The sequence below is a fragment of the Paenibacillus sp. Y301 genome, from assembly GCF_059445505.1.
The window spans coordinates 1-57,671 of the sequence record NZ_JCAIUL010000022.1 but is presented as its reverse complement, the minus strand read 5'-3'; the positions used below and the strand labels follow the sequence as shown (position 1 = coordinate 57,671).

Here is a 57,671-nt window from a genome sequence, read left to right as displayed (position 1 = left end):
TCAGCAGTCCCGAGTAATTGACTCCAGCTTGTCCACCTTGATAGAAAGCCAGCGCCAAATGACTGAATTGCTCAGGTATAACCTGATCTTCTAACCAACGACAACCCATTTGTTGTACACGATCTAGCTCCATGGGGCTGAGTCCATCAAATACGCTCTCGTCAGGATGGTCATAACTGAACCATGCATAGGCTGCCAACATGACTGCCGCTTGAGACTTAATTCGAGCATCAAATTTAGCCGCCCATGACTTTACTTCTTTGCGTTCTTTTAGAAATTTAATATTTAATAGCTGTTGTTTCGTCAATACACCCAAATCTAGCTCTGTTAATAAAAAGAGATTCACCACGTAAGCAAGTTGGTCCATTAACTCGAAATCAGGAATCAGCGTACCGGGTCCTTGTGGAATTTCCCACTCTCTTTCGAGTTTCCGTTGCTGCTCCAACAGATTATTGACAGCGGTCACCGGGTCCGACTCATTACGTAACTTCGCTAGTAGTTGGGACTTCGCTAGATCAACGAAATAGATGTTTCGAGTTACCACAGGATGGTTCTTACCCCATACCCCAACCAATTGCATAACATCACTAACTCTAGATGCTTTCATATACTTCTCTAGTATATACGGTTCAAATAGTTGCTTCGTGAAACCACTGCTTAATACCATATCGAAAAAAGCCTTACTCAGACGCGGATTACTCTCGATCACCTTATAAAAGGAAGAGATCGCCTCTTTGCGCTTCGACGAGATAGCATGGCTAATGGCGACCATGAGATATTTAACAATTTTGGCTTCATTATGCTTACCGCAGACACGGTAATAGTCCTTAAATGCTTCCACAATAACGAGATCTGGCAACTGCCCCTGCTTAATAGCATCGAACTCTTGATCAAATCGCGCGAGGAAAATATCATTCAAACGCACTTTACTAGATAACGCATCTGGTGTTGGCATATACTCCAATAATCCACGTAATATGGTTCCTTTATTATTTACAAACAGTGATTCATTGCCTTCCTCAATCTGATAAAAGATAGACAACTCATTGTAGCTAGAAATGGCTGTTCTCCGCATCATATCCATATCTGCCAGCATCTCATCAGCGAACTGATAGAAACTCTCTGCACGATTGGGACGACCTAGATTACTCCAAGCGAAATCTAAATAGGGCTGTTTCGAGGGGTCGATATCGACATTCAGCACCCGCTTCGACACAAGATCAAATGTGAAGTCCTTCTCGACATTTCGATCGCCCGGGCGAAGACTCCCTCTCTCGACGAACATGATATGAATTCCTTTTTTACTCTGAGGCTCATTAGCATACGTTAAGAACCCCAGTAACTTGCGAAAAGCATACGGTATACTGGCATATATCACTTCAAGTAGTTGCTTCGCAACTGTGGATATCTGTTCAGCTGGTACATCTAGCGCGATATATACTTTTTTCTTACCTGTAGTAGCTATCATCACTGCGATCAATAGTTGCTTGAACATCTTCTCATCGATATTTAGACTGGCAAGAATGCTCGCTGCATTCACAGATCTAATTGACCCCTTAACAGGTACCTCGATTAACTCAGGTATATCCAACCCTTGTTCAATATCATATGTTTCAGCGAAATCCGCATGTAGCCATGCTGAATAATCCCATAAAACCTCGTCTGAACGCTCGCTAGGAATAATATAGTTATGTGTAAAAAAGGCACTCCGAAGTCCCGTGAAATCTGCCGATTGATACACACTACGTCCAATAATCGTCTGACCGTTATCCGTATGATACAGATGCAACGCATCGGGGTACACAGTCTCATCTTTCTCACCACGTGCATACAATTCAGCTGGTGCATCGTATGCGCAGAAAGGATGAAGTGTTTTTTTGATAAAAGAATGATCTAACCCCTTCGATCTTGCGATCGTATCGAATCCTTCCGTTGATCGAAAGATCCCTCGCCGCTCCCGAGTATATAGCTGCTGTTGAATAGGTTGGGGAGTCGTGTTCTCCACTATTCCTCTCTCCCCTCAATATACATTAGTTGATAGAGTAGCCATATGAACGGTTCATCCACCCGAACCGGACTTGCCACTCCTTGTAACTTCTGGTCAACGGGGTTACTACCCAGTGCTGACACTGCGAAATACGCTGTATTGGAGAAATACACATCCATCGTTCCTTTAAACGGCCGATCGACCTTCTCTATGAAATGGCGGATTTCCCCGTCAATATTCTCGAACTCCGTCAAATTAAGCCATTTACGATGAATCATATTATTAAAAACATTACTATTCGACTTGATATACTCGCCCTCTTCGTCCTTCAACGAATGTAACATATCGCTCTTCGTCAGAACGACAGCGGTTGGAATATCCGTCTTCCCTTTATCTTCATAGGCAATGAAGTCTCCGAACATCGTGAGCACCACATCACGCGGCTCATCATATTGGGACACCCATCCGCCTTCGGTATCTCCGAATTTAATTCGAATCTTCTCGCGGATCGAGCGTATTTGTAATGGATCAACCATGAACAGAATTCCCGATGAATTCTTAATATGCTGACCATGTAGACCTAAATAATCTTGATCGACCATACCCTCACCCGCTACATCAAAGAATACAAGGGTAAGTGGTGGCTTGGTCTCATCTTTAAATACAAATTGAAAAATAAATGGCTCTTGCATCTTCTCTTTTTGCGTAGAAGCTAGCAGATCGCCACGTTCAAACAATGGTTCTTCGTACATCGTTCGGAACTTACGGCTAATCTCCGCATTCAATGGCATACAAGCCGCATCGAAGTGATCCGCTGTTGTATTCTGTAGCGTATGAATCAGGGCCGTCATATACACGGACTTGCCCACTTGCGATGCACCCACGATGGAGATAATATTACTCGGTACTTTACCAGAAGTAACAGGCAACTCATTGTGACACTTCGGGCACAGTCTTCTACGGGTAAGCACACCATAACGGTCGTTTAGCCCAACTAGAACATTATCTGAATAGATCTGATGTTCCTCTGGAATGTCATTCGGATGGATGATCGCTTCAATGTCATCTACCGTGTCAAGTCCGAAGCGCTCGCGGTATCGATTCAATTCATCATCTTCCCCTAATGCATAATTCTCGTCATCCTCACGATGATGCGCCGCACGAAATACGACGGCTTCTGGTGTGAATTTCTCGAAACAATACGGACATACAATATCATAGAACAGCGGCTTCGGTTCCGCTTGTGGTTTCTTTTTGAACATATCGAAAATCCCCATATGCTTCCTCCTTAAAGTTGTGAGCCTCTTGTGACTGAAGATAATGGTGTGGATGGGTGGCGCTACGGTAACGGATTGTTCTTACGATCGCTGTTGACCTCGGATTTCTTGATTATATACCGCTCTTAGCGGTAGAAATCCGAGGTCAAAGGCGAACGCTAACGCTTCTACAGAACAATTCCGCTCCCTTCGCTGCAGCCAGCATTAGCCATTATTCTCAGTAAACATACCTCTCAAAACTTACGTCGTCATTTCCTTAAAAGCATGGACCTTCATGCTTCGCCTATTCCGGTCAATTTACAGATACAATACTTTACTTATTACATCACTACTCTGCTTTCTTCCCTACTCCGGCATTAACTCGTACAACTGGCCGTACGTAGGGCCGTCAGTGAAGAATATACGGACGAAGTCGTTCTTGCCTACCTCGATTGCGGGCAGGATGGTCTTGCCTGCTTCGAAATGTTGCACGAAAGGATACACGGTTCCATCTGACTTATTAGATGGATAACTACCCTGTTTCTTCACGTAGCATAGAACGTCTTTTGCCACGGGGACTTCTGTGGTCACCCGCATTTGAATGGTTTTATTTTTCTGGAATAATCCATGCTTCTGCTTAATCGAATATTTAATCCGCGCTCTTCCGGTACTGATGGCTTTACGATTCTGTCCATCCTCCTGAACAATGAGAACGGGTTCACCATGATCCCTTGAACATGCAAACACCGTATACACCCTGCCACCAATGCCCTGAACTCGCTCATGGTATCCATTGTTCGCCTTATACTCATCTCTAGTGTACAGCTTTAGGCTATGGATTGCTGGTTGTTCCAACAAGGCTTCATCCGATGCAGCACGATGTATGTAGACTGCCTGAACACCTTCAGGCCAACGCCATCTTAGGATACAGCGATCTTCGTCCATTTGATGTACCAGTTCACGTATGATTGGCGTGTCTATATCCGCATGGATATATTGCATACCCACTTACCCCCTTACGACTAAAATCCTTTACTACTATTCTTCTTTCGCTCATTTCCATCTGTAATTACGCCCGCATGTCCGGGTCGATGTCTACCTTCTTGTATACGGCCATTTTCTTTCACAGGTACAACTAATGTAAAGATAGCAATGATACCCGCTATGATAAGACAGGCCAATAAACGGATCAGACTATCTTCCGGTGATTGTCCTGACAACCCAAATTCTAACACGATCCCTGCAAGGATCCCAGCTAGGCTCCCCCCAATACCGAAGCTCCGCGCCAGATAGCGGTTATCAAATACTAGACCGAGAGATACTCCAATGGCTGCACCTATTAGGATAATGGACACAATCCTTAACACTGCATAGTAGGTGTTGTCTTGTGTCGATCCCGTCCGTTCTGTGATGAGCGTGCGATCTCCGATTTTGTCATATAATCGTTGAAATGCGAAGGATAGATTATCTACATTATCTACGTCGATAAACTCTCCATGAGTTCGATTAGCAATCTCATTAAGTAATCTCGAACCATCCGAGTTGACGGCACTCATGCCAACCGTATTAATGACGACACCCTGCTGTTCGTAATCAACAAGTTCGGTATTCAAATCGATGTCACTGAAACCGTCCGAGAGAAGGATAACCATCGTTCCGCGTTCACCATCTGATGTGCCGTTAATGTGTAGCATCGATTCCTGAAGTGCACGAGCAATATCGGTTCCACCATTGCCTGCTTCAAGCGTATCAATAGTTGTAGAAACCTGGCGTTTAACCGCGGGGCTATCTACTAAAACAAAAGGCTGTACCAACTTCGCATCATCACTGAACTCAACGATAGCTACTCGTTTATCTTTATCCATTTGTCCTATAAGACTCTTAGCCGCTTCATAACGTCCATTGTTCGGATCCGTCTCCCGCATGCTACCAGAATTATCGATTACGAGTACAATATCTTTAACAGGTTTAACGCTTCCTATATTCAATCCATACAGAAGTTCAAGTATAAGTCCCAGCACGAATAACAGTCCTAACGTTGCAGGTACAAGTAGTTTCCATGAAGAACTAACATACCGTTGTCTCCAAGAGGGACCATTTAAACGAGGATCAATCATCTCAGCAATAAGACACATGAGAACGATACATAAAGCAACAACTCCACAATATAACCCTACCACGATGATACTTGGTAATTCTCCATAATAACGGCCCAGTATAACTTCTCCTATTACGCAACCAATGACACCACCAATAAGGCTGAACAACAGCATGAGAAGATTTATTTTTCGTTGCATTTTCCAACCACCTTTTCAACATGAATTATTATCGTTCAATTAGCGAAGCTCGGGAAGTAGATTCGGATCCAGGCCATGGAATTCATAGCCGTTCTCTAGGTAAGTTTCATAATACATTTTACCATTCCGATAATACATGAGGTCCTCAATATGGAACCCACCCATTAAATTCAACTTCTCAACTCCGCTACTCCGCTGCTCATGAACATAACCCAGTTTATAGATACGCGATGTATCATCAGCCTCAAGCGAGTAGCGAATAAATTCGCTCTCTGAATCTCCAAAGAAATATTTCTCTTCATAGCGATGTTCCTGCGTGTAATCCAACAACCGCACATTAATCGCAGCATGGTCCTCCAAAGTTCGATATAATTTCTTAAATAACTCATCTTTAGACAATACTTGAGTGTTACTATAATCTATCGTGACATTAGCACGGCGTAACAATTCCTCTTCAAAAGTCTGTGCAAAAGGTTCTGCAGTTAGGATATGATTACGACAGATGTGAATGAGTTTCGCTACCAATTGGTCCAATCCGGCATCCAGTAGTTGCGTCACACTCCCCAGATATCGATCTTCGAAAAAGACTGACGTACCACGCTTCGCCTCAATCTCTCGTACAACATCCTCGGTCACAACTTCGTAGTACTCCATAATATTCTGCCCAATATAGTCATCCGCGGTACGAATGCTCTCCAGAGCTGCAGCACGTAAGGTGCCTTCCAGTCTCTCCATCTGATCCACTTGCTGTTTATAATGCTTATGCATGCGACCCAGCTCGGCTTCCACACGCTGATGTAACTTAAGCTCGGTTTCTAATTGTAAAATATAAAGTTTTCTTCGATATATTGCATCGAGGAAAAATCGAATAAAGCTTCGCAAATTATGCTTATCCATAAGTGGCAGTCGGGAGAAAGATTGTTCCTCCACTATTCCCTGGTAACATTGCTCAAGCTCGGCCTTCGCTGATTGTAGCTCATTCGTTGTGTCACGAATAGTGCCTCGTAAATCCTCCATCACACTTCCCGATTGACCTGCATCATCGCTCCATTCCGCTACTTGGAAGAATTCAATCTGCGGTCGATCAAGGATTTGTTTCTTAACCGCTTGCGACAATTCCTCACCTGTCTGAACATGTTCTAAGCGAGCTTGAATTTCTTTAACATAATTGTCACGGAAATACGCCTCGCATCCCTCACCATACAGCTCATATTCCGCTTCACGAAGCGACATCCGTTTCAACGAATGAAAGCTTGTCTGATGCATCATAATACCAGTCATCTCTTCTAGCTTACTTTCATCTGGCATCGTCGCTTTTACGCTATTAGATATTGCCTGCGAATCAATCCCGAAGAATGCTAATTTTTCTTTATTGGTTAACTGAATACCCGTCTTCATGCGAGTAACCATTTGTTTATAGAAATGGTACAACACCGTCAGTGCAATCGATTGGTTGGGACGTTTCACTTTGGAGAACCCCGCAGATACGAACCCTTCCCGACCTGAATCTGACTTGATATTACTTTTAAAAGACATGTTATTATAGTTCCGATTGCTTGATTGATGCTGAACATCCTTCAGCTTACGGTTTTTCAGCAAATTGACGTGACAGATAATCTCGTAGTTGTCCTGCATTTCATCGAATGAGGAAATCCCACGTTCATTCTTATCGGACAATAAATATACCAATTCAAAAAGTGGAGACGGTGCATGCGTCACAGGAATCGATATCCCATCCTCGGTAACATGAAGATTGGCTGAGAATGTAAAGTCATTTTGTTGCATGTATTCGAGTTCACGAAGAAAAGCTACACCTACCGAATGACTGTATCCGAAAGCTTCGACCTCTTTCTCGCTAATTAACCCATACAAATCCATCTGCACAGACTTAAAAGACTGGCTAAAGATGGATTTGGTTAATAACGATATTTCCGGTAAGAACACATTAAGCGGGTCATCGACCCGCGTAATGAAAGTAAGATGGATTCGATCGAAGGAAGAATACATTCGACCGAAATCCGCTATGTTATGACTAACCTTTCGTAAAGTCCGATTCAACTCAAATAAATGGTGTTCATTCTCATAAAAGCTCTTATATTGATCTTTACGTAAGCTCTTAGCACCACCTATATTTGGACTTACACCTGTATGTGCACCTACATTGGGAATTGCATTTGTACTTGTACTTCCACTTGCAGTACAGGTGCCTTCACTAGTGATAGAACTTGCACCCATCTCTGTTGGCCGAGGTAGTTCGAACCGAGTCAGACGCGGATGAGTAAGTACGCCTTCACGATCAGTGCCCGACAGAGAGCCAGAACGATAACCTGATGATAGATCACCCGAAGAACTCAGGGAACTAACGGAACTATCATTTTTATCGCTATGGTCACTCTCTTTCTGACCCTCGGAAGCAATGTGTACGTACATTACACCCGCGCTATTGTCCCATTTCTTATCATGAATGGCCATAATAGGTTCAATCGCATCAGACACTTTGTCTCCGAGAAACACAAACACAGCAGGGTAGTGAATGCTGCTCTGATCATCTTCTCGTCCATCAAGCTTCTCTTCTGCAATGGCATATTCCGTAGCGTACTTTTCTAGTAGTTCCTTCATGATTATTTCAACTTTCTTCGAATATCGTTTAATTTAGATAACATCTGTTTGTAGAATTGATACGTTTCTTCTCCATTTGCCAGTTCGATCTTCTCATATTCCAACTGATCCCGACCGTTAAGGAAAACTTCATACAATTCATCTAACTTCGTGATTAGAGCGGTAATGTCTTCTGATGCTGTTAGTTCCGTACCTCGACGTGCTGCTTTACGCAACAATGTGCTCTTACTTTTCTCATCAAGATTATGGAAGTGCCCGAACACTTCGAACTCAACATAATTATGACTCTTCATCAGATTAGCAAAAGGTTCCCATGTTTCTTCCTCAGGATCACGATCATAGACGTAGAGCGCACCCTTTTTCGTAATAGTCTCTGTATATAGTACTTCAATGAATTGATCAAGCCATTTCTCTTCGTCTTGGTGCTGGTTCATTAATTGTTCGAATTCAGTAGCTTTTGCGCTAATGATAGCATACTTAGCTAACTCTTCTCGTACACGCGTAATAAGTTCAGGCGTACGAATTAAGTTTTCTTTCGCTAAATCTTCTGAAATACTACCGAATATATCTTTACTAGATACCTTCTCAAGTCCCTGTACAAGGATACGTTTCAAATCAATCAGAGCACGCTTTACTTCCCCAAGATTAGGTTTAGCCGAATCTAGTTGCAGATCGTATCCACGAAGGTAATCATTCAGATCGAACGGTTTCGTCATGACGACAGCGAATCGATTACTTGTATTATGATCGATGTCTTTCTCAATAATTACTTTCAGCGACAGTGCCTTAGTGAATTCAGAACGAACACGAGCATTGTAGGATTGAACACGCGTATTCAGATACGTATCGCCCCAAGATCTCTCTGGAATTGGTGAAGGAAGGTAGGTCCAGTTCGCTTTATCTGTCTGTACCAAGTGGCGTCCAATACCTTCTTTATCTAGAATCGTTCGTTCATAACTTTCTTCATATACTTTAAGGGGTGTATAGACGAACAACGGCACACCATTCTTTGTATTTAACCAGAAAATACGGTTCTTCACTTGGCTCTCTTTTACAGTGAAATGAGATTTCCCAATGGAGTTATCCTGGTAATTGCGAATTCCTTTAAGAATGCTTGGTGCCCCAACAGGGACAGATACAAATCCCCATGAAGGGAAATATAGATTGCCTGAACTATTACTCAGGTGGAACACAGGAACAGCTTCCTCATCCAACTTACTTGCGATATTACGCTCAACAAATTTCTCGATAGACTCCTCGTGACCGAATTTCATGATCAAGAAATCCTCCATCGACTGCGTAATCAGATCACCGAATTTATCTCCAAGAAACTCCGAGATCGAACTTACGATGTCTACTTCTTGTTCTCTAACCCATTGATTCGAATGATTCAACAATTCCAACGTGAAATCACGTATAAGATCATCCACATCTTTACTTTCCATCATTTTACCAATGACTTTCGAAATGTCTGGCACGCTCACAAGGTTCCAATAGTATGTTTTGTTGCCCTTATGATCGGCCTGCTCGTCACCCTTAATCAGGATTTCACCATTTTTCTCAAAAATAGCATTCAATGCATTCAATATTTCGGTATATACGTTATAAATGCGCGTATTCTCATTGTTTAATAGCTCATATAAATCTTCATAGAACTCGATCATCTGCTCTGTACGTTCAACATCTGCTTGAAGCCAATATTCATTAATCTTCGCTTCGATATAGATATTCTTCTTCTTATCTTTGGACACAAATGCACTCTTAGCATCACCGAGTCTATCGTCAGCTTGCTCTCTTGCAACTTCAATATCTCTTGGAATCCGATGTAGGTTCTCTCGCAATGTCTCGATATAGGAGAGTAACATTTTGAGTAGGCTGAAGCCTTTTTCCGTATAAATCAGTCTTGAAACATAGAATGGCCCTTGTTCTGGATGTAGGAATATTCGGCGAATCTGATCCGTGAACTGTCCTACAATCTCACCTGGTAGCTGCTTCTTAGCTTTAATATACTCTTCACGAGCACGAGCCAAGAAATTCTGTTCAAGTTCTGTATCCATACTAATAACCTGATTCTTCACGACATTGCTATAACTCATGCGCTCACTATTCTCATACCCTGGAAGTGGCTCAGGTACGCGAGATTCGAAAGTCTTCACCATCGTATCAAGGTCAATCCCTAACTTACGGGCAAAAGTCTCCACATCGTCTTGACTCGGCGCTTTCTCGAACATTTTCTCCATCTTACCAAACAACCGAAATGCTAGATACGTCGTCATCTCTTCAATCGGTAATACCGCAGAGGAAGCACCGATAATATTATAATCGTAGTTCGCTGGATACATCTTGTTCATCTGTGCAATATTCGTACTAATGTTACTAATATAGTCATGAATGGCGAACTCTTCGCCCGACGCCTTCTCTTCACTAGCCATAAAGTTCGTAATGTTCTCAGCCGTTACATTCATACAGTAGTCATAAGCATTCTCTAGTAGCTTGCCTTCGGTATTCGTTGCTGAGATCAAATGGCATAGATTAAAAGGTGGAAGTGGCGAGTTAACCGTCAGAATATTCCCATAACGTTGCTGGAATCGTTCCCCACGGCTGTCCACATTCATCCAATAATCCAGCTCTTTCAGAGCGGCATATCCATTCTTTTTGATATATTCACGCGTATGTTCACTCAAGCTCTTATTGGCCAAGTTAATATCTGGTGTAAACAAATAACCGAGTGTGTTCACACGGTCAATCCCTGCTGAACCATGGTCACGTTCAATAATACCTCTCACAATATAGGCGATATCCAAGAAACAACCACTACCGGTACCCCCAGATAATCCCGTAAGCATAAACACCATGAGTTTCTTATTGGTACCAACAGACAACGTCTTAATCTTCTTATCAATAGCCTGAACAACTTGATTGATCTTCGTAAATAGTAGTAAACGTCCTGCTTGACGAACCCCTGCAGCCCCATTCATACCATCTGTAATACTCATCTCAGGAGATAACCAATCCGTAATATAGGGTTCTAGAACACTACGATTTTGTAGCAATCCACCGATCTCCGCATTCGAGAGTAACACGAACTCATTGATTGGATCGAGTCCAACACCCTTATACTTCTTCCCACGATCTTGTTCGTTCGTCTCAAAAGCTAAGAACTCCACATTATCCGGTTTATCACGTTTCTTCTTGGACAATGGATCTTCCGGCAGCTTAAATCTACGATTAATCTGATATTTCAGTCGTAGCAATGCATCAATACCAGTACCTCCAAGCCCAATAATGAGGATTGGATTATCAATCGTATCCACGCGGATCTTATCGCTGACAATCCCCCCACCTAATGAAACGTCCAATTGCTGAATATGTTCCCTAACCACTGGCTTCATTGTATTTCCCCCTAAAAGCTTTACGAAGTAAAGCTTGCTTCGTAAGCATTATCTTAAGTTTTACGAAGTAAAACTCACTTCGTAAGCATATTCTTGGTCTTTTATACTACAATCCATCTATTTAAGCTCAAAATCCTTAATACTTGCGGAAAACTTATGGATCGCGTAGAAGTAGCGAAGAGGACGGAATTGTCTTGTAGAAGCGCTAGCGTTCGCCTACAAGTTTTCCGTAGGAAAACTACTTCGAAAGCATATGCTTTGACGTTCGAATTCTACCTCTAAAAGGGTTTTATATAATCAGGAATTCTAAGGGCAACAGCGATCGTAAGGACAATCCGTCATCGTAGCGGACATACGCAATCCTAATGTTTGTTGCTCCATTAAACATTTCGATCTTATACTCACACTAGATATTCCAACATGATCGTCTTATCTACACTTTGTAGAGAAAGGGTAATGCGATCTCCGCCTTTTAATTCATATCCGTTACTAGCATCAATAACGCGTCCTGACTTCTCAATGTTCACGGTTGATCCATTCTTGATCATGATTCGATCATTCTTACTTGGGATGAAAAGGATCTTCTCTGTTTCCTTCAGTTCTGGTGCTAACTGTAACAACTGATGGAGAGTGATCCTTCCTTTGAAGCCATTCAATTTCTTATATTGCGGATGCGTCTTCTCACCGGTATTCTCATCTCGAATCTCGATGATCATTTGGCCGACAAAGCCTTTATTGGCTTTCTTCACAGCTGCAAGAATGAAGTATGCTGCTGCAAGGACCGCTATAAGTCCAATCGCCCCAAGAACTACGGGCATGACGGGGAACGAATCCTTCTTCTCGTCCTCTGTTACAGGAGTTGTCTTACTTGGAGTTGTAGCAGTGGCTCCACCCTTCTTAGCACTAATCTTCACGACAGGGGATTCCCGATAAAGGCTTTTATCTTCCGCGATGACTGTGAGTTCATAATCATGTGCATCGATAACCTTATAGGTCCCCTTGAACTGATCTCCTGGACTAGACAGTGCTACTTCTTCTGTCGCACCCGTATCCATATCTTTCACCACTAGCCTAGCATTCATATTCTTATAAAGGGTGCTATTTTGTAACCTTTGACCATTACTTGTAAAATAAGTTGTGATATCGATCTTATCACCCTTTTTATACGTGCTACTTGGAAGAGGATCCATCGTAAGTTCAATATCATAATTGAACACTAGATTAATATCGATTTTGTCCTTAGCTACACCTTTCACTTGAAGCTTCCAATCCCCTTTTACTGGACTTATTAGCTTAAGTAACGTATAACTTTTGGATTTGGAATAAAGAATATCTTTGGCAGGAATGGACTTGCTCGCTCCTGTCGGATCTGTTAATTTGACTTCTACGGATTGGGCTGACATGATAGAAATATTAGCTTCCAGTACATTATCATTGGGGACATTAATCGTTACATCTTGAAAGCTTCCGTCCCCTGTCATCGACTGTATTGGAACAATCTTAAGTTTCTGATGACTCGCAAATATTTCACTTAATATCTGCGGTAAATCATCCGCTGTATTTGTGGAAAACGCCTTACCTCCTGTTTTCTCAGCAATCTCAGCTAAAGCATCCTTGTTTAATTTACCGTCCGCATTCAGACCAATGGTATATACCGGAATACCACTTTTATTGGCATCGACAATCGCTTGATCTAACTCTTGTGCCGATTGTTGATCTGTTCGGCCAGTAGCCTCGTTAAGATCATTGTTTCCATCGGCTAGTAGTACGATCATGGGTTCATGACTAGCATCGGATCCTTGTTGCAATACTTTAACAGCTTCCTTTATTCCGATAGCTGTATCCGTATAGGCTCCACGATCGAGCTGATCTATGAATTTCTTCAAATCTTCTTTATCCGCAGCTGATTGAATCTCAAGCAGCGCTTTCTCTCGCTGGATCTGATCCGTATACGAGATAACTCCAACCTTGTCCCCTTGAACAGATAACATATCAATGAACATTTTCATCGCTTCGTTACCTATTTTGTTAGGATCACTTTTCTTCATAGAATTACTTGCATCTACGACTAACATGGCATCAATATGTGAAGACTGATCTGCAGCTGCAACTTCCTGTATTCTAAATACATACGAGAATGGTAGTAATAATATCGACATGACTACCAATATACGGAGTGTGAGTTGATTTCTTTGAAGCATAGTTATACCCCTTTATTATGAGATGAAGTACGAGTAGGATGCTCATCTATTCCACTCTAGGTGAAAAGTCTTAAGAACCTCTTAAGAAACCCTTAACATACATTAAAATATTTGCCTAGAAGTATTAAGTTTATGCCGCTACTTTGTCTAAATTCTACCATTAGTATGACATTATGATATAATTAAACCTTTCAAAGTTCAATGTATCATGGAAAAATGCTGGCTTATACTAAACAAGAAGGGAATCCGATCATGATTACATACGTTTGTTTAGGCGTTTTGATTCTTTTTATTGCTATCAAGTCATCTGTATATATGAAACACCGTAAATATACCCCTTCTTCCGATGAACTAGATATGAAGCTTTTGTCCCTAATAAACCATGAGGGTGAGCGCCATGACTAAAAAGAGAGCTGTAACTTTTAAACCCTATATAAAGACGCGTTATGCGTATGAAAAGTTAAGAGTATGCCGTCATTGTCAGCATTTCACCGTGCTGTGGGAAGAGGAATGTGCCCATTGCGGCAAAGCTACACTCATTTCTATTCGTCAACGCGCAACCTCTAAAGTTAAACGTACCATGGTAAACCAACGACTTATCGCATTTTTAATTGGATTAATCGGGATTTACTTCGGTCAGACTTCTCTACAAATGATCCTTTGTGCCGGAGCGGTCATCCTACTCATTGCTCTCCTGTGGTTCCTTCAGAATAGAATGCTTCCTTCCGAAGTTCCTTTGGAAATGGAGAGAATATTTGAAGAAGAACAACCACAGATTCTAGAGGATTTAAAATATAATCGAAAGACTGCTGTTGCCGCCTTAAAGGAAGATGAACTCCTTACGTATGTTATGTTACGGGAGATTAGTACCCTCGTACATAATGATAAAATACGTCTACAGCAAGTGGTCCTTCTTCAATCCTTTGTACTACGTAAGGATATGGATTTAGTAGTGGAACCCTTACTTATAAAGAGTTTCGATACCGATTTGGCATCCTACATCGGTGAAGTGGCCAAGGTACAGCGAGACCTAATTAAGAACAGCTCCATTCATTATATTCTTACCTATGAACCTCATATACTCCAAATGGGGAATGGGATGGACATCCTATCAAGTGTTGCTGGCGCTGCCATTCGATTACAGAAATATGTAGAGGCTTATCCTGAATTTATTGGACGTTATGCAAGACACATTCCCAAAGATCGTTTCTTACGATTGTACAGAATGATTCAACAGCGTCCAAATGCTTCATGGGGCAATTTGGCTAATGAAGTAGCTCTCATCCGTCAAGAGCAATATGTATGGGATTCTGATTTTCAATAAGAAAGTTAGAGAGGCTATAAGACTATGACGATGGTAAGATGGATAACCCTGCGAAATTTTCTCATATTGTGCTGTGCGGCCATGCTTATTCTAATTGGAATGAAGGGATATCACATTCAGGAGAAGATTACATCGGTCACCGAGGCCAATCGCCTGTATGATCTTAAGGATCTGATTGAAGCGGAAGCCTGGTATAATAAAGCTCAACAAAATCAATCGATACGATATAAGGAACAACTAATCTCTTCCCGATTACGGGAATTGGCACCGATTACAGATATTAACATTCAACTTAGCCAGATTGATAGTCAGGCTGAGCGTGCGAACGATATCAAAGATTTCGATCAACTAATGTCTGTGTATACCCGCTTACAAGCTGTTCGAAGTGATTATATGAAGGGGGATATCCCCTATGAACCCTATTATCGCCAGTTATCTGCTAAATATGAAATTTCCGAAGACTTCACCCAATACTTCCATAACTCTAAAACCCTTTTTAATGAGCAAATGGAGCATAATCTTGAGAACAATCTATATAAGGACGAGTCCTTTAAGTGGAATTTATTAACTATACCGAATGTATTCTATGGTGATGAGAAACAGAAGATTACGCAAATCTATGCGAAATTGAAGGCCTATGATGATCGCAAAATGGCTCGAATGGCAGCAAATGGCCAATTTCAGGATCTTTTAGATGAATCTGCCGCTATGTTACAGCAATATAAGGCTCACGATGTACAAGCAGACTGGATTACCGATCAATCCGATGATCTTGTTAGAACATTCTTGGTGAATGACGCAAAGAATGACAGCTATTCCGTATTCGTGACACATGCGAAGAATTATATGAACTTTGTTCATAGTATATCTTTCAAGTCTACTGTGGAGACTTACATTGAGAAACAGATAAATACATGGATGAAGACTGCGAAACGTCACCTATCCAGAGCAGAGTTTGAGAAGGCCATTGCCATATACATGGGAATTAAAGATTACAAGGACACAACTCTCGAGGTGAAGGAAGCGCAACTCGCTTGGAATATCCATGATCCAATCCGGATCCTGCAGAATGGTGACCCAACACGTGTATTTGAACATGTGAGTTCTGGTAGTAAACGTTTCGGCTCTATTACAGACGTGCTTGCGACAGATGAGCGGAATATCATTTACTTTGGAACATTGGATAGTGAGAATAATGTACAGATCTTAACTAACCAGGAATTTCAAAAGGATGGATCGATTCAAGACCTATCCATTGAGAGCTCCCTCAGTTCGAAACAACTTCCTGTAATTCTGATCACGGAACAATCCGACTCACGTAAGGCACGCTATACAGCTCTCGAGGTGCAATCTAATACCATGGTCACCTTATTTCAGCTACATGCAGATGGTTATCAAGTGGATTCAAATGGCATGTTAATCATGATTAATCCAGACACGGAAGAAGGCACTGGACAAGTGGCTATGTACCAACGCTCCGGGGATAGTTATCAATTTGTGGGTGTCCAGCAAGATTTCATTGATATCTCTGTCGAGGATTTATTACTACATCCAAATGAAAAGGTGAAATTTCACACGACCATTATCCAACCTGGATATGCCGAAGCCTTTGCTACGATGGGTGACAGTTATATTAAACTCACAGGTAGCTTTAACTTTTACGAGGGATTAGTTTCCTTAACGGGATTGTTTAATGGGTATGAGGATATTTATGTTCAGGATGAATTAATATCCGTACCTGTGTTTGAAGTAGAGACTGTAGAATAACCGTTTCAACATCTCTGACATAGAAACAAGCATAAACGGCCTCGCCGTCCTTTAGCGGCGAAGAAACGTTTAGCGTTGAAATATAAGATTATTTATAAGCAGAAATACTTATAAATTCTAATATTTTTACAAAAAAAGAGTTGGTGTCTGTATTTAACAGACACCGACTCTTTTCTATTGAATCGTATTTATTCTACAACGACAACCACTTTTGTTTTCTTACCGCCATAACTTACAGTAATCGTTGCCTTTCCTTTACCAGTAGCTTTGATCTTACCATCTTTAACCGTCACCGCTAGAATTTTCGATGAAGTCCATAACGCTGCCTTAGAAACATTATCTTCGCTTCCATCAGCATAGGTCGCTGTGGCAATCACACTAACCTCATCCTTCACTTTCAAGTTCAGGCTAACTTCATCCGTCTGTAGATATTTCAATGTATCAACATCCACTGGAATACTTATCGTTTTCCCTGCGTATTTAGCCGTAATTTTTGTCTTACCGTAAGCTACGACAGAGACTTTTCCTTTATTCACAGTTGCTATTTTATAATTACCTGTCTTCCATTCAGCAAGACTAGTAACATCCTTCGTTGTTCCATCACTTAATGTAACAGTTACGTTGATCTGATCTGTTTTTGGTCCCTGTGATCCTGTTTTCAAGGAAAGAGATTGATGTGTTGCTTCAATGCTTTTAATGACATCAACTTCTACTGCAATCGTTACTTTTTTGCCACCATATTCTGCTGTAATGGTCGCTTTACCCTTACTGTAACCTTTTACTACACCATCTTTCACACTTGCTATAGCTGGGTTACTTGATTTCCAAGCCACATCAGCTGCCGTAATCGGTTCATCATTACTCGATGAATCTTTTGCAGCAAGGACGATTGACTTGCTCTCACCAGAACTCAAGATAATAAGACTAGAATCTGATTCAAGCTCACTTACTAATCCAACATTTACTTTCATAGTGTACTTCGTATTATTATACAATGCTGTAATCGTCGTGGAACCCGTTGCTACCCCTGTGATAAGTCCATCGCTGTTGACTTTAGCAATCTTCTCATCAAGCGTGCTCCACTCGGCTTTACTTGTAAGATCAACATCTTTTGAATGATCCGTTACGTCATACACCGCTACAAGGCTAGCTTGATATGGATTCTCTACTTTAATATCAATTAACTTGGAATCCAATGAGATCGAAGTAGGAATATCTACGCTAACCTTTGTTGTAACCGTTAGTCCACCATACGTTGCTGTAATCGTTGCTTCACCCATTTTGTAAGCTGTAATCTTACCGTTCGATACATAGGCTACAGCAGCATCACTTGAGCTCCATACCGCTTTGTCTGCCACGTTGGTTCTAGTCGATACATCCCCGTATGCTGCATTAAGCTCTAATTCCTTCGTCTGTCCAACACTCATTCCTACTTTTTCAACGATATCTAGATTACGAGGAACATCAACATCAACCTGAACGGTTACACTCTTATCACCGTATTGCCCCGTAATCGTTGCTGATCCAGTTCCTTCAGCATAGATAAGTCCTTTATTTACATACGCCACAGACGCATTGCTAGTCGTCCATGTCGCTAGACTAGTAATATCAACAGGTGATGTATTATCAGGGAAAATAGCTGTCAATAACAACTGACTCTCTGATTTAGTTGAATCTATAACACTTAAGAAAACATTCGTTTTATCAACGACTAATTTACGAGTCTTGTCTACATCAACCTCAAGGGTGATGGTTTTGGTGCCATAACTAGCTGTTATTGTAGCTGTTCCTGCACCGTAGGCTGTAATCTTACCTTTGAGTACGTCAGCAACCTTCTCGTTACTCGTAGTCCATTCCGCATCTGCTGTCACATCTTTAGGATCACCATTAGGATATGTCGCAGTTAATTTAACGGTTTGTGAATCTTTAGGATCCTTCATCAATAGGGATACTGAACTTACATCTAGATCAAGTCGTTTCACTATTTCTACGTTCACTTCTACTGTAATGACCTGGTTTCCGTAAGAAGCTTTAACCGTTGTTACACCTGCGCCAAGAGCTTGTACTTTACCATTAACGACCGTTGCAACTTCATTGTTACTTGAAGACCAATCTGCTTTGTCAGTAACAGTCTCCGTCACTGCAGTATCCGCATAAGTAGCTTCTAGTGTAATTTGCTCACTGTCGCCTTTACGAAGATCGAGACTTTGCACATTCTTCGTTAAAGATTTAACCTTTTTCGTAACAATTACCTTAATGGTTTCAGTCTCACCACCATACGTTGCCGTTGCAGTGATGGTACCTTCCTTCTTAGCTGTTACCATACCATTATAAATCGCTGCAATGGAATCATCAGGACTCGACCATGTGGTGAATAACGTTACATCTTTCTTTGTATCGTCGTCGTACACAGCTGTTGTCGTTAATGACGATGTTGACCCAATTTCCATGGATATTTCATTCTTAGATAGCACAATTTTGTCTAATACCGCTGTTGCTGCCCAAGTCGTACCTGCACTAGCCAAACTAACAATTAAAATTAATGACATTAATAATGATTTTTTGAATCTAATAATCAATGTTGTTTCCCTCCAGTTCTCATTTTAAAATCGCCTTATTACTTCAAATATCGGCAAATGAAGACATAAACATTAGGTTTTCGATCATTCACTTTAGAAATTTATGTTTTTCACTTCCCCATTTAAGAAAGAATTACTATCTCTCATCTAGAAAATGACCCCTCCCATGATCATCATTGGGAAGAGCCTTTATATACCCATTATTTCATTAGAAATACCGACTGGGTTATTTCAATTATGCCGTTTTCGACTTATTATAAATATCAAATCCAACAGCGAGCAATAGGACTAACCCCTTAATTCCTTGCTGCCAATCTACACCCAGGCCAACCAGAGACATCCCATTATTCATGACCCCCATTACAAGGCCCCCAATGATGGCACCTACAACCGTTCCAATCCCTCCAGAAGCGGAAGCCCCACCAATGAAACAGGCCGCGATCGCATCAAGTTCGAAGTTCACACCTGCTTTGGGAGTTGCCGAATTGAGACGTGCCGCAAATAGCAATCCCGATAATGCAGCCATGACACCCATATTCACAAATACCCAGAAGGTGACACGTTTCGTTTTGACACCGGATAGACTTGCTGCCTTCTCATTACCACCAAGAGCATAGATTTGACGACCCATGGTCATCCGATTCATGACGAAGGAGTAGATCACAATAAGAACTAGCAAGATTACGAGAATGTTAGGAATTCCGTTATATTGCGCCAATACGTAGGTAAATAAATTAATTAGTACGACAAGCGCACCAACCTTAGCGACGGATAGCCAGACAGAAGACTGATCAAATCCATATCTACTTTGAACCTTACGGTTCTTGTATTCCTGATATATAACCAGAATCGATAGAATAACACCGATCACCATCGTAAGTAGGTTGATGGTACTTCCATGAAAGAAATCGGGAATGAATCCGGAGCTAATCTTTTGAAAAGATTTGGGGAAAGGAGCAATCGACTGCCCATTCAGTACGATCATTGTGAGACCGCGGAACAGTAACATCCCTGCTAGGGTGACAATGAACGCTGGTATTTTGACATAAGCGACCCAGAAGCCTTGCCAAGCACCCACAAGTGCACCCATTAAGAGAGACAGAATGACTGCAAGAATGGGGTTCATCTGCATATTCACCATCATGATTGCTGATAGTGCCCCAATGAAGGCAGCTACCGATCCGACTGAAAGGTCAATATGACCGGTAATAATGACTAACACCATCCCAATAGCTAGTACTAGAATGTAACTGTTCTGCAGAATCAAGTTGGTCACGTTAAGTGGTTTAAGTAAGATACCGTCTGTAAGGATCTGAAAGAAAATAGATATAAACACAAGTGCGATAATCATGCCGTATTGACGTATATTTTTTTTGAAAAGTTTACTTATGGCTCCCATGCGATATTACCCCCTGCTCCGTGTCATGTATTTCATTAATGTCTCTTGCGTCGCATCCTGCCTTGCTACTTCACCACTAATTCGGCCTTCATTCATAATATAGACCCTGTCACACATGCCTAGAATTTCAGGTAACTCTGAGGAGATAAGCAGGATCCCCTTCCCTTCAGCCGCCAGTTGATTAATAATGGAGTAGATTTCGTATTTCGCACCTACGTCAATACCTCGGGTAGGTTCATCCAGAATAAGAATATCTGGTTTGGTATAAATCCATTTACTAAGTACCACCTTCTGCTGATTACCACCGCTAAGATTACCTGTTGTCTGCAGAATACTTGGTGTTTTGATATTCAATTTCTTACGGTATTCTTCTGCTACAAGTACCTCTTCGCTCTCGTTAATGACGCCACGCCGGGATAAATTCTTCAGATTACTGAGTGAAATATTGCGCTTAATATCGTCGATTAGAATGAGCCCATAATGCTTCCGATCCTCGGTAACATAGGCTAATCCATTCTCCATTGCCTTATTAATATCCGTTAAATGCACTTCCTTACCGTTCATGAATACCTGACCACTAATGCGTTTACCATAAGACCTGCCGAATATACTCATAGCAAACTCGGTTCGTCCTGCTCCCATCAGACCTGCAATACCAACAACTTCACCTTTTCGGATATGCATATGAATGTTGTCGACCATCTTACGATCTTGTTGTGTTGGGTGGTAGACTTCCCAGTTACGAACTTCAAAGATCATCTCTCCAATGTCTGGCGTTCGCTCTGGATATCGATGCGTCATATCTCGACCAACCATACCCTTAATAATGACATCCTCCGTAACCTGATCCTTCTTCATATCTAGGGTCTGAATCGTCAATCCATCACGCAAAATCGTTACAGAATCCGCTATCTTCTCGATTTCGTTCAATTTATGCGAAATGATAATGGAGGAGATCCCTTGTTTCTTGAGCTCTAGAATGAGCTCCAATAGATTCTCACTATCATCCTCATTGAGCGCCGCAGTGGGTTCGTCGAGAATGAGCAGCTTCACTTCCTTGGAGAGTGCTTTCGCGATCTCTACCAATTGTTGTTTACCGACACCGATCGAGTTTACCTGTGTAAACGGCGATTCCTTAAGGCCAACGGTTTCCAATAGCTCAATCGTCTTCACCGTCGTTTCGTTCCAGTTGATTACCCCGTGCTTGGCCTGTTCATTGCCTAGGAAGATATTCTCCGAAATCGACAAATACGGAATCAACGCCAGTTCCTGATGGATAATAACAATCCCTAGATTCTCGCTATCCTTAATATCCTTGAATTGACATACCTGTCCTTTGAATATAATATCCCCCTCGTACGTTCCATGAGGATACACACCACTAAGTACTTTCATCAGCGTAGACTTACCCGCACCATTCTCTCCGCATAATGCGTGAATCTCGCCTTCCTTGACCTTTAAGTTAACATCTCCGAGCGCTTTGACGCCGGGAAAGGTCTTCGTGATTCCTTTCATCTCCATAATGTAGTCCGTCAATGCTTCTCACCTAGCTTTCTTTCTGACTGGTCATACGGGAACGGGAAGCGGGGAAGCAGCCTCTACAGGCCGCCACCGCTAACCTATCATTTGTATATCTATCTGCTAGTTCGTTGTTTACTGCCCCAGTTGCTCCTTCGTATAGTAGCCACCTTCTACTAGAACCTTATCTACATTCGTAGCATCTACGGAGACCGGATCAAGCAGGAAGGACGGTACAATTTTCACACCATTATCATAAGTTTTTGTATCATTCACGACTGCCTCAGTACCCTTAAGAACACTTTCAGTCATCTCAACGGCCTTCTTAGCTAATTCCCGTGTGTCTTTAAATACCGTTTGTGTCTGTTCACCAGCAATAATTGATTTAATAGAAGCTAACTCAGCATCTTGACCTGTTACTATAGGAAGCTTCTTATCTGCTGTACCGTAACCAATCCCTTTAAGTGAGGAAAGTACACCGATACTAATCCCGTCATAAGGAGAAAGAACTGCATCCAAATTGTCGGAGGCGTAGTTCGCACTCAACAAATTATCCATGCGTGCTTGAGCGGCTGCGCCATCCCAACGAAGTGTAGCTACTTGAGCCATTGTTGTCTGTTTACTGCGAACAACGAGCTTACCGGAATCCATATAAGGCTTCAGAATGGACATTGCCCCATCGAAGAAGAAGTATGCATTGTTATCATCCGGTGAACCCCCGAACAACTCGATGTTGAAAGGTCCCTTCCCTTCTTTTAGCCCAAGCTTTTCTTCAATATATGACCCTTCAAGCACACCCACTTTGAAGTTATCAAACGTAGCATAATAATCGACATACTCACTTTTCTTAATTAAACGATCATACGCAATGACCTTCACATTGGCATCATGTGCCTTTTGTAGCACATCCGTGAGAGACTCACCATCAACCGACGCGATGACAATCGCGTTTACACCCTTGGTGATCATGTTCTCAATTTGAGACACTTGATTCTCCACGACATCTTCAGCGTATTGCAGGTCTGTGCCATATCCTAACTTCTCGAATTCTTTCACCATGTTATTGCCGTCATTTACCCAGCGCTCTGAAGATTTCGTTGGCATAGCAATTCCGACCTTACCGTTAGCCCCTTCAGAACTACTACCTGATCCATTACCACATCCGGATATCATAAGTGCGAACGCCATCATCAACATGATCCATGAATATTTCTTCATTCCTGCACTACCCCCTCGAACATTTAGTTTCTTGGACGAAACGTCTGCTCCGTCTGACAAGTTGAGTATATCAAGGCGAATAGGTGACCGTATTTACAATAAAACTACTGTTTTTATAAAAATCGAACATTTTTTGTTAGCGTTTTCATAATTGCCATTAAATAATTCTAGAATTAGTGGTTTGGATGGCCGCTACGATAACGGATTGTCCTTACGATCGCTGTTGCCCTCCGATTTCTTGATTGTATACTGCTTATAGGAGTTGAAATCTGAGGGCAAGTATATGCTTTCGATGTAGTTTTCCTACGGAAAACTTGTAGGCGAACGCTTACGCTTCTACAGGACAATTCCGCCACCTTCGCTACTTCGAATAATATTCTAGATATCGTAGAAGATCTGGTGGAGCCTCTTCAACTCTCAGATGGCCCCAATTGTCTCATTGGCATGAACATGCAAGGCCCGGTCGCCATATTCGCTGTCAATTTAAAGAGAATATTGACTCTATTAAATTAATAAATATAAGAAAACATGAAGAACAAAGGCGGATTCTCATTCAGAGTTGAATGAAAATCCGCCTTTATATCTATTCAGGTGCAGTCCCTATATCAAAATACCTTTTTTCAGTAGTCCCCCCCTATAATGGAGAGTCTTCCTCTGGATTCATACCTTTACGAAATTGCAAAGGTGATACGCCCGTCTGTTTCTTAAAGGCTGTACTGAAATAATGCTGAGTTTCATATCCCGTTCGCTCTGCCACATCATGTACACTGATATCCGTAGCATTTAGCAACTGTGCCGCTTTCCGAATCCGAACCTGTGTCAGGTAAGTACCAAATGAGGAACCGAGCTCCTGCTTGAACAAACGACTAAGATAGACCGGAGATGCCTGTAAATGACCTGCTATAGATTCTAACGTTAAGCCATATTCATCATAATTTTCCAACACATATTGTTTCGCTCTTCGAACGATCGGAGATAGCGGTACTTCTTTGGATAAGGTGATTCTGCATCTACGGTAAGTCGTGGTCAACTCCGTAATCTCTTCCTGTACAGGTTCGATACCGACTTCTACAGCAATCTTCAAGTTCGTACGCACTTCCTGCTCCACCCTAGCTAATATCGCTTCGGCGCTACCGTCCCATAGGAGAATAATAATAAGGCCCATAGAATCACGGAAAATAACATGGGCGTAATCGTTCAGCAACTCCATCGTGATATTCTCGATTGCAAAAAGAAACAACTGGCGCTCATTCTCTTTCATTCCAGAGTTCTGTACTTCCCATCTCCAACGAATAATACCGAGTAGTTCTGGTCGAACTTGTGGTAATTTCAAAAACTGGAGTTGCTCCTTAATTTCCTGCTGACTCAGATTACCATCTAGCCATTCCTGGCAAAAGCGTTCGCGCAATAGCGGGAAGTTCTTCAGAATTTGCTTGGAAGCCTGCGCTAGATGCTGACTTTGCTGCTTCTCTTGATTCAGTTCATCTCGAATTCGGCGCATGACCTGCATGAGCTGTTTCGGATCAGCTGGCTTCAGAATATAATCATTCACCTGTAATCGAATCGATTCCTGCGCATACGTAAACTCATCATGTCCCGTTATGACTACGATTTTGCAATCGGGAAGCTGTTCTCTTAATTTCTTCATCATTTCAATTCCGTGCATAATCGGCATATTAAGATCAACTAGTGCGATATTTACTGAATGTAAAAGTGCCTGTTCCAATGCTTCCTCGCCATCCTCAGCTTCTGCGACAACTTGTAAGCCTAGCCCGTCCCAATCAACAGATTGCTTAATTCCCTCACGGATAATCATCTCATCATCTGCAATCATTACTTTCCAAATATCCATGTCATTACTCCTCCGTATTAACCATGCTCTCTAATTATTCTTATTGGCATTATGACAGTCTCGGACAATGGGATGCCGCACGTTTACGGTAGTCCCAATTCCTAGTTCACTCTCGATACTTATTCCATACGCTTCGCCATAGTTAAGACGGATCCTCGCTTGCACGTTAAGAATACCGTAACCACTACCGGAGCTATTCGGAATGGGATTCTCCGGTTCACTGGACTGATTGTCCATGCCTACAATATCAAACTTATGTCTTAAAAGCGTGAGCCGCTCGGGTAACATACCTGCTCCATTATCACGCACCGTTAAATGTAGATCTCCTTCTCGTTCAGCCACATCAATAGCGATATGCCCCGGACCTCTACGTTCCTTAATCCCATGATAAATAGCATTCTCGACGATCGGCTGTAGTAATAACTTCAATACCTGAAGCTCCTCAAGCTCACTATCGACATTAATACTATAGGTTAGCTTGTTACTGTAACGAACGTGTTGAATTTTTAAATAGCTGACAATATGCTCGAGTTCATCTGCTAGAGGAATAATATCACTCCCCTTGCTAAGTCCCAGGCGGAAGAGTCTAGATAGGGATTGGACAACTTCAGCGATATCTTCGGCTCCTTTATTACGTGACATCCAATGGATGGTATCTAGCGTATTATATAGAAAATGAGGCTTAATCTGCGCCTGCAGACTACGTAGCTCGGCCTCCCGCTTCTGCCGTTCCTGAAGTTCTGTTAACGACAGCAATCGGCTAATCTGAGCTAACATCGTATTGAAACGCCTACCTAACATCCCAATCTCGTCCGAACGATTTCCCCAATAACGTATCGTCAAGTCCCCTGATTGTGCTTTATTCATGAATGACATCAACTGTGCAATAGGACGCGATATGGATGTTGCTAGATAAAATGAGGCGGTCATGCCCAACATACAGACTACGAATACAAAGATGACAACATTAAACGTAATCTCCCGTACGCTATAAGCCGACTCCTCCATCGGAAATACACCCACGGTCGTCCAATTAGTAAATGGCGATGTCCTGTATATCAATTGTAGATGACGATCCCCAACCTTATCAGAGGTAATGCCAGAGGTCTCAGTGAATAGCTCTGTGGGAATATTCTTCATAAAAGGTTGCCGAGGTGCATAGATTATATCTCCGCTACTATTGACTACCGTTAAATATCCGGTCTTTCCTAACGTAACATCACGAGCTGTCTCCGCAATCACACGAAGCTTCAGATCAACCAGAACGACACCCTGAACGATCTGAGTCTCTGGATCAATAATCGCTCGAACAGCCGAGACAATTTCACTTTCCTTGTAATCCACATGAGACATAACAGCCCTTCCATAGGGTTGTCCGATAATTTTGAATATCCCTTTATTAGCTACCGCTTCCTTATACCATTCTTCTTCCGTCGCAAGCGTGCCTGGGCGAGTGTACATCTCATTACTAATGGATTCTCCATCCTTATTTACAATCATAATCCCAGCAATCTCGGAACTAAGTGTCGTAAAACCCTGCAAAAACTTACGAATGTTATATTCAGCAGATTCACCGTTTTCTGTCGCGTCCGGTTTCATCTGGCCCTTTAAAAAGGTCTGCACACCTGGATCAAATGATATTAAATAAGAGATTTTTTGCAGATTCTCCACATCGTTCTCTAGAGCTGTATTCACTTTTCCAATTAACTGCATTGTATTCTCATTGCTCTGCTCTTCTACAATCCGATCAACCGTCCAGCCGATTAGAAGTCCTAGACCAATGGCAGGCAGGATACTAATTAATAAGAAATGGATGATCAACTTATATCGTAAGGGCATATTATTCAGTTTCAACTTATCCATCGTCAATCTGCGACTATCTCTCATTGGTCTCCTCCTGTGATGTAGTGTCTACTTGGCATAGTAATTATCGACATTCGCCTTGGTAACCACATCAATACCTGTATCCAATGAATCTGGAACAGGCACAGGCTTATTATTCATATACACAGAGTCATCCATAACAAGATCTCGATGAAGCTGAAATAGTTCCATTAGTGACCAATATCCCATATTCCATGTACCTTGGGCCATCGTCGCGGAGATCGTACCCTCTTTCACAAGATCGAGTGTACCCTTGTCCGTATCGAAGCTAATAATGATGGGTGGCGTTTCCCTTGATTGATGTGCTTTTACTGCTTCAGCCACACCAATGCCACCTCTAGATTCAGTAGCAAAGATACCCGTTAGATTAGGAAATTCGGATAGGACACCTTCAATAGCGTGCCTCGAGGCGATTTGGTCTCCACGTCCGTCTTTCACGGACACAACTTTCATATTAGGATATTCACTTGTGATCGTGTCACGGAAGCCGTTCGTCCGTTCCTGATGATTGTGCTGGTCGAGCGTTGTAACAATAGCTACTTCTCCACTACCACCTGTCATTTGAGCCATCGTATGTGCTGCTTCAATACCCGCACTATAATTATTCGTTCCTAGAAAGGAGTACGCCTTACTATCTGGGGCTCCGGAATCAAATAAAACCACCGGAATTCCACTCTCAACGGCTTTGTTTATCGTAGCAGTAAGTAACTTCGAGTTCACAGCCGAGATGGCAATACCCGTGGGTTTCTTCGCAATGACCTGTTCCAGCACCGTCATCTGCTCATTCGCATCATGTTGTGTTGAACCATGGTATTCGACAGAAACATTCAGTTCTTCCGCTCGATCTTCGAAGCCTTTAAGAACACTTTTCCAATAATCGATACCGACCTGAAAGGTGACCATAACATACGTATCTTCGATATTGCCGCGTAAACCGACCGAATCCCAAGGATCAGCAGATTCCGTATGTTGCTTATAATTCAAGACATAGACTATGAAAATTCCGATAAGCAAAATATACACAAGCCATAACTTCTTCACAATGTAACCCCTTTCAAAAGTGTTTACAGGTATTCGAAACCAAGCCCATCAACCCTTTTTTTAATATACACCGCGAAAGAAAAAAGGAACACTGTATACGATTTAATTCGGGAATATCTTTATCCCAAACCTCTCAGTGGATACGACATCTATCATCCGAACGTAGGAATTCGATCATTTATCTCTCTTTATTAAATGTCAGGCAATATGACATAAATTAATAAAAGTAATTGTTAAAACTTCATTTTACTGGTAATATTTCTAAAAAGATTCGCATTAACGAGGGGGAAATGAAAATGAAAAAGTGGTTTGCGTTAGCAATAATAACACTGTCTGTGGTTGGGCTTGTGGGTTGTAACTCGAGTGACAAGATTAAGATTGCAACAGATGCTACCTATGCTCCTATGGAATACATGGATAAGGACAAGATCACCGGCTTCGATATTGATTTCCTCGCAGAAGTCATGAAAGAGGCAGGCATTGAGTACGACATTAAGAATATCGGATGGGACACGATGCTTGAGAGTGTAAAACAAGGCAAGGAGTATAAAGGAGGCATCTCGAGCGTATCTATTACAGACGAGCGTAAACAGACTTACGATTTCTCTGCACCCTATTTCGAGTCTACTAATATGATCATGGTCAGAGAAGATAGCCCTGTTAAGACTGCACTTGATCTAAAAGATCTGAATGTGGCTGTTCAAGGCGCTACAACAGCGGATACCCTTATGTCTGGCATTATGGGTCAAACCAGTTCAAATCTAAAAAGATTTGATAGCAACACCCTAGCACTTATGGACCTTTCAAAAGGTGGTGCAGATGCAGTAGTAGCAGACGTAGCGATTGTTCGGGAATACATGAAAAATAATCCAAAATCTAAATTAATAGGCATCTTAGATCCGGTTAACTTCGATTCCGAGTATTATGGCATCATTTTTCCGAAAGGTAGCGATCTGAAGGCTAAGGTTGATCCTGCTATTAAAAAAGTGATCGAGAACGGGAAATATGCAGAACTATATACAAAATGGTTCGGCGAAGCACCTGACACAACGAATTTATTAAAATTACAGTAAATAACTATAAGCATGCGTAACGTTCATTGCTTACGCATGCTTACATTTTGGAAAGGAAGAGTCTTATGGATTTCAGACTGGATATTATTCTCGATTACCTCCCCATTGTCTTAAAAGGCTCTTTGTTAACCATAGGTATCTCCATTCTGTCCATCATCGCTGGATCAGTTCTCGGGCTGGTCATTGGATTTGGCAAAATGTCATCCAAATGGATACTACGCTGGCCTATGAGTGCCTACATTAATTTCTTTCGGGGTACGCCACTGTATGTTCAAATCTTAATGGTACACTTTGGCCTGGTTCCTCTCATATTCGGAAGTACCGAACCGATTACGGCAGCCATTCTTGCACTTTCACTGAACTCAGCAGCGTATTCTGCCGAAATATTCAGAGCAGGTATTCAATCCATAAGTGCAGGCCAATCCGAAGCTGCCTATTCACTTGGGATGTCACACAGACAAGCTATGCGATTCATCATTTTACCACAAGCCATTAAACGAATGATTCCCGCTTTTGGTAACGAATTTATTGTACTAGTTAAGGACTCTTCATTGGTAGCCATTATTGGCGCTCAAGAGATTATGTATTGGAGTAACGGAATGAGCGGCCAATACTCCCGGATCTGGGAACCTTACCTTTTAGCTTCACTCATCTATTTCATCCTTACATATTCGTTAAGTAAACTATTAACTGTGCTAGAAGGGAGATTGAGCTGAGTATGGATCCCATGATACACGTTACGGATTTAAATAAGTCCTTCGGTTCACATACCGTTCTTAAACAGGTTAATCTGAAGGTACACAACCAAGAAGTCGTCGTTATTATTGGACCCTCCGGATCTGGTAAATCAACGTTTCTTCGTTGTTTGAATCTGTTAGAGCAACCACAAGGTGGCGACATTATTATCGAAGGTCAGTCCTTAATGGATCCCAATACTAAGATTTCTGAGATCCGCACCGAAGTGGGTATGGTGTTCCAACAATTTAATCTGTTCCCACATATGAAAGTCATAGACAACATCACCATCTCACCTATTCAAGTCCGTAAGTGGTCTATTGAGAAAGCACGAAACAAAGCGATTGAATTACTCACAAAAGTAGGGCTATCAGAAAAAGCAAACGTATACCCTAATTCCTTATCGGGTGGCCAAGCCCAACGTGTCGCAATTGCACGAGCATTAGCTATGGAGCCTAAGATTATGTTGTTCGATGAACCTACTTCCGCTCTAGATCCAGAAATGGTAGGAGAAGTGCTATCGGTCATGAAGGATTTAGCTAAAGAAGGAATGACCATGGTCGTGGTTACCCATGAGATGGGGTTCGCTCGCGAGGTTGGAGATCGTGTGTTATTCATGGAAGAAGGTGTTATCGTGGAAGAGGGTACACCCGAAGAAATCTTCGAGCGTCCAACCCACGAAAGAACGAAATCTTTTTTATCTAAAGTCCTGTAAGGGTCCATCCTCATTCAAGCAAGCGCTATGTTCACAACATTCTCTATTCATGAATTGCGCGCTTTGCGAGGATCTGTAGAACTACATCGTCCATCGGAGGGTTATGTAGACCCGCACGCACATCACGGTACATTCTCTCCAAGGGTAGGTTACGTGATAGACTTGTAGCCCCAACGATACGCATCGCTTTATCCACAATACGCATGGCGTGATTGGTTGCAATGTATTTGGCGAGTCCAAGGTCTGGCTTCAGCGCAACTCTTCCAGCAGGATCACGATCCCAACGATCGGCTACGGAATATAGCAAGGTACGTGCTGTAATCAACTCCGCCTCCATCTCCCCAATCTGTTGCTGAATACGTGGTAACTCTGCAATAGGTCCAGGTAGACTATTCGGTTGATAATTCTTAGCGAACTCTACTGCGAAATTACGGGCAGCATAGGCAATACCGATATAACATGCTGGAATATGAAGAAGCGATCCGCCCCCATCATCTGTCACTTGCTGTTGCTTCGATACAAGCGAAAGGCTAATCACCTCATGGTCAGGCACAAATACATGATGTAGAATCACATCATGGCTTCCTGTAGCACGCATACCTAGAGTATCCCAGGTCTCTTCGATACTAAATCCAGGGCCTTTTCGAACGAAAAACTCGCCTACCTCGTCTGTACCCTCAATCCCCGCTGAGATCGTAAAGTGTTCTACAATGGGGCTTAACGAACTGAACGTTTTGCGTCCACTAATGGACCAACCCCCATCTACTTTAACTGCTGTCGTCTGGGGCTTACCGCCTCGTGTTGGACTTCCGGTTGCTTGTTCGCTGGCAAAATGATTGATGATCGCTCCATCCTTAACCACTTCTTCGCTGAACCGCGAGAATAAGTCTTCAGGCCAACGATTCGTATATCGTAGACTTAACATCATATGCATGTGCCAACCCACTGCTAAAGCAGTTGAACCATCACCACGAGCGATTCTTTCCTGTGCAATGACCATTTCATAGAGAGATATTTCTTCCCCTCCATATTTCTTCGATACGACTAGTTTCAAAAATCCCGAATCCCGTAAATCCGTAAAATTATCGAAGGGAAATGAACCATCCCTATCATGTTTCGATGCACGTTCTGCAAACTTTATAGCTAGTTGATCCGCCAGTAAGGCTATTTCAGCCTCTCTTTCATTACGTATACAAAAGTCTGATATCCGCTGTTGTGTCATGGCGATATAGCCTCCCCTTCATCAATCCCTATTATAACAGTATAGTTTACTTGGAATTAATATTAAAGTAGGTTTTAATCACGAATCGTGGCTATGCATGTCCGCATGATATCCCAAATATGTAGAAGCACAAAGGACTGCCTGCCCGCGTTTGGATCACAAACGCCGAATCAAGGGAGACCATCAGTGTTATTCTGTAAGAGACTGGGGGACTTCTCCAGTCTACCCTCCCTCTTTCACTCCATGAACGAGCGTTCGTTTGAGGCATCGTATTTTAGAGTGTCGATTTTGATTCTGTTTCCCCACTTTGTTAAACTGCGACGTTCTAAGAAGAGTGCGATGATCATCCGAGCTGTCATCCTCACTCGACCGTGAGCACGATCTTGCCTTGGATGTGACCATGGGCGGCTCGTTCGTGCGCCTTGCGAGCATCGGCAAGTGGAAACGTGCTGTCGATGGCGACGCGAATCGTTCCAGTATCGAGCAAGCGTCCGACTTCAGTCAGCTGCGGGCCGTTCGAGCGCACTTGGGTCATCGAGACCGTGACTCCCAGCTTCGCAGCTTCCTCAGCGTCGGAGAATCCTAAGAACACCGGGAACAAAGCACCGCCACGCTTGAGCGTACGCAAGAAACGACCAGTGGTGGGACCACCGAGAGAATCGAGGACGAGATCAAGGTCATGTGCGATGTCCTCGGGAGGGCTCTTGGTGTAGTCGATGAATTCGTCGGCACCAAGCTCGCGCAGGAACGACTCATGTTTGCCCGATGCTACCGCGATAACGTGCGCACCCTTCCATTTAGCAAGCTGCACCGCGAAATGTCCTACGCCCCCCGCGGCACCATTCACTAGCACCTTCTTGCCGCCCAGCGGCAACGGGCGATGCTTCTCCGGTTGAAGCGGGTTCGGTTCATTGTGCCCCAGCTCGATCAGGAACTGCCACGCGGTGAGAACTGCCATCGGCGCCCCTGCAGCGTACACGTGATCGATGCCAGCTGGCTTGAGTGCAAGGTCCGACGCCGGCGCGGCGACGTACTCGGCATAAGCAGCGCTCTCCCCAAAGCTAGGAAAGCGAACCATGCCGAACACCTCATCGCCAACGGAAAAGTCCTGCACATCCGTGGCTCCCGCCGCTAGGTGGGGGCTATTTGGCCTACTGATACTTGATAAATGGCTTTTGACGCCCCGTTACTTTAAGTGTAATTCTTCACAATCCCTAATTTCTGCTTAACCTTATTCGATAATAGACTCTCATAGTTGTAACAACCAATCCAATGATGAAAACAATTGCCGATAAGATCATCGCTGCTGGCCAAATACCAAAAGCATCTATCGTTGTAGAACTATTATCCTGTAGTGTCGGAACAATAAAGAATATCCATCCGATACCCGTGACTGGCACCAATTGCGGGATTAACCGCAGATAAAATCTCCAAACAGGATGTTGTTTTCGTTTATTCGACCATTTTTCACTTCGGATCATTCCTCTGATTCCTAAAACCAGGTATATCAATGTAATGATACCAAGTGATAAATCAATTATTGTAGGTACAGGGGCTTTCATTTTGGGTTCGTGTCCCTCAGTCAATTGAATAATCCCTGAACTAATCTCATATGCATGTTCTAAAGTAGTGGTATAGCTATTGAGTAATACAGCTACTGCATACCCACTACTTGGAACGATGTCTTGTTGAGTTTGATAAGTAGTTAACGTACCACTATGTGAAATGCGAGCAGGTTTTACGTTTAGAGAACTTAATGACCAGCCAAGTCCGTATTTTTCACTTCCGGGTTGCGGTGAATAAGATTCTTCCAATAATTCTTTTGATAATAATTGTTCTCCTAATTCATTTTTCCCCTCGTTCGTGTGCATAGAAAGCCATTTCCCCATATCTGATGCTGTTGATATGACTCCTCCTGACCCCATAAACATATTTTCAAGCCCTGTCCATGGTATTGCAGTTCCATATGCCGTTACATATCCTTTTGGTAGCCCTTGTACAGGATCTCCGGAGTTCACAGCCGTGAGCGAGTCATTCATCCCTAGTGGAGAGAATACTTTTTGCTTAAGATAATCAGAAAACTCGATGCCACTCACTTTTTCTACTAAAAAAGCTGAAATCCAGTAACTCGGATTGCTATAGGCATATTTCTCTCCAGGTTGCGATTGAAGTTTCAAGTCATGTAAACGCTCCACACCCGATTTTAAGTTATTCGCTGGAGCTACAATGGTTGGATTCGGAATCCCTGATGTGTGACTCAATAGTTGACGTATTGTAACTTCTTTCCATCTAGAATCATCAAGTTTAACTTCTGGTAGATATTTTACTACTGGGTCATCCAATTGGATTTTTCCTTCATCAACCAATTGTAAAACGGCAAATGACGTAAATGTTTTGGAAACAGAACCTATTCTCAAGAGCGACTTTTCTGTTAAGGGTTTCTCATCAGAATCGTGGCCATAACCTTTTTCGTACAGTATATTGCCTTCTTTTACAATTACAATGGATGTACCGGGCAGTCCGTTTCGTTCGAGATACTTCGTAACAAATTCATCAACATCTGCTGTATCGAACGATTCAGCAGCCTGAGCTGATAAAGGATGGTTCCATAAGTTCAATAAAATAATTGCCATTAGAAAAACAATACCTAGTTTCTTACACATATACTACTCCATTCTAAATTCTATATTTATTTATTTTTCACTGTTTCCCATTCACAAATGATGGACAGTTGCCCATCATTTAGCTTTCCCGTAATCGTCCCGCTCATTTTTTCCATAAAGTTTTTTATAATCGACAAGCCTAGCCCGGTACTTTGGCGCGAACGGGATTGATCTGCCATATAAAATCGGTCAAACATCCGGTCAACATCTTTGTCAGTTAATGAAGGGGCATCATTTTTCACAAGTATCGGAATTAAGTAAATATAATGCGCTATCATTTCGGATAATGGTAGCCTTTTTTATTTTCTTATAATGCGAAATAGCACTTAAAACAGGTGCAAAATAACGCCAAAAGTGACAGATGATGAAGCCTTTAGATGTCTGTTATTTTACTATTTAAATATTTACTATCATTTTCATGGGATTCCGTAACTCATATGGACAATTCATTTCGCGCTCTCAACAATGTAAACCGATTCATACGCACATGATGAGCTTCATGAAGACTACGATCAAGAAGTTCCTGCTCAATCCCAAGTTCTGACGGCTCCGTTGGTCCTCCTACTTTGTTTAAAAGGCTAGCTAGACTAGCTGCATCTGGAATAGTAGTGATCTCCTGTTGAATTTCCTCCCAATGTGCTTGAATAGCTGAAGCTCGATCCTTTAGCATCGCATTATCATCAGATGCCGTCATTTCCTTAGCGAATGAAGATTCGGCCAGTTGATGATATAGTTGTGAGATTTGTATACAAGCCACACCTACTTTGGCGCCATGTAACAGTTGTCTTTTGCCAAGACGAATATATTCCATTTCCCAGTAATGCGACAGATGATGCTCTGCACCCGAAGCGGAATGGGACTGACCGAACAACAACATGGCAAGCCCTGACTCAATTAAAGAACTAATTAGGGTGCGTATGCCCGCTTCATCCCGCTGTGCAATAAGATCGACTTGATCTACACAAGACTGTAGTGCATTCCTAGTGATATCTGCCACTGCTACCGAGTAAGGTTCCCCTGCAACAAGGCTTCCAAACTTCCAATCGAACAACGAGGTATACTTACCTATCATATCTCCAAATCCTGCGGCTACCATCGATCTAGGTGCTTGTGACAGAATTTCTAAATCTGCAAAAATAGCATCCGGACCAATCGCCTGAATCGTCGTTTTCTCTCCACGAAGAATAATAGGGGCCCCCTTGGAATTGAATCCATCCACGGAAGGCGCTGTTGGTACAGATATAAAAGAGATGCCTGTAGTATACGCAGTATATCGAGTGATATCGTGAATGGTTCCCGAACCTGCTGCCACAACAATATCAGGAGCGAGTCTCTGAATCTCTAGCACCAACTGAATAATGGAAGCCTCATCTGCGATGACATCCCCCTGATGATTAGGCTTGATAATCGTGACTTGATTAGCAATACCCACGTGACTTATGGATTCCTCAAGGGTTCTTCCTGCGATCTCATAGGTTATCGCATCTGCAACGATGATAACTTTAGAGTATGATTTCTCAACCAAATAGGATGCGACATGCTGAACTGCTCCATTCTCAATCATTAGATCCATTTCAATCGCTCTTAGAGCACTCTCATCTAGTTCAGGAGCTGCACGTTTAATTCGACTCATGATATCTGTCATAAGATCATCTCTTTTCTATTTATTGTGGGGTTTCCTTCGCCACTTCCACCTCGACCTATGATCTTCTGTAAATACGATTTAAAAGATTAGCTTCTTATTGGGATTTCAAAATGCTTTTCAAATCTGCAAGGGAATCCCAGATGTAATCCGGTTGCACATCACTTACTTCTGCTAATTCTCTACTAACAGATCCCGTCAATACAAGCGTAGTTACCATCCCAGCATTCTTACCAAGTGTAATATCAGATACAAGACTATCGCCTATGACCATACAACGCTCAGCAGGTAAACCTATCACTTCCAAAGCTGCTTCAGCCATTAAGCTGGAAGGCTTACCAATAACCACTTCTACCTTCTGATCGGTCGAAGACTCAATCGCACCAATCATACCTGCAACATCAATGGAGTCTCCCTCGTCACCTGGAAATGTCTTATCCGCATTCGTAGCAATCATCCGAGCTCCATGTCGAACAGCTCTAAATGCTTCATTTAATTCCTTATAGGTAAGCGTCTCATGCAGCGTAATGACTAACCAATCAGCTTCTTCTGGTTTCTCGGCTAACTTAATACCCGCAATCGTAATCTCATCACGCAATCCCTGTTCACCTAATACCCATACCTGACAATCCTTATGATGGTTCTTTAGATATGTAGCCGTTACCGTCGAAGTTAATAGAATCTCTTCTTCCTGAACATCAATACCCATTCCTTGCAATTTATCATGACACATCTTTCTCGATATATTCCCTCGATTGCTCAAGAACACTACGCGTTTACCGATAGACTTGATATAGGAAATACTATCCATTACCCCATCGATTGCCTGTTTCCCCTTATACACCGTTCCATCTAAATCTATTACAAACCCATCAATGTTTTCTAACATTGTGTCCATAACCACCTTTTATTCGAATCTTCATAAGCTTCATCCATAGATACATCTTCCTAATATTCACCATCAGTTGTCAACATTTGTTTGTTACATCAGCCTATTTAATGCGTCAAATTTAAAATGTGTACTCTAAACAACAAACAACAAACAACATCCCATTATCCATATTCACTCGATAATGGGATGTTGTACTGTTCATATAAGATGATCATGTTCATCTCATCTATTTATGGCAAATGACTACTACCCATGAGATAACGATCGACCTCGCGGGCAGCTTGGCGTCCTTCATTAATTGCCCAGACGACAAGACTCTGACCTCGACGCATATCACCTGCTGTGAAGACACCTTCCACATTCATGACCTGCTTCCCAAATTCAGCAAATACATTGGAACGTTCATCACGAGCAATGCCCATCTGTTCTAGTAAGTTTGCATCAGGACCTGTAAAACCCATAGCAAGTAACACCATTTGGGCGGGAATGATCTGCTCACTACCCGGAACTTCGACGGGGGAATAACGTCCCAGGTCATCCATGACCCACTGCATTTGTACGGTGTGCAACTCTTTAACATCCCCATGTTCATCACCAACGAATCGCTTGGTAGAGACTAAGTAACGACGTGGATCTCGTGCATACAGGATGGAAGCTTCTTGTTGTCCATAATCCACCTTAAGCACCTTAGGCCATTCTGGCCATGGGTTGCTCGGTAGACGTTCTACTGGTGACTGAGGCATAATCTCTAATTGCTTCACGCTACGACAGCCGTGTCGGATAGCAGTCGCTACACAGTCTGTTCCCGTATCACCACCTCCGATGACGACTACATCCTTGCCTTTAGCAGACAAATACTCTCCATCCATTAGATCCGAATCAAGTAGACTCTTCGTATTCCGTGTCAAGAAATCCATCGCTTGACAAATACCACCGAGTTCTCGACCCTCAACGAATAAATCCCTAGCTTGGGTTGCCCCTCCACATAGAACGATAGCATCGAATGTTTCCTTCAATTCGATAGATGAGATATCTTTACCTATCTCCGTATTCGTTACGAACGTGACACCCTCAGCCATGAGTAAATCAATACGTCTCTGCACTGTTTTTTTGTCTAACTTCATATTCGGAATTCCGTACATCAACAGCCCACCGATGCGATTGGCTCTCTCATATACCGTCACTTCATGTCCGGCTTTATTTAATTGCGCAGCACATGCAAGTCCTGCAGGACCAGAGCCAACAACCGCTATCCTTCTGCCGGTACGAGTCTTAGGAGGTTCGGGTACGATCCACCCTTCAGCAAATCCACGGTCGACAATCGCTTTTTCGATATTCCTAATAGTAACAGGCGAATCTGCAAGTCCTACCGTACAAGATCCTTCACATGGAGCAGGACAGACACGACCCGTGAATTCCGGGAAATTATTTGTCTTATGCAATCGATGTAATGCTTCCCGCCATTGACCACGATATATCTGATCGTTCCATTCTGGAATGAGATTATTAACTGGACAACCTGAAGCCATACCTGATAGTAATCGTCCTACATGGCAAAAAGGTGTACCGCAATCCATACATCTAGCACCTTGTTGCTGAAGTCTCTCCTCATCCATAGGAATCACAAACTCTTCCCAATGCTTAATACGATCGAGCGGATTCACCTCTCCTGGAATTTCACGCGGGTACTCCATAAACCCAGTTGTTTTACCCATAAGTCTAACTCACCCCTGCTCTCATAAATTTAATCCGAACCCCTAGAAGTTATCTATCTAAATTAATGTAAATACTAACATGAAGCAACGTGTTAAAGGCGTGAAGAAGATCACCTTCCTTGGACCATTTAATTCTTCGTTTTTAAACTCAAAAACCCCAGCACGAATGCTAGGGTCTTTGGGTTATATCATTAATTTGTACATACTCTCCCATTTACTACTTCACTGTTAGACTAGTTTTCTACTCCAACGAAGTTAACATCATTCGAATAATCCCATCTTCCGGTTGCTCGATCGTCGACTTCAAACCAAATAGTGCCGATACAGAACCAAGAGGAACCATCGTGGTCCCATCAATGATTTGTGGTTTATAAGTAATATCCTTGGAACCACTTGAGGTCTCAGCAGTTGTGCTTCCAACATGCAATACTACCTGTTGATCCCTACGTTTGAACGTCATTGACTTCGCCACCTGATCCCATTCCATCTCTGCACCTAGCATAGATGTCAGCTCTTTTACAGGAACGAAGATATCTTCTTCTTTACCCGCTGTGTTTACAGCTGTAAATGACAGAGGTGTGGTTGCATTTCCTTCTTTTAACGAAACCTCTGCATTGACCACCTTATATTCGCTAGTGACCATAATATTCTTAAGTTGTTCCTCCATATCAAGCGTGAATTGCTTAACATTGTCTTTCGTTACTTTATATTTGGGATCTTCTTTCCCAATCGCATCGGCAATCCAGCTATTCACATCTTGATTATGGTGCGACAGATCTTTGTATAAATCGAGATTATACGTCCATGCGGACTCCACTTGGAAGTCATATATATTCACGTTAGGTAGTTTATCAAACTGCTCAAACATCCACTCTTTCATCTCAAGTTGATTGATATAACGAGCATTATTCGTATCCTCCCATACCTTTTGTCTCAAGACACTGTATGGAGGATAATAGAAATCAAATTCAACATCCGGATGCTTCTCCACAAGTTCTAAAATATATTTATTAAAAGCTTCTTTAATCGTCTCAATAGGTTCCTCATTTAAACCAAAGTAGGCTTCCCCTGCACGAGACGATTTATAAACACCTGCTACCTTCTTCGCTCCGAAAGAAACCTCTCTATTCCAGTTATATAAGTATTCTAATTGTCTTGGTTCTAACCCATTTAGAGGTCTTAATACAGCTTCTTTATATAGATCCTGATAGATAGAATAATTAAACCAATACTTATAATCATTCCACCATTTATCGTCATAAAGATACTGTGGATTATCGATTTCTTCTTTACTCCCCATTTTGAGAGAGAAATAATCAAGACCCCATAGCACCTTCTTTACCTTACCTGTTTCTAGTGCAATACTAGCAATGGCATTATGTTCATCGGCCGTTGACCCCCGAACAGACAATTTTAGCGTCTTACCACCTAAATCTTTATCCACCTCCGAAGGAAGAAAGTTCTCCGTCATCGAAGTTCCAATAATGATCGTGTCATAATCATAATTCCTAGCTAATCCTGGATTCTGATATCGCTGTTCATTTGAATAAATAGCCGGGTAAAAGGATTTGTGGTAAAACTGCAGTGGGTCAAGGACTACAGTAAGCATAATAACGATAGATGCCATGATAATGGCAGAAGCAGCAAACTGAATAAGCATTCTTCTACTCTGTTTGGCAGTAACACGCTTCCGACGACCTTTACCCGATCGCCCATGGTTCTGACTCTTTGAAGAGTCTGGCACTGGTTCCGGTGTTAAATGTTGCAAAACGTCTTTCTCCCTTCCCGCTAGAAATTAAAATACAGAAATTCTGTAATACGGTTGAAATAAAGTAATGAAATAATAAAGATAACGGCCATAAATATAGCTTTCTTCCATGTTGGACGGAAAGATTCAATTCTCTCAGAAGAATTGGATGCAAACAATACGATGGGTAAGAAAATAAGAATAAATATACCCGCTGGGGCAAGCGTCTTAAGGGAACTCATATCCATCCCATTAAGTCCTATCATACCTTTTAGAAGACGTAAAGCTTGAGGCACTGTATCCGCACGGAAGAATACCCAAGCTATATTAATAAATAAGAACGTTATAAACCAAGCGAACCATTTGGGAAGAGGTTTACCAATCTTCATCCACATGCGATGAACAGCTTGTCCCGCTCCATGTAGGAATCCCCACATTAAGAAGGTCCAACCTGCACCATGCCAGAACCCACCTATGACGAATGTGATAATGACATTGCGCATGGCAATCAACTCACCGCGTCGGCTTCCACCAAGAGGGATGTATATATAATCACGAAGGAAACGACTAAGCGTCATATGCCAACGGCGCCAGAAGTCTTGAATACTTAATGCCTTGTAAGGCGAGTTAAAGTTCTGCGGCAATACAATGTTGAACAAGAGTGCCGCCCCAATCGCCATATCTGTATATCCACTGAAATCGAAATACAATTGTAATGTATAAGACAGCGTTGCAACCCAAGTGTCTACAAATTGGTGAGCTGAAGCGAACCCATCATTTGCAAATCCTGCGAATGTATCCGCAATAACGACTTTTTTGAATAAACCTATACAAAAAATATAAACACCCTTAGATGCATTATTCCAATTCCAATGCTTATTCCGTAGTCTATCAAATTGAGGCATCATCTCACTATGATGAAGAATCGGCCCCGCGATAAGATGCGGATAGAACGTAACGAATAAGACATAACTCATGAAGTTATACTCACGAGTCTTGCCACGATAAGCATCCACTAAATAAGCGATTTGTGTAAAGGTAAAAAAGCTTATTCCTAAAGGTAATATCAATTGAAGTAAGGGGAATGTATGACCGGATATGTTGGTTAAATTAATCAAGAAGAAATCGGTATACTTATAGTATCCTAGCAATAGGATATTCCCAACAAGACCTATGGTTAATAGTGTTCTAGGAGATCCAAACAACCCTTTTCTCTTAGACGGTTGGCCATGAACTATATTCTGGTCTTGATCTAGAGTTGCATCGAGTTTACCATGTACCGCTACTTGAAGTAACCGACCAACACTATAATTAAATACGATCGAAGCAAGAATTAAAGGAAGATATTTAATATTCCAATAACTGTAGAAAAAAAGCGAAGCAAGCACTAAAGATAACTTTGCTGCAGTGACATACCGAAGACGATTAAGTAAGAAATATACGGCTACCGAAATCGGCCAGAAAACGAATATAAAAACATACGTATTGAACAGCAAACCTTTCACTCCCACTCCATTATGTCTACCATCAAATATTTAAACAACTCATAAAATATTATACCACTTTTTATGACAATTTCTTGTAAAAAATTAGTTATTGTAAAGAAAATAATAATAAATTTCTTCCCACCCTAACAAGATAAGCAAATACTAAGAAAAATACTAGATGCTATCATTATATATAAAGTTTCTGAAATAAAACTAAAGCACAGCTGAACGTAAGCTGAAAGCTAACATTGACTCCTAATATATAATGATGTATATTTATGGAAATTGATAGTTTCTCATTTCGGTATAGATACAGGAAGCACCTGTGAGACAAGGCTTATGACGCCTTTCTTGCAGGTTTTTTTGTGTCCAATTATTTAGGAGGTTATATATGATGAAGAGAATACCCATATTATTTCTCAGTCTTATGCTCACCCTAATACTTGTTATGTCGTTTCCCATCTCCGCATTAGCTGCATCTTTTGAATTATCAGCTACAGCAAAGGGCTCCTTTGATACAATGGTGGCATCTACTAATGCTACATCAGCCAACCTGATGAACAATCGTTATGCCGACATTCTGAATCTGCAACAACAGAGTCAAGACTGGGACACGAAGATCAAAGACCTCCATGCGACAAATGAGGGAGGACTAGTCGCAATAAAGCAACAAATCCAATTCGTTGATTCGGAGAAACTCGCAACATTACAAACACAACTTACCGAAGCTAGGAATCGATATGAACCGCTATTTAATATGTATGAGTCACTTAATCAACAGAAGGCTGCCGCCAAGAAACTATCTAACAAAACGTACTACAACCTTCTCCAGACACAGACAGAAAACATGAAGATTGCAGTCCAACTTGCACGTACGGATATTCGAAATAAAGTGAGCATCCATACAACAGCAAAGAACGATGCGGCGAGAACTAAAAAAACACTTCGTGCGATGCTTGACCCTATCTCTACTCTAAAGAAACAGATTCAAACAACCAAAAGTAATACCAGTACTACACAGAAAAAATTTACTGCTGAGACATCTATCTTTAAACAATCCATTAAAAATGGCCATGTCAGTTCTACCCTGAAGTCTCTTGAAGCCTTAGTTACACATATCAAAAAAGTTATAGACTATAAACAAAAAACGTACTCATTAGAACAACAAATTAGTGAGATCGAACGGAAAGTTAAGCTAAAGATCCCTTTAATACCTTCAACCGCAAGGTAAACTTCTGAGAACCATTTATCTCATTCTAAAAAAACACAGCAGATAGTCAGGTCAAGGAACACTTGACCTGACTATCTGCTACTCCTGTCTATCTACTTCTCTTAGAAGACTTCCATATAGGATACTTCACTTTCCAGTACTAATCCGTCTCATTTATTACTTTTTGTTTTTCCCTTTGTACTCTACTATAAGTGTCTTAGATGCTTTATTACCTGCAATATCCGTGGCTTCAATGATTATCGTATTTTCACCTTCCTCAAGTGTGAGTTTTCCATTGAATTTTCCGTTATTCACTTTCAGAGAGACTTGTGCACCCAGGTAGAGAATTTTATTATTGTTCGGATCAATAGCAAGACGTTCACCCATAGAACGACCTGGCATATTACCCCCTAGTTTAAAAGGTAACTCTGTTCTTTCAAAGGTATTCCCCTTATCTTTCGAACGTAATAGAACACCATTCATCGTCGTCCAATCATTCGTATATGTTCCAGAGGCAATGTACAATCGATTCGGTTCAACAGGATCTGTTGCTAGACTCTCAACACCTAGCATGTTCCATTCATCAAAACTCACAAAATCCATCAGTTGGGTCCATGAATTCGTATTCGGATCCCAACGATAGGCGCCACCCATATCAGTACGAGCGTATACAAGGTCCCTTTCCTTCTGATTATAGACAATTCCCGGGATGAATCCTCCCACCTACGACCTTAGCTCTTCCCCAATCATAAGCTTGGACGTTCTTCGAGATGTCCGGAGACGGTCCCTTCTTAGAACTGTCAGCATACATAGAGCTAGTACCCATCATCGGAATAGTCAGAACTGCGATCAAACACAAGTTCACCATCTTTTTAAACATGTGCTACCCCCTCCAAATAGTTTATACATGACGGTTGATTAAGCATTGTCTTACTTGCCAAACTATTCGTACTCTTGATGAATTCTGCTAGTGAGAAAGCGTTTTAGAATAAAATGTAAACGTTTCCTTATGTATACATACAAGATTATAACAAACCTTTTCATTATTTCAATAACACAAAGACTCATGACTTATGTCATGAGTTTTCAGATATATTTTGTTGCATTTTGACATTAGAGTAGGTATGTCTTCCTATCTATCCTCAAACCCATAACTCTCACGTACAATGTATAGCGGGCGACCTCTAGCCTCCTCATAAATTCGACTTAAGTACTCCCCTAGAATACCAAGCATGATGAGTACGAACCCATTAAATATCAACAGAATACTAATCAGAGCAGACCATCCTATGAGCGTCGCATTCGCAAATATGACTAAATACAATACATATAGTAGATTAAGAAAGCCACCACCAGACAAGAGCAGCCCCATATATCTCGCATGCCTTAACGGTCTAATGGAAAAAGAAGTTACCCTGTCAATACAAAGGTTACCTATTTTTTTAAAAGAGTATTTTGTCTTGCTCGCAAGTCGTACATCCCCTTCGTATTCAATCGTTACTTGCTTGAATCCGATCCAGCTCACTAACCCTCGGACATGACGACTCTTCTCGGGAAAGCATTGTATTTCATCGCAAACCCTTCGATCTAGTAATAGAAAATCACCTGTGTCGATGGGGAAGCTGAACTCCATTGATGCATGAAATATCCGGTAAAAGGCTGATGATACCCACTTTGTGAACCCAAATGGTCCCCTCCGCTTGATACGCTGTGCATTTACAACATCCGTACCTTCCTTCCACTTTGTGATCATCTGTATGATCAATTCCGGAGGATCCTGAAGATCTGCATCAATAAGAATAATGGCGTCCCCTGACGCATAATCCATACCCGCTGTCATCGCAATCTGGTGACCGAAATGACGTGAGAAATCGATGAGCCTAACCGTTTCATCCCAGGCGCTGTATTCTTTAATTATGTGAGCACAACGATCTTGACTACCATCATTAACAAAGATTAACTCATATGACTCTCCCGCTACACTCATAACCCTCTTTAGTCGTCTGTAGGTTTCTTGAATGACTTCTTCTTCGTTGTACATGAGTATGACAACCGAATATCGTAGGGTAGAAACCATTTGAATATCCTCCTTTTCTATAGCGTCAATTTATACAACAATTTGTTATTATTACTTGAAGGAATTTAATATTATACGGAACTTATATACGCATATTGTATGTATTGTTGCTGAATACTCGATGAGGGATGGCTGAACGTTAGCTGAAAAAAGTCGTACATACTATGATTAAGTTCTTGTTCAGTATATACTCAGTAAAAGTTCAAAATTAGTGATTCATGACGAAAAAAAGGAATTCCCCTAGGGACGGTGACAAGATGAATTCAGTTAAAGGAATACGAATCATGTTGGTCGATGATGAACCACATATATTGCAGTTCTTGGAGATTGGCCTAACGAATGAAGGATTTGAAATAAGAACGGCCCCCGATGGGATGAGTGCTGTCACGTTAGCACAAGAGTTTCAGCCGCATGTTGTCATTCTTGATGTAATGATGCCTGGTGTTGACGGGTTTGAAGCATGCCGTATGATTAAAAAGAGTGGTTTTAATGTAGCGATTATTATGCTGACAGCGAAAGACGAGGTAGACGATCGAGTCAAGGGATTAACCCTCGGAGCAGATGATTACATGGTGAAACCATTCAGCTTCGCTGAATTATTAGCGAGAATTCAAGCTCGACTACGAAATCAATTTCCCAGCTTATTAGGCGAGGTTATTTATGGGCCCTTCCAGATTGACGATCTAAGAAAAGAAATTACGTATCAACAGAAAGTATTAGAGCTTTCTCCTACGGAATACGAGCTTCTTAAATTCATGGTTTTCAATCATGGTATTGTCCTCAGCAAAAGTAAAATATTAGATAAGGTATGGAGCTACGATTTTGGAGGCGAAGAGAATATTGTTGAAGTCTATATTCGTTCTATTCGAGAGAAGTTAAATGATAAAGAACATCGACTTATTCGGACCCTTAGAGGTGCCGGGTATCGGATTGATTTGCCATGAATAGGACCTGGATTACAAGATTAAGACGGATATTCGCTCCTCGTTCACTAAGATTCCAGCTTCTCACCCGTTCATTATTAATTATGGCCGTGCTCCTTCTATTGGTTGGACTGTTACAGTATGTCGTCATGAAGGATTTCCTCTATCGGAAACAAGCAGAGACTATGGAAGCCCAAATGTTATCTATGCCAAAGGAATGGTTTATGAGATCCATGTTTGACAAATTACCTGAGAAACCTTCTACTCGACCTGGAGGGGATGCCTTTCTGTTCATTCCAGACTCCTCATTAGCTATAGTAGATTATAATGGTAACTTCATCGACATCACAGGTAACAATGGAAATGTCTCTCCTATGCTCACCGTTGACGAATATAACGAGATATTAGAGAAAGCTAACCTTCATAAAGAAGTGCCGTACAAGATTCTGAAAGATAGTAACGGTGTTGAACAATTAGTTGTATTCAAAGCCTTGGGATCTCCAAACCGTTCGGATCGAATCATTCAAATGGGTACGAAGACATCACATCTGCAAGATCAGGTCATACAGCAGTTACTCATATTTATTAGTTTATCCGCCATTGCATTAGTAGGTGGAGCGGCTCTATATTTACCCATACTACTGCGAACATTGGTCCCTTTATCTAATATGGTTAAATCTGTTGAACATACAGATGTCGGAAATCTGGCGGAAAGATTCCCTGTTCAGGGTCAGGAAGAAATCGATCGTCTGTCGGTGTCCTTTAACGGAATGCTTGAACGACTGGAAGTATCATTTAATGCTGAAAAGGAAGCCCGTGAACATATGCGTCGCTTCATTGCCGATGCTTCTCATGAGCTGAGAACACCTTTGACATCCATTCATGGGTTCCTAGAAGTTCTACTTCGCGGAGCAGCCGATAACCCTCAACAACTCAAAAGCGCATTAAATAGTATGCATGGAGAGTCCCAAAGGGTAAATAAGTTAGTGGAGGACTTATTACTACTAGCCAAGATGGATCGTTCCCCTCAACTTCATTTAATAGAAGTCAATTTAGATAAATTAATACGTGATATGAAACCTCAACTTGAGATACTCGCAAGTGAACGTAGCATTCGTTTAGATCTGACTTATGGCATTAAGGGAACCTTCGATTCTGATAAAGTGAAGCAAGTCGTTCTAAATTTATTTCAGAATGCCGTCCAGCACACGGATCCCAGAACTGGGGAAATTACAATATCCCTTTATACATTAGATAATAAGGCTGAACTATCCGTACGAGATAACGGTATTGGTATCCATGAAGAGCATCTTACACATGTATTCGAACGATTTTACCGTAGCGATTCATCCCGTAATCGTAAATACGGTGGAACTGGATTGGGGTTATCCATTACCAAATCTATTGTTGAAGCCCATGGCGGAAGTATTCACGTCCAGAGCCAACAAGGTAAAGGCTCTGCCTTCATTGTTGAATTCCCTATCACCGATACTCGACCCTATCAAGACTACAATTCATAACCTACGGCTCCTATGTTGAGTAAACACAAACAAGACTTGAGATGACATCTCAAGTCTTGTTTTGATGCTTCTAAGCTACACTTATATTTTATAGTACTAGTCTAATCTCACTTAACAATTACCTCAACAATATCTGAAGGGTCTGATAACGAATTGGAATAGGCTGCGCCATTTACTACAGTAAGAACGAAAACTCTATATCCATATCCTTGCTTAATAGTTGCTCCATCAACGTCTTTAGCTGCAGAAGGTAAAGCCAACGTAACATTCCCTCCCTGCTTAGCTACAGGTATATAGTTGTCTGCAATAACACTACTCGCCTTACTTATATCAAATTTCTTAGAGCCACTAGACCGTACAATCATAATTCTATATTCTGAAATCTCACTCTCATTAGGAGACTCATTAAATCCAACTTGAATATCACTGGAATCTCCTGTTTTACCTAATAGCGTCACAGATAAGTTTGTCACACCTGGTACAGGCTCAATACTTGAAATTGCAAAATCTGACGAAGAAGATAACCCATTACTTTCACCAGAAATCCCCTTGCCTACCGTTAAGACAAATATCCGATAGTTCACACCTTTCTTAATCGTTTCTCCATCTACATCTCTGGAAGTTGAGGAGATTGTTTCACTTATATTCGCTCCCGTTTTACTTACAACTGTATACTTCGAACTAGACAATGCATTGGCCATATCCAGATTGAATTTATCTGCATTAACCGATTTTACAGCCATAATTCGGTACTCACTAACCGTAGTTTCATCATCTACTCGATTGAACGACACAAGTAAATCCCGACGGTCATTAAAGTCACTTACATCACTTACGGTTATATTGGTTACCGCACTAACATGATAATTATTGGTTAGAGTAATCGGCGAAGAATAAGAAGACAAACCATTACTTCCCTCGGCAATCCCCTTACCTACAGTTAAGACAAATATCCGATAGTTTACATCCCTCTTAATTGTCGCTCCGTCTACATCTCTTGAAGTAGAGGAAAGTGTTTGGCTTATATTCGCCCCTGTTTTACTTACAACTGTATAATTCGAACTAGACAATGCATTGGCCATATCTAGATTGAATTTACTTGAGTTATCCGCTTTTACAACCATAACTCGATACTGACTGACCGTGGTTTCATCATCTATTTGATTGAACGACACCCGTAGATCCCGACCATCGTTATAGTCACTTACATCACTTACAGTTACATTGGTCACTGCACTAACGCTATAATTATTCATTAACGTGATTGCTTGTGAGTTGGAAGATAATGCATTAATCCCTTCGTAACTTCCTTTACCTACAGACAAGACGAATATCCGATAGTTTACATCCTTCTTAATTGTCGCTCCGTCTACATCTCTTGAAGTATTGGAAAGTGTTTGGCTTATATTCGCCCCTGTTTTACTTACAACGGTATAATTCGAACTAGATAATGCATTGGCCATATCCAGATTGAATTTACTTGAGTTATCCGCTTTTACAACCATAACTCGATACTGACTGACCGTGGTTTCATCATCTATTCGATTGAACGACACCCGTAGATCCCGACCATCATTATAGTCACTTACATCACTTACATTTAGATTAGTTACTGCACTAACCTTATAATTACTTGTTAACGTAATCGGTGACGAATAAGCAGACAATGCATTACTTCCCTCGTAACTTCCCTTACCAATAGATAAGACGAATATCCGATAGTTTACATTTTTCTTAATCGTAGCTCCATTAACGTCTTTCGCATTAGATGACAGCACTTGGCTTATATTCGCGCCTGTTTTAGCTACATAAGTGTAATTTGAGCTTGATACTCCGTTTGCTGCTTTTAGATTAAAATTACCTGCATTTTCGGATTTCACAACCATCACACGATAATGTCCAATGTTGGACTCATCACTTACACGTTTAAATCCAACTAATAAATCTCGACCATCGTTATAGTCGCTAACATCACTTACAGTGAGATTAGTCACCACATTAACGTTATAATTGTTAGTTAACGTAATGGCTGATGAATAAGCAGACAACGCATTATTTCCCACGTAACTTCCTTTACCTACAGACAATACGAATATCCGATAGTTTACTTCTTTCTTAATCGTTGCTCCATTAACATCCTTTGCACTGGAAGACAGCACTTGGCTTATATTTGAACCTGTTTTCGCTATATAAGTGTAATTTGAGCTTGATACCCCATTTGCTGTTGCTAGATTGAAACTACCTGCATTTTCTGATCTCACAACCATCACACGGTAATGATCAATATTCGATTCATCACTTACGCGTTTAAATCCAACTAATAGATCTCGACCATCATTATAGTCGCTTACATCACTTACAGTTAAACTAGTTATAGCCGCTAAAGGCGTAAGCGAAGATATCATTACAGACGATGAACCATTAGAAAGAACACTTGGGATTTCCCCCTTAGCTACCGTAAGTACATATATAACGTAGGGTTGATTTGCCTGAATTAAATCTCCATTCACATCCTTAGCCTGAGAGGATAACGTAACGTTAACATCATACCCTTGAACCGGAACTGGCGTATAGTTATTGTTTGTTAAGGCAACTGCTAGATTAAAGGATGAAGTTTGGGCAGCCTTTACGACCAGAATACGATACTGGTTCACTCCAGACTCCACGGAAGCTTTAGGAAAACTAACTTGTAAATCACGTCCATCTCCAACTTGACCAATGACCTTTGCATTAACATACGATACTGGATTAACCTTTGTTTCCGTTGTTATTGTCACTCTTTGAGTTGATGAATTCCAATCCACCTTTTCTCCAAGCGCCTCACTAACGAAGCGAACTGGAACTAATGTTCTACCTTTTATACTTTGAACAGGAACATCCAACGCTACCGTACTATTATTAATTGTTGCTGTCTTTGCTCCCAGCTTTAGAACAATCGTTTTGTCATCCTTTGTTGCTGTTACGATCTTCGTATTCTGATTCCAATTTACTTGTGCATTTAGAGCTTCAAAGATAGCACGTAAAGGTAATAGTGCTCGACCTGAGACTACAACTGGTGCCTGATCCGTTGACAACTTATTTCCGTTAATATAAATACCTATAGATCCAGCAGCTTGCACTTGCGTTTGAAACGCTAAAGATATGATAAGAATACATGCCATAAAAGTGTATATGGTCTTTTTCATTAATTACCCTCCCTTTTCATACTGGTCTTCCAACATTTCCTTTTCATACATTATTGACGCTATTGCTTAGCTAAAAGTTACCTAATTATGAAATAATTTATTTATAACCTATCCATTGATAAAAGTTGGTCACCACTAATAAAAAATGGATACCCTCCGGTAAAGAAGGTATCCAAATCTGTATAAATTAAAAAAGACACCTTATTCATATATGCGTGTCTTAGCTAATTCTCTATTTACCCGATAATTAGGCTTTCTTTATAATTTGCTCAATTTCACTTTTCAGTAAAAGATATCTATGCGTACTTCTCATAATTGGAATTTTATTCAACTTGTTCTTTTCAACATATACTTTCATCTGATCCTTCGTAAGCCCTAACCAATTCCCTGCTTCGGTAATAGTTAACACGGCTTCATTACTAGTTGCATTGAAAGTTTTCTTTACTTTCTGGTTCCAATCTTCAAATTCTTGCATTTCAATATCATCAACCTTTCTTCGGAATCAGTCGATGATCCAATTGACTGATAATCTTATTATACCACGATAACCTAGTCTTGTGTGAGGTCGAATGTTTCCATGTCTTAGCTTCGTTAACAATTACAACCGGCAATGCCGTCCTTGTTAAAAGATGGGACCTGATTATATAAGGAATTGCGTATTAAGGGTCAATTTCACCATTTCGCGAAGAAAAACCTCCAATCAGAAGAATTGGAGGTCTCATTTTACTTATTTTTATTTTCTTAGAATAAATCACCAAATATGTCTAGAACTGAGTTTTTCTTTTTATATTTATTGTTGTAATCTGACGAGTATTTATCATTTTGTCTTTTGTTATCATCTTCACGATACCATTCATCATACTCTTTGCGCACTTCTCTTACACCCGTCATTAACTTGTCTAATTCTCCTCGATCAAGCCATACCCCTTTACATTCAGGACAAACGTCAATATGAACACCATTCTTGTCTACTTCTCTCATTCTAACATCATCACAGATCGGACATTTCATTACATTTCCTCCTGACATTCTTAAACATACATACCTATACGTTCAAAGGATACGGGAGGTTTCAGTTAATACTCAACTCTTATGAACCGACATGCAATACAATAATTCGCCTTTATATTTTCCGGGCAATAATCTGAAATTTAAATATCTAATATTTATTTCATATTAGCTTTTGCCTTTCGAGCCTTTGTACACCTTAAGTCATACGTCCTACCATAACCCTTTCCATATTCCACTATCGTCTTGATCATTGTAGAATCTGGCAACTTCGTAAAGGGACAAGGGTCAGGCCTTGTATTTACCTCTAGAATCCATAACCTATGCTTACGATCAACAGCTACATCCAACCCTAGCTCATTCATTGCTGGATAAGAAGAACCGAATTGTTTAGCTGTCAATAATCCTATATGCCTCATCAGGTTAACCATTTCCTCCGCTTTCGCTTGGTCCGTCACCTTACGGAGTATCTCTTCTGCTGTATAAATGGTACCCCCTTGGCTTCCATTTGTAACAGCTCTCTTGGGATGCGCAAGTCTGGCAGCTACACCTGTGCAATCCCACGTTCCCTCACCGTTACGTTGTACCATTACTCGAAAATCGAAAGGGCGATTGTTATGCCGCAACATAATAATGCCCTTTTGCACTAAATATGGCTTACTTCCAATACGACGTTGAATGGAATCGTACATTTGATGGAACGTTCTGAAGGTATATGTCTGAATAGCCTCTCGATAATGATAATGCGAACCGATCTGCTCAACTTTGATCACCCCTATGCCAAGTGAGCCATTTACTGGCTTGATATATACCATTTTGTATCGGTTCAACATATGCAATAGCCTATGGCTGGTTAAGCTTTCTGTTCGGGGTACATATTGATTTAAGCTGTGGTTTTGCAATAAGACTTTCGTCTTAATGAGCTTACTAGAGACATATTTCTTATATCGGTTCATACATAACTTCTCCTCTTCAGTACATTTGGACGATTACTAATAATTTATGGATTAGAGCCTTCTTAGGTGCTGCTTCCAATTATCTTTATTTATCAATAGAAGAACCTACAACGATAAATACACATAGGGTAAGTATCCAGACTTACGGAGGATCAATGATGCATATCAATCATGAATTAGAACAAGTCATTCAACGTACATTCAACCATTTCCCATGGTACAAATCTCTAAGATCAACAACACATCAAGATTTTACGAAAGTGCAACATCTTAAAGATCTGCCTCTACTAACATCCGATGTGATGGAGAAACATTACTATATTCAAGATCACCCCTTCGAACAACGTTACGACCTACACCGCTATCAAACATCTGGTACAAGTCGAAATTATAGAAAAAATATTTATTATTCTGAACGTGATGAAGAGCGGTACATCCGAATTAAAGCAGAAGTTTTGGGAGCTATTTTGAATAGTTATCAGGCTCACCGAGCGTTAATTGATATGGGAACAGGACATGCAGCAGCCACTGCTGAAGCCATATTTCATCAACTAGGATTAGACGTCGAGACCGTTTCATTTCAATTACCGATACAGCAACATTTAGACCGGCTTTCTACTTTCAAACCTGATGTGTTATACACCATGCCCTCTATTCTCGATCGCATTCTCATGGCCTCTGATAACCCCTTAATTTACGGTATTCGTAAAGTCGTTCTCGTCGGTGAAGTAGCATCACTTTCTTGGCAACAACGTATTGCTGAACGACTTGGACTAGATAAAAAGGATATTACAGATACGTACGGTTCCATTGAGATTGGAACGATTGCTCGATACGACCATGAGCTCGATCGATACTTTGTCGTTGATGGGATTATAGCTGAAGGGCTTACCCAACAAGAAATAGGTATTGATGGAGTTGAATTAGCAGCGGATGAGCACGTCCTCGTACTTACTTCTACGGTGCGCGAGTTGTTTCCAGCTATTCGATTCGTCACCTATGATGTTGTTCGGGATTTCCGTTCTGTGATGGTAGATGGACAATGGAGACAAAGCTTTCGAAACATCGTTAGACGTATAGGACATGAGCTCAAACATGGGGAGAAAATAAGTATTTATGACATTGAAGATGTTGTTTATCAACACATAAAAGATGTAAGTATCCGGGTGTTAGCTACGGATAATCTCTTAACTGTTCAAATCATTCTTAAATCAGAATTAGAATTACTGGATTCTCTTTTGCTCAAAACAATTCAACATGAGATTTCACATCGGATCCCTGAGATTGGCATCATGATTCAGAATGGATTATTACAAGAGATCAGGGTCTCACAGTCTGTTTTTAACGATTTAGAGCATCGAAATGCTGTTAAATTCAAAAGAATTCATAACAGTAAGGAGGTTCTCTAGTGAACATTAACGAGGGTATCTTCCAAACCATTGGCTGCACTCCTTTGATCCCCCTAAAGAGGTTGTTTGAGCAGGAATCTTTCGATGTATATGGCAAGCTTGAAATGATGAACCCTGGGGGAAGCTCCAAAGATAGATCGGCATTAAACATGATTCGTGAAGCGATTAAGCGAGGCGATCTCCATGTGAACTCCGTTGTTATTGAATCTAGTTCAGGCAACTTAGGGATAAGTCTGGCCCATATTTGCCGTTATTTAGGTCTACGATTCATCTGCGTTGTTGATCCTCGTACAACCGAACAACACAAAGCCATCATTCGCAGTTTCCATGGAGAAATTGAACTGGTGGCTCATAGGGATGTTGATACAGGTGAATATCTCCCTGCAAGAATACGTCGGGTGAATGAACTGCTTCAGGAGATTCCTAACAGCTATTGGACGAATCAATATGGAAATCCGGACAATTACCGAGCGCATGAACTAACGACGATGCCCGAAATTATAGATATGCTTGGAAGTGTAGATTATCTTTTTTGTGGGGTCAGTACTTGTGGTACCATTCGGGGCTGTATGGAATATATCCGCAAAAGTAATCTTTCGACAAAATTAGTAGCGGTAGATGCACAAGGTAGCATTATTTTTGGAGGAGAAAAAGGCCCCCGACAGTTCCCAGGACTAGGGGCTGGGATGGTACCTTCCCTTTATCATCCGGATATTGCTGATATGGTCATTCATGTATCGGATCTTGCGTGTGTTCAAGGATGCCATGATCTTCTACACTACGAATCCGTTATGGCTGGAGCCTCGTCTGGAGGAGTCATTTCCGCTATTCAGCGCATGGCTCCATCTATTCCAGCAGGATCTATATGCGTCGCTATTTTGCCTGATCGTGGTGAACGATATTTGAATACGGTATACAACCCTGACTGGTTTGAACAGCATCTGAATAACTTAAGTCTAACTTCTGAGGATGAAACACCATGATATATTTAAATGACGACCACATTAGAACCATGGGTATCGACTGGTCTCAACTCATCGGAGTGATCGATACTACAGTGCGCACAATAGACAAAGGTCACTATAACCAACCCATTAAACCCTATTTACGGTTTGGTGACCCCTCCCAGCGGATTATTGCTATGCCAGCCTACGTAGGTGGGGATATCGAAATGTGCGGCATCAAATGGATTGCAAGCTTCCCTGATAATTGGCGAAAAGGTCTCCCACGAGCACATAGTACGATGATTCTTAATGACCCCAGTAATGGAAAACCGCTAGCGATCTTCGAAAGTAGTCTACTCAGTGGGCTCCGAACTGCAGCCGTAAGTGGCCTCGTTCTCCAGCATTATGCCTCAACTCGTAAGCTAGATTCTACACGATTAGGTATTGTGGGCTGGGGCCCTATAGGTCGCCTTCATGCTTCTATGTGTGCAAGTGTACTCGATAACCGACTTGTCCGAATTTCATTATTTGATCTAAAAGGAATTGACCCCAACACTATTGATCCCCTGCTTAGTCCAATAACTGAGATATCAAATCATTGGCATGAACCCTACCGTAATTCTGATATATTCGTAACCTGTACGGTTTCTAACACGCGATATATTGATGAGAAACCTTCGTCCGGCAAGCTACTCCTTAACGTGTCATTACGAGATTTCTTACCTAGCAGTATCAAAGATATACGAGCGATCTTGGTAGACGATTGGGATGAGGTGTGTCGTGAGAATACAGATATCGAACTGTTACATGTTGATCATGATCTGACACGAGAAGCCACCTTCACGTTAAGTAACATGGTGACTGCAAACCAATTAGCTAATTATCCAAGTACGGATTCGGTTTTTTTCAATCCCATGGGGCTTGCCGCCTTTGATGTAGCCATTGCTGCTTACTACTTAAGAGAAGCACTTCGCCTAGGTATAGGCACTCCGCTTTAGGAATCAATCCTTTCAACCCGGAGCTCTCTCATGATACGACTACTTAGATTTGGACTTGGATATTATGAACTAAGGGTGAACAAAAAAAAGAAGACCCTGTATAGGGTCTTCTCTTCAATACTGTGAAGCGGGTGATGGGAATCGAACCCACGCTATCAGCTTGGAAGGCTGAAGTTCTACCATTGAACTACACCCGCAAAAAATAAAATATCGGGACGACACGATTTGAACATGCGACCCCCTGGACCCAAACCAGGTGCTCTACCAAGCTGAGCTACGTCCCGAAGTTAACATGCGCCCAGAGAGATTCGAACTCCCGGCCTTTTGATTCGAAGTCAAACACTCTATCCAGCTGAGCTATGGGCGCTCATATAAAAATAGGAATGGAGCGGACGACGGGAATCGAACCCGCGACCCTCGCCTTGGCAAGGCGATGCTCTACCGCTGAGCCACGTCCGCAAATAGATATGGTGCGCGTGGAGGGACTTGAACCCCCACGTCGTGAGACGCTAGATCCTAAGTCTAGTGCGTCTGCCAATTCCGCCACACGCGCACGGTTGTAAATAGAATATGGGACATGAAGGGCTTGAACCTTCGACACCCTGATTAAGAGTCAGGTGCTCTACCAACTGAGCTAATGTCCCGCAAATGGCTGGGAATATAGGATTTGAACCTATGCATGACGGAGTCAAAGTCCGTTGCCTTACCGCTTGGCTAATTCCCAATCTGTTTTAATTCATATATGATATTCACTATATAATAGATCTTTTAAAGGTGGCTCGGGACGGAATCGAACCGCCGACACGAGGATTTTCAGTCCTCTGCTCTACCGACTGAGCTACCGAGCCATACATAAAACTGGCTTCTTTATTCTCAGCCATCGATAGTAATTAATTGCGGGGGCAGGATTTGAACCTGCGGCCTTCGGGTTATGAGCCCGACGAGCTACCGGGCTGCTCCACCCCGCGTCATTGATAACAAGCATATTGAGTTAAATGGTGGAGGCTGAGGGGATCGAACCCCCGACCCTCTGCTTGTAAGGCAGATGCTCTCCCAGCTGAGCTAAGCCTCCGTCTAAATAAAAACAATAATGGTGACCCGTAGGGGAATCGAACCCCTGTTACCTCCGTGAAAGGGAGGTGTCTTAACCGCTTGACCAACGGGCCTTAATGGCTCCCCGAACAGGACTCGAACCTGTGACAACTCGATTAACAGT

General features: G+C 41.6%; 40 protein-coding genes, 11 tRNA genes and 1 pseudogene (1 of these 52 running past the window's edge). 11 read left to right on the top strand and 41 right to left on the bottom strand.

The window, feature by feature from the left end; all coding sequences use genetic code 11:
* From AC1D69_RS23635 to AC1D69_RS23605, 7 genes are all read right to left on the bottom strand, one after another.
* Positions 1–2,005, bottom strand: partial view of a GAP1-N2 domain-containing protein gene (locus tag AC1D69_RS23635; RefSeq protein WP_495458562.1) — the 5' portion only. The gene continues 1,187 nt to the left of window position 1, outside the view; the window shows 2,005 of its 3,192 coding nt (coding positions 1–2,005); the start codon lies at positions 2,003–2,005; its stop codon lies beyond the left edge, outside the window.
* Complete coding sequence (locus AC1D69_RS23630) at positions 2,005–3,264, bottom strand: hypothetical protein (protein ID WP_495458561.1); 1,260 nt, start codon at positions 3,262–3,264, stop codon at positions 2,005–2,007. The genes AC1D69_RS23635 and AC1D69_RS23630 overlap by 1 nt, the downstream gene beginning before the upstream one ends.
* A gap of 345 nt (positions 3,265–3,609) precedes the next feature.
* Entirely contained in the window at positions 3,610–4,245 is a 636-nt protein-coding gene (locus AC1D69_RS23625) for a beta-mannanase (RefSeq protein WP_495458560.1), read from the bottom strand.
* Positions 4,246–4,265: 20 nt separating this feature from the next.
* Positions 4,266–5,540: a vWA domain-containing protein gene (locus tag AC1D69_RS23620; RefSeq protein WP_495458559.1), complete on the bottom strand. Its 1,275-nt coding sequence runs from the start codon at positions 5,538–5,540 to the stop codon at positions 4,266–4,268.
* Positions 5,541–5,579: 39 nt separating this feature from the next.
* On the bottom strand, positions 5,580–8,159 hold the full coding sequence (locus AC1D69_RS23615) for a transcription initiation factor TFIID (RefSeq protein ID WP_495458558.1): 2,580 nt from the start codon (positions 8,157–8,159) through the stop codon (positions 5,580–5,582).
* A gap of 2 nt (positions 8,160–8,161) precedes the next feature.
* Entirely contained in the window at positions 8,162–11,551 is a 3,390-nt protein-coding gene (locus AC1D69_RS23610; RefSeq protein ID WP_495458557.1) for a tubulin-like doman-containing protein, read from the bottom strand.
* Positions 11,552–11,952: 401 nt separating this feature from the next.
* Positions 11,953–13,752 carry a vWA domain-containing protein gene (locus tag AC1D69_RS23605; protein WP_495458556.1) on the bottom strand — a complete coding sequence of 600 codons (1,800 nt, stop codon included), beginning with the start codon at positions 13,750–13,752 and terminating at the stop codon, positions 11,953–11,955.
* Positions 13,753–14,149: 397 nt separating this feature from the next.
* Between AC1D69_RS23605 and AC1D69_RS23600 the strand changes: the two genes are divergently transcribed.
* Positions 14,150–15,076 carry a hypothetical protein gene (locus AC1D69_RS23600; RefSeq protein WP_495458555.1) on the top strand — a complete coding sequence of 309 codons (927 nt, stop codon included), beginning with the start codon at positions 14,150–14,152 and terminating at the stop codon, positions 15,074–15,076.
* A gap of 24 nt (positions 15,077–15,100) precedes the next feature.
* Entirely contained in the window at positions 15,101–16,843 is a 1,743-nt protein-coding gene (locus AC1D69_RS23595; RefSeq protein WP_495458554.1) for a hypothetical protein, read from the top strand.
* A 188-nt stretch (positions 16,844–17,031) separates the two neighbouring features.
* Here AC1D69_RS23595 and AC1D69_RS23590 read toward each other — a convergent pair whose 3' ends face one another.
* The 7 genes from AC1D69_RS23590 to AC1D69_RS23560 all read right to left on the bottom strand — a co-directional run bounded on the left by AC1D69_RS23590 (position 17,032) and on the right by AC1D69_RS23560 (position 28,334).
* Positions 17,032–19,422, bottom strand: a complete 2,391-nt coding sequence (locus AC1D69_RS23590) for an Ig-like domain-containing protein (RefSeq protein WP_495458553.1) — start codon at positions 19,420–19,422, stop codon at positions 17,032–17,034.
* A 235-nt stretch (positions 19,423–19,657) separates the two neighbouring features.
* Entirely contained in the window at positions 19,658–20,821 is a 1,164-nt protein-coding gene (gene mmsB / locus AC1D69_RS23585; RefSeq protein ID WP_495458552.1) for a multiple monosaccharide ABC transporter permease, read from the bottom strand.
* 6 nt (positions 20,822–20,827) lie between these two features.
* Positions 20,828–22,342, bottom strand: coding sequence for a multiple monosaccharide ABC transporter ATP-binding protein (gene mmsA, locus AC1D69_RS23580; RefSeq protein WP_495458567.1), 1,515 nt, complete (start codon positions 22,340–22,342; stop codon positions 20,828–20,830).
* Positions 22,343–22,474: 132 nt separating this feature from the next.
* On the bottom strand, positions 22,475–23,557 hold the full coding sequence (gene chvE / locus AC1D69_RS23575) for a multiple monosaccharide ABC transporter substrate-binding protein (RefSeq protein ID WP_495458551.1): 1,083 nt from the start codon (positions 23,555–23,557) through the stop codon (positions 22,475–22,477).
* 634 nt (positions 23,558–24,191) lie between these two features.
* The gene (locus tag AC1D69_RS23570) at positions 24,192–25,409 is read right to left on the bottom strand and encodes a response regulator transcription factor (protein WP_495458550.1); all 1,218 of its coding nucleotides are present in this window, start codon (positions 25,407–25,409) and stop codon (positions 24,192–24,194) included.
* A 30-nt stretch (positions 25,410–25,439) separates the two neighbouring features.
* Positions 25,440–27,296 (bottom strand): cache domain-containing sensor histidine kinase, encoded by a 1,857-nt coding sequence (locus tag AC1D69_RS23565; RefSeq protein ID WP_495458549.1) that lies wholly within the window; start codon positions 27,294–27,296, stop codon positions 25,440–25,442.
* Between the two features lie 24 nt (positions 27,297–27,320).
* Positions 27,321–28,334, bottom strand: a complete 1,014-nt coding sequence (locus tag AC1D69_RS23560) for a substrate-binding domain-containing protein (protein ID WP_495458548.1) — start codon at positions 28,332–28,334, stop codon at positions 27,321–27,323.
* A 296-nt stretch (positions 28,335–28,630) separates the two neighbouring features.
* Between AC1D69_RS23560 and AC1D69_RS23555 the strand changes: the two genes are divergently transcribed.
* From AC1D69_RS23555 to AC1D69_RS23545, 3 genes are all read left to right on the top strand, one after another.
* Positions 28,631–29,407, top strand: coding sequence for a basic amino acid ABC transporter substrate-binding protein (locus tag AC1D69_RS23555; RefSeq protein ID WP_495458547.1), 777 nt, complete (start codon positions 28,631–28,633; stop codon positions 29,405–29,407).
* A gap of 65 nt (positions 29,408–29,472) precedes the next feature.
* Positions 29,473–30,123 carry an amino acid ABC transporter permease gene (locus AC1D69_RS23550; RefSeq protein WP_495458546.1) on the top strand — a complete coding sequence of 217 codons (651 nt, stop codon included), beginning with the start codon at positions 29,473–29,475 and terminating at the stop codon, positions 30,121–30,123.
* Between the two features lie 11 nt (positions 30,124–30,134).
* Positions 30,135–30,857 (top strand): amino acid ABC transporter ATP-binding protein, encoded by a 723-nt coding sequence (locus AC1D69_RS23545; RefSeq protein ID WP_495458566.1) that lies wholly within the window; start codon positions 30,135–30,137, stop codon positions 30,855–30,857.
* Positions 30,858–30,900: 43 nt separating this feature from the next.
* Here the strand turns inward: AC1D69_RS23545 and AC1D69_RS23540 are convergent, their stop codons facing one another.
* The 9 genes from AC1D69_RS23540 to AC1D69_RS23500 form a co-directional block, all read right to left on the bottom strand.
* Complete coding sequence (locus tag AC1D69_RS23540) at positions 30,901–32,079, bottom strand: acyl-CoA dehydrogenase family protein (RefSeq protein ID WP_495458545.1); 1,179 nt, start codon at positions 32,077–32,079, stop codon at positions 30,901–30,903.
* A gap of 361 nt (positions 32,080–32,440) precedes the next feature.
* Positions 32,441–33,193, bottom strand: a complete 753-nt coding sequence (locus AC1D69_RS23535; RefSeq protein WP_495458544.1) for an NADP-dependent oxidoreductase — start codon at positions 33,191–33,193, stop codon at positions 32,441–32,443.
* Between the two features lie 100 nt (positions 33,194–33,293).
* Positions 33,294–34,742: a serine hydrolase domain-containing protein gene (locus tag AC1D69_RS23530; protein WP_495458543.1), complete on the bottom strand. Its 1,449-nt coding sequence runs from the start codon at positions 34,740–34,742 to the stop codon at positions 33,294–33,296.
* A gap of 26 nt (positions 34,743–34,768) precedes the next feature.
* Complete coding sequence (locus tag AC1D69_RS23525) at positions 34,769–34,984, bottom strand: ATP-binding protein (RefSeq protein WP_495458542.1); 216 nt, start codon at positions 34,982–34,984, stop codon at positions 34,769–34,771.
* A gap of 191 nt (positions 34,985–35,175) precedes the next feature.
* A complete protein-coding gene (locus AC1D69_RS23520; protein ID WP_495458541.1) occupies positions 35,176–36,387 on the bottom strand; it encodes a sn-glycerol-1-phosphate dehydrogenase in 1,212 nt (403 codons plus the stop codon).
* A 94-nt stretch (positions 36,388–36,481) separates the two neighbouring features.
* Positions 36,482–37,273 (bottom strand): HAD-IIA family hydrolase, encoded by a 792-nt coding sequence (locus tag AC1D69_RS23515; RefSeq protein ID WP_495458540.1) that lies wholly within the window; start codon positions 37,271–37,273, stop codon positions 36,482–36,484.
* A 233-nt stretch (positions 37,274–37,506) separates the two neighbouring features.
* Entirely contained in the window at positions 37,507–38,991 is a 1,485-nt protein-coding gene (locus AC1D69_RS23510; protein ID WP_495458539.1) for a glutamate synthase subunit beta, read from the bottom strand.
* A 241-nt stretch (positions 38,992–39,232) separates the two neighbouring features.
* Positions 39,233–40,759 carry a copper amine oxidase N-terminal domain-containing protein gene (locus tag AC1D69_RS23505; RefSeq protein WP_495458538.1) on the bottom strand — a complete coding sequence of 509 codons (1,527 nt, stop codon included), beginning with the start codon at positions 40,757–40,759 and terminating at the stop codon, positions 39,233–39,235.
* 20 nt (positions 40,760–40,779) lie between these two features.
* Entirely contained in the window at positions 40,780–42,234 is a 1,455-nt protein-coding gene (locus AC1D69_RS23500) for an MBOAT family O-acyltransferase (protein WP_495458537.1), read from the bottom strand.
* A 382-nt stretch (positions 42,235–42,616) separates the two neighbouring features.
* Between AC1D69_RS23500 and AC1D69_RS23495 the strand changes: the two genes are divergently transcribed.
* Positions 42,617–43,456: a hypothetical protein gene (locus AC1D69_RS23495; protein WP_495458536.1), complete on the top strand. Its 840-nt coding sequence runs from the start codon at positions 42,617–42,619 to the stop codon at positions 43,454–43,456.
* Positions 43,457–43,612: 156 nt separating this feature from the next.
* Here AC1D69_RS23495 and AC1D69_RS23490 read toward each other — a convergent pair whose 3' ends face one another.
* The 3 genes and pseudogenes from AC1D69_RS23490 to AC1D69_RS23480 form a co-directional block, all read right to left on the bottom strand.
* Positions 43,613–43,750, bottom strand: a complete 138-nt coding sequence (locus AC1D69_RS23490; protein WP_495458565.1) for a hypothetical protein — start codon at positions 43,748–43,750, stop codon at positions 43,613–43,615.
* A 12-nt stretch (positions 43,751–43,762) separates the two neighbouring features.
* Positions 43,763–44,186 (bottom strand): annotated as a pseudogene (locus AC1D69_RS23485) (xyloglucanase); the annotation flags it as partial.
* Positions 44,187–44,567: 381 nt separating this feature from the next.
* A complete protein-coding gene (locus AC1D69_RS23480) occupies positions 44,568–45,512 on the bottom strand; it encodes a glycosyltransferase family 2 protein (protein WP_495458535.1) in 945 nt (314 codons plus the stop codon).
* A 257-nt stretch (positions 45,513–45,769) separates the two neighbouring features.
* Between AC1D69_RS23480 and AC1D69_RS23475 the strand changes: the two genes are divergently transcribed.
* Positions 45,770–46,456: a response regulator transcription factor gene (locus AC1D69_RS23475; RefSeq protein ID WP_495458534.1), complete on the top strand. Its 687-nt coding sequence runs from the start codon at positions 45,770–45,772 to the stop codon at positions 46,454–46,456.
* Positions 46,453–47,955 (top strand): sensor histidine kinase, encoded by a 1,503-nt coding sequence (locus AC1D69_RS23470; RefSeq protein ID WP_495458533.1) that lies wholly within the window; start codon positions 46,453–46,455, stop codon positions 47,953–47,955. The genes AC1D69_RS23475 and AC1D69_RS23470 overlap by 4 nt, the downstream gene beginning before the upstream one ends.
* A gap of 107 nt (positions 47,956–48,062) precedes the next feature.
* On the opposite strand, the gene AC1D69_RS23465 is transcribed toward AC1D69_RS23470, so the two are convergent.
* The 4 genes from AC1D69_RS23465 to AC1D69_RS23450 form a co-directional block, all read right to left on the bottom strand.
* Positions 48,063–51,140: a copper amine oxidase N-terminal domain-containing protein gene (locus AC1D69_RS23465; protein ID WP_495458532.1), complete on the bottom strand. Its 3,078-nt coding sequence runs from the start codon at positions 51,138–51,140 to the stop codon at positions 48,063–48,065.
* Between the two features lie 247 nt (positions 51,141–51,387).
* Positions 51,388–51,615 (bottom strand): hypothetical protein, encoded by a 228-nt coding sequence (locus AC1D69_RS23460; RefSeq protein ID WP_068528433.1) that lies wholly within the window; start codon positions 51,613–51,615, stop codon positions 51,388–51,390.
* Between the two features lie 266 nt (positions 51,616–51,881).
* Complete coding sequence (locus AC1D69_RS23455) at positions 51,882–52,151, bottom strand: TFIIB-type zinc ribbon-containing protein (protein ID WP_495458531.1); 270 nt, start codon at positions 52,149–52,151, stop codon at positions 51,882–51,884.
* A 155-nt stretch (positions 52,152–52,306) separates the two neighbouring features.
* Positions 52,307–53,104, bottom strand: coding sequence for a YheC/YheD family protein (locus AC1D69_RS23450; RefSeq protein WP_495458530.1), 798 nt, complete (start codon positions 53,102–53,104; stop codon positions 52,307–52,309).
* Positions 53,105–53,259: 155 nt separating this feature from the next.
* On the opposite strand from AC1D69_RS23450, the gene AC1D69_RS23445 reads away from it, so the two are divergent.
* From AC1D69_RS23445 to AC1D69_RS23435, 3 genes are read left to right on the top strand one after another with little or no spacing between them, the layout of a single operon-like run.
* Complete coding sequence (locus AC1D69_RS23445; RefSeq protein ID WP_495458529.1) at positions 53,260–54,513, top strand: phenylacetate--CoA ligase family protein; 1,254 nt, start codon at positions 53,260–53,262, stop codon at positions 54,511–54,513.
* Positions 54,513–55,496 (top strand): 2,3-diaminopropionate biosynthesis protein SbnA, encoded by a 984-nt coding sequence (sbnA, locus tag AC1D69_RS23440; RefSeq protein WP_495458528.1) that lies wholly within the window; start codon positions 54,513–54,515, stop codon positions 55,494–55,496. Before AC1D69_RS23445 ends, sbnA begins: the two co-directional genes overlap by 1 nt.
* Complete coding sequence (locus AC1D69_RS23435) at positions 55,493–56,455, top strand: 2,3-diaminopropionate biosynthesis protein SbnB (protein WP_495458527.1); 963 nt, start codon at positions 55,493–55,495, stop codon at positions 56,453–56,455. The genes sbnA and AC1D69_RS23435 overlap by 4 nt, the downstream gene beginning before the upstream one ends.
* A 126-nt stretch (positions 56,456–56,581) precedes the next feature.
* Here AC1D69_RS23435 and AC1D69_RS23430 read toward each other — a convergent pair.
* The 11 genes from AC1D69_RS23430 to AC1D69_RS23380 all read right to left on the bottom strand — a co-directional run bounded on the left by AC1D69_RS23430 (position 56,582) and on the right by AC1D69_RS23380 (position 57,621).
* Positions 56,582–56,652, bottom strand: a tRNA-Gly gene (locus tag AC1D69_RS23430).
* 13 nt (positions 56,653–56,665) lie between these two features.
* Positions 56,666–56,739, bottom strand: a tRNA-Pro gene (locus AC1D69_RS23425).
* Between the two features lie 9 nt (positions 56,740–56,748).
* A tRNA-Arg gene (locus AC1D69_RS23420) sits at positions 56,749–56,822 on the bottom strand.
* 17 nt (positions 56,823–56,839) lie between these two features.
* Positions 56,840–56,914, bottom strand: a tRNA-Gly gene (locus AC1D69_RS23415).
* A gap of 9 nt (positions 56,915–56,923) precedes the next feature.
* A tRNA-Leu gene (locus tag AC1D69_RS23410) sits at positions 56,924–57,008 on the bottom strand.
* Positions 57,009–57,026: 18 nt separating this feature from the next.
* Positions 57,027–57,099 (bottom strand) — tRNA-Lys (locus tag AC1D69_RS23405).
* A 5-nt stretch (positions 57,100–57,104) separates the two neighbouring features.
* Positions 57,105–57,179 (bottom strand) — tRNA-Gln (locus tag AC1D69_RS23400).
* A gap of 51 nt (positions 57,180–57,230) precedes the next feature.
* Positions 57,231–57,303, bottom strand: a tRNA-Phe gene (locus AC1D69_RS23395).
* 46 nt (positions 57,304–57,349) lie between these two features.
* Positions 57,350–57,423: transfer RNA gene (locus tag AC1D69_RS23390), tRNA-Met, on the bottom strand.
* Positions 57,424–57,451: 28 nt separating this feature from the next.
* Positions 57,452–57,527: transfer RNA gene (locus tag AC1D69_RS23385), tRNA-Val, on the bottom strand.
* A 19-nt stretch (positions 57,528–57,546) separates the two neighbouring features.
* Positions 57,547–57,621: transfer RNA gene (locus AC1D69_RS23380), tRNA-Glu, on the bottom strand.
* Positions 57,622–57,671 lie beyond the last annotated feature (50 nt).

What these genes read in the sequence shown, in the direction of transcription:
- AC1D69_RS23515 (WP_495458540.1), bottom strand. Translation starts at nt 37,273, where the DNA reads ATGTTAGAAAACATTGATGGGTTTGTAATAGATTTAGATGGAACGGTG.
- AC1D69_RS23595 (WP_495458554.1), top strand. Translation starts at nt 15,101, where the DNA reads ATGACGATGGTAAGATGGATAACCCTGCGAAATTTTCTCATATTGTGC.
- AC1D69_RS23530 (WP_495458543.1), bottom strand. Translation starts at nt 34,742, where the DNA reads ATGTGTAAGAAACTAGGTATTGTTTTTCTAATGGCAATTATTTTATTG.
- AC1D69_RS23610 (WP_495458557.1), bottom strand. Translation starts at nt 11,551, where the DNA reads ATGAAGCCAGTGGTTAGGGAACATATTCAGCAATTGGACGTTTCATTA.
- AC1D69_RS23510 (WP_495458539.1), bottom strand. Translation starts at nt 38,991, where the DNA reads ATGGGTAAAACAACTGGGTTTATGGAGTACCCGCGTGAAATTCCAGGA.
- AC1D69_RS23620 (WP_495458559.1), bottom strand. Translation starts at nt 5,540, where the DNA reads ATGCAACGAAAAATAAATCTTCTCATGCTGTTGTTCAGCCTTATTGGT.
- chvE (WP_495458551.1), bottom strand. Translation starts at nt 23,557, where the DNA reads ATGAAGAAATATTCATGGATCATGTTGATGATGGCGTTCGCACTTATG.
- AC1D69_RS23495 (WP_495458536.1), top strand. Translation starts at nt 42,617, where the DNA reads ATGATGAAGAGAATACCCATATTATTTCTCAGTCTTATGCTCACCCTA.
- AC1D69_RS23445 (WP_495458529.1), top strand. Translation starts at nt 53,260, where the DNA reads ATGATGCATATCAATCATGAATTAGAACAAGTCATTCAACGTACATTC.
- AC1D69_RS23455 (WP_495458531.1), bottom strand. Translation starts at nt 52,151, where the DNA reads ATGAAATGTCCGATCTGTGATGATGTTAGAATGAGAGAAGTAGACAAG.
- AC1D69_RS23565 (WP_495458549.1), bottom strand. Translation starts at nt 27,296, where the DNA reads ATGAGAGATAGTCGCAGATTGACGATGGATAAGTTGAAACTGAATAAT.
- AC1D69_RS23545 (WP_495458566.1), top strand. Translation starts at nt 30,135, where the DNA reads ATGATACACGTTACGGATTTAAATAAGTCCTTCGGTTCACATACCGTT.
- AC1D69_RS23550 (WP_495458546.1), top strand. Translation starts at nt 29,473, where the DNA reads ATGGATTTCAGACTGGATATTATTCTCGATTACCTCCCCATTGTCTTA.
- mmsA (WP_495458567.1), bottom strand. Translation starts at nt 22,342, where the DNA reads ATGGAGATGAAAGGAATCACGAAGACCTTTCCCGGCGTCAAAGCGCTC.
- AC1D69_RS23520 (WP_495458541.1), bottom strand. Translation starts at nt 36,387, where the DNA reads ATGACAGATATCATGAGTCGAATTAAACGTGCAGCTCCTGAACTAGAT.
- AC1D69_RS23470 (WP_495458533.1), top strand. Translation starts at nt 46,453, where the DNA reads ATGAATAGGACCTGGATTACAAGATTAAGACGGATATTCGCTCCTCGT.
- AC1D69_RS23625 (WP_495458560.1), bottom strand. Translation starts at nt 4,245, where the DNA reads ATGCAATATATCCATGCGGATATAGACACGCCAATCATACGTGAACTG.
- AC1D69_RS23540 (WP_495458545.1), bottom strand. Translation starts at nt 32,079, where the DNA reads ATGACACAACAGCGGATATCAGACTTTTGTATACGTAATGAAAGAGAG.
- mmsB (WP_495458552.1), bottom strand. Translation starts at nt 20,821, where the DNA reads ATGGGAGCCATAAGTAAACTTTTCAAAAAAAATATACGTCAATACGGC.
- AC1D69_RS23605 (WP_495458556.1), bottom strand. Translation starts at nt 13,752, where the DNA reads ATGCTTCAAAGAAATCAACTCACACTCCGTATATTGGTAGTCATGTCG.
- AC1D69_RS23435 (WP_495458527.1), top strand. Translation starts at nt 55,493, where the DNA reads ATGATATATTTAAATGACGACCACATTAGAACCATGGGTATCGACTGG.
- AC1D69_RS23630 (WP_495458561.1), bottom strand. Translation starts at nt 3,264, where the DNA reads ATGGGGATTTTCGATATGTTCAAAAAGAAACCACAAGCGGAACCGAAG.
- AC1D69_RS23480 (WP_495458535.1), bottom strand. Translation starts at nt 45,512, where the DNA reads ATGGTTTCTACCCTACGATATTCGGTTGTCATACTCATGTACAACGAA.
- AC1D69_RS23475 (WP_495458534.1), top strand. Translation starts at nt 45,770, where the DNA reads ATGAATTCAGTTAAAGGAATACGAATCATGTTGGTCGATGATGAACCA.
- AC1D69_RS23615 (WP_495458558.1), bottom strand. Translation starts at nt 8,159, where the DNA reads ATGAAGGAACTACTAGAAAAGTACGCTACGGAATATGCCATTGCAGAA.
- AC1D69_RS23555 (WP_495458547.1), top strand. Translation starts at nt 28,631, where the DNA reads ATGAAAAAGTGGTTTGCGTTAGCAATAATAACACTGTCTGTGGTTGGG.
- AC1D69_RS23570 (WP_495458550.1), bottom strand. Translation starts at nt 25,409, where the DNA reads ATGGATATTTGGAAAGTAATGATTGCAGATGATGAGATGATTATCCGT.
- AC1D69_RS23450 (WP_495458530.1), bottom strand. Translation starts at nt 53,104, where the DNA reads ATGAACCGATATAAGAAATATGTCTCTAGTAAGCTCATTAAGACGAAA.
- AC1D69_RS23460 (WP_068528433.1), bottom strand. Translation starts at nt 51,615, where the DNA reads ATGCAAGAATTTGAAGATTGGAACCAGAAAGTAAAGAAAACTTTCAAT.
- AC1D69_RS23465 (WP_495458532.1), bottom strand. Translation starts at nt 51,140, where the DNA reads ATGAAAAAGACCATATACACTTTTATGGCATGTATTCTTATCATATCT.
- AC1D69_RS23600 (WP_495458555.1), top strand. Translation starts at nt 14,150, where the DNA reads ATGACTAAAAAGAGAGCTGTAACTTTTAAACCCTATATAAAGACGCGT.